The following is a 56,728-nucleotide window of genomic DNA, read 5'->3' as shown; positions in this document are numbered from 1 at the left end:
TCTTGCAGCAGGTCCAGAAGGTCCCGTCGACGGTTAAGATGGTCGAAATCGCCGCGCGGGAATGGAGCTCACCGTGGACGATGCTCAGACGACCAGCCGCTGGTTCGCCCCTTACACATTCGAAGACGAGCTGCGTGACGACATCTGCGACATGGCGAGGCTTCTCCCTCCCTCAAGCGTAGTCATCCGCGACGATCTCGCCGAACTTGATGCAAGTAGCCTAGAGATCGAGTACGTACGAGTCGTCAAGCTGGTTACCCGGTACTTCGCGCGAAGGCAAATCTCGCCGGACGGAACAACCGGCTAGTAAGGATATGCCGCGAGCGGCGGCTTGGTCCGTGAAGCCTTGAGTCGGCACTCCGGATCGCTCGAGGCTCCAGCCACACGACTGTAGCGTGATGGCTTATGACATCGGGGCCAGGTTGGTTCGAGGATCCTGACGACCCGCGCCGAGTCCGATGGTGGGACGGAACGCAATGGACCGAGAGCACCAATCCGGCACGGCCCGCGAGCATCGTGACTCAGCCGCCACTACCGCAACCGATCACGGGCAGGTATCGGTGGGTTCTGGTAACAGTCCTCGCCGTACTCTCAACGGTCGCGATCGTTGCCTTTCTCGCCGGGTATTAGACTCACACTCAGGATTCGGTAGAACCGGGACCAGACAAGCCCTCCCTATCCGTAGCGGGGTCACCTCCGTCGAACGCTGCGACGCGCTCTCGTACGCCGACAGCCAGTCCAAGTCAACAGTCGCGGCCTGATACGTCGTCCCAGACCACACCGCAAACTCCCGAGTCACCACCGGGAGTAGCCTTAGAATCCGGGACGAAGATGTGCCAGCTCGGCGCAAGCGCCGGCGCGGTGTACTACCTCTATCTCGTCAGCAAAGATGCCCTCGACTTCTCCGCGTGCACAACTCGCCCTCGGTAGAGGCGGACGGTTATTTCATCGTGGGGGACCCCGCCTTCGGACCGAACGTGGATGTACGTTGCCGCATAGATCCCGGCGGCTATATGAACAACGCTGTCGGTACGGTCTACTCGTCGTTGGAACCCGCCAATCTTCAGGAGGCTCTTGTATTGTGCGGCAACGTAGGCGGCTACGGGCCCTGACCGAGAGGCGACTAGTTCGTCCGAAAGTCCCGGGGTCGTCGCCGGTATCTGATCGTGGCGCGGGCACAGGTGCCAGAAGCAGCTGTCGATGAAGACGGCGACCTCCCACGGCGGGAACGCGACATCTGGAGAATGAGGCGACCGTGCAGGCGGAGGGGATAGCCCTCTCTGAAGCGAAGCCCGGTTGGTGCGCGATCCTTACGACCACGTTTTCCAGGAGCGCGACGAATGGTGCGTGCTAGTCGTCCGGCATGTCGTACCGCTGGATCGTCTCCGGCTCCGTCACAGTAGGTAGCTCGTCCGGCACCGAGTCGGAGGCTGCGAACCAGCGGTCAATCTCGCCTGCCGGCACACGGGAGAGTGCATCCCTGGCATGCTGGATCTGCTGCAGGGTGTTGTTATCGATGAGCATGGCGGCACCTTCGTCGTAGATTATTGAGACTTCCCAATCTTCGCTACTGGCCCCGGCCGGATCAAGCATTTGACTCCAGCACTACCGTCCGAGTGCAGTGCTTGACAGTCATGACCTGCTATTTTTCGCTGGCGCCAGCTGTTCGGCGAACGTAACGGCTGATGCCATACTTTTCGATCGGGTACGTACGAGTCGCGAAGCTGGTCAACTAGTCCATCGCCTGGATCGAACCTCGCCGGACGAGACAACTGTGTAGGTCTCTCGGCCGCGAACGGCAACGCCGAAACCGTCACCGCAGCGTGATCCCGTTTCGTCGCAGCGTGCGGGCAACCGTGCTGCCGGCGACGCCGTACTGACGACCAAGTGCCTCGGTCGAGCGGCCGGATTGGTACTCCGCGATGAGGCGGTCAAGACGAGCACCCTCGAAGGCGCGGTTGGAGCGAGTTGGCTGATCGCTGCGCTGGAGATGGTGGGTCACGGTCATGCGGTGGATGTTGTACTTCGCGGCGAGATCGCGGGTCGTTGCTCCTGCTCGGTAGTCGTTGACCAGCTGTGCCACTTCCTGCGGAGAGAGGCGACGTTGTTGGCGGATGGGGTCTGCGGATCGTGTGGGCGATTCGACGGTCTCGACATCCGCGATTGACATGGCCGTGACCGCCGCGTGTAGACGTCCGAACTCGTCGGTTTGGCTTGAAAGAGATTCACGGAGGCGCACCATTGCCGCAGAAGCGCCACTTGAGATCAGAAGCGCCGGTGACAACCGGCGCACTTGGCTTCGAGTGGCGCTTTTGCTTTTGTCAAACTCTCCGGCATTGTCGAGCCGACCCGGACGACCACCTCACAGATACGGCTCGGTGAGCATCTCCAGCAACTGCCCGGACGGGTCCTTGAAATACACCCGGCGGCCATCCTCGGTCGAGACCTCGCCGGGTCGTCGCATCTGCGGATCGGCCCAGTGTTCGATGCCCTGACGACACAAAGCGTCGTACCCGCGATCGAAGTCGGCGTCGTCCATGAGAAAGGCCATGTGTATGGGCTCCGCGACCGGTGCCGGTGCGAACTGCAACAGCGTGTCGTCGTCGAGAAGGATGTTCACGAACGGACCCCAGCTGGGGGCCGGCCGCGCGCCGAGTACGTCGAGGTAGAAGTCGGCGGATCCCTGCGGATCGTGCGCGCCGATGATGATGTGGTTGAAACTGACTGGCATGACGAAACTTTCGTCCCGGCGCCTCCATGCCTGACGCGGTCCGCCACCGGCACGCGACGCTGGACAGAGCATGACACAGTATCCCAGCGAATCGCCACGAACTCCGCGCACAGGTCACTGTGGGCGAATAGTCTCCGTCTGTGCTGATCCGCTGGAGAATTCGCAATGACTTCGCTCCCGACCTCCGCCGGGTCGCCCTGATCGCGCCCGCGCAGCTCGTGTCACGACGCACGCTCCCTGTCGTCCGTCGGCTGTACCGGGTCCGCAACGGACGGGCGCCGGTCACCACCGCGACGACGCCGAGCGGGGTCGCGGTGCGCGTGTTCCGTCCGGCACACTCTTCGGGACGGCTACCCGCACTCCTGTGGATTCACGGCGGCGGTTACGTCACCGGCAGTGCCGCGCAGGACGACCGCTGGGCGCGGGCGATGGCCGAACGTGCCGGCATCGAGGTGGTCACGGTGGATTACCGTCTGGCTCCGGAACATCCGTACCCCGCGGCGATCGAGGACTGTCTCGACGCACTGCGGTGGATGACGGACCAGCCGGACACCGACACCACCCGGATCGCGATCGGCGGCAACAGTGCCGGCGGGGGACTGGCGGCGGCACTGGCCTTCCGGGCGCGCGATGACGGGGTGGCGGTGCGGTTGCAGCTGTTGACCTACCCGATGCTCGACGACCGCACACGCGAACCCGATCCGCACCATCGCCTCTGGAACGCCTCGGCCAACGCCTTCGGATGGTCCAGCTATCTGGGCGACGCCGACACCCGCGAGGCGGTCCCGGCGCGGCGTACCGACCTCGCGGGGTTGCCGCCCGCGTGGATCGGTGTCGGCACCCTCGACCTGTTCGCCGCCGAGGACCGCGACTATGCCGAGCGGCTTCGCGCGGCAGGGGTCGAGTGCCAGGTCGACGTGATACCCGGCGCATTTCACGGATTCGACATCGTCGCGCCCCGGACGGCGACCGCGCAGGACTTCTTCGCCCGTCAGTGCGAGGCCGTCAGACGCGCTCTCGCGCACGACTGACCGGACCGGGCCGCCTCAGCCCGTCGGCAAGTCGATGCGCCGCAATGGGTCTCCCTCGTCGACGAACAGCATTCCGCCCGGACGCAGGGCCCGGGCCACGGCCCGCACGGCCGCGTCGTAGAGACCGGGGTGTCGCCCGTCGAGAGCGCCGACCCGCAGCGCGAACGCCAGGTCGAACGGGATGCGATCGCCGAGGACGAAGTCCTCGACCGCGCTGCACTCGACGTCGAACCGGTCGGGAGCGAGCCCATCGGCGATCGCCGACCGACGAGCGGCGCTCACGGCCCGCGTCGACCGGTCGACACCCAGCACGAAACCGGACGGACCGACACGCCGCACCACCTCGCGTGCGGCCGCCCCGGGCCCACAACCGATCTCGAGCACGCGCAGACCGGGCGTCAGCGGCAACGCGTCGACGGCGTCGGCGAGGCGTGGGGAGAGCATGGTCCCCAGTATCGTTCGTCGGGCGCGCGGACGGCCCGACCGAAGTTGCTCAGTGCACGGCGCGGACGGGTAGGTCGCCGCTCAGTTCATCGGAAGCGGTTGCGCGCCACGCAGTGCCAGCATCTGGGTGATGATGGCGATCTCCTTGTCCTGGGTTCGCTTCATGCTCGACGCCAGGTCACGGACATAGGCCTGATCGACGTTGGCCGGGTCGGCGGCGTACTCCATCATGTGCAGGCCGCCCTCGTGGTGGCGCAGCATCAGCTGCAGGAACCTGATGTCGACCTCGGGACCCCGCATCGCACGGAACTGTTCCATCTCCGTCGACGTCGCCATGCCCGGCATCGCGGGCTGTTCTGCTGCGTCGGAGTCCGCGCCACCTGCTGCGGGCGCCCCGGACGCCGGCATCGACATGTCGCCGTGGTCCATGCTGCCGTGGTCGCCGTCCCCGTGGTCCATGCTGCCGTGATCATGACCGCCCTCGGTGTGATCCGCGGGATCGGAATGGTCGTGTCCGGAGTCCGAGTCCCCGTGGCCCATCCACGCCATGGTCGCGCCGGGATTGGTGACGGGCTGCCCCCAGCGCGACAGCCACGACTGCATCTGGCCGATCTCGTTGCTCTGGGCGGTGAGGATGTCGAACGCCATGCTCCGCACCTCGGGGTCGGTGCCGTGCTCGAGTTCGATCGCCGCGAGTTCCACACCCTGCTCGTGATGGCGGGTCATGTCCTGGGCGAAACCGACGGCGGCCGAATTCGCCGCGGGCGAGTCCTCACCGGTGGAGTCGTCGGCGAGGCTGGCCTGGATGAGAAGGCCGAGACCGACGCCGAAGAGCAGCAGGGCGGCCCCACCGAGAGCGAGCAGGATCCGTGGGCGCGACGATGTCTCCACGGTGTGCTCGGGAGCCTCGGGTGTCGGTGTCTCGTCCGGGGTGTGCGGACGATCGCTGCTGTCGGTCATCGTTGGGTCCTCGTCGTCTCGTCGTCTCGTCGGGTCGTCGGGCCCGGGGAGGTGCCTGGACTGCCGTTCGGGTGTGACCCGCGTCAGCCCGCGGGCATCGGGTTGGCGCTGCCGCCGTTCATCGGAACCGCGTCGGGGCCGGGCTCGCCCTGGTCTGCCGGCGGGGGATTCGACGGGTCGAAGCCGGGAATGGCCGTACAGGTCGCCTGGGTCTCCGGATACGCGGCGGTCTGCGGATTCTCCGGGTAGACGCCGGGCATCATGTTGCGACGCAGCGCGGTGATGAACTGGTTGACGCGGGGGTCGCGGGCGGAGTCCAGCTTGAGCTGGTGCCCCCAGCTCTGCAGCGAGAGCGGCTTGTCGAGCCCGGGATAGGGAGACAGGAACAGGTACTGCTCGCCGCGGACGAGTTGCTTGAGGTAGTCGAGGTCTTCCGGCGAGATGGTGTCCGGGTTGTAGGTGACCCACACCGCGCCGTGCTCCAGAGCGTGGACGGCATTCTCCGAACGCAGCGGGTTCGGGTACACGACGCCGGTGCAGGTCGCCCAGATCTCGTCGTGGGGACCACCGAACGGCGGCGACTGGTCGTAGGCGACGCGCTGCGTGGCGGTGACGTGGCGGGCGGCTTCGTAGTACCGCTTCGTCACACCCGGGATGGCGGCCGCCGGGTCCGGGTTCTGCGGTGTGGGCACGAACTCGGACACCGATTCGACGGCGACATCGTCCTTCTGCTCGGCGCGCTGCTCGTTGAATTTGGGGACGAGATAGATCGCGAGACCCGCGATGAGGCCGATGACCACCACGACGGCGCCGATCAGCATCCAGTCGACCTGCCGTCCCGTCGCCGAGGGAACGGATCCTGCTCGTTTGCGGGACTTGGGGACGTTCGCCCCGGGTTTGCGCGCCATTGACTTCTTTCCTCATCCGACTGCGGGTGCCGGCGGGCGGGCGGAAGGCCCGGCGCGCGCTCGGCGCCCACGAGTGTACTGGTGGGCCCGGTGGGTCGAGCGGGGTGCGATTGTCGGTGATCAGGCGATGGCCAATAGGATGATGTCCTGTGACTCCCGCCGACCTGGCCGCGCTGCTGCGCGCCGTGACCCTGACCGTGGTCCGCGACCGCGGACTGGACGAGAACCTGGTGCCCGACTCCATCGTCGTCGAGCGCCCCCGTCACGCTGACCACGGCGATTACTCCACCAATGTCGCCCTGCAGATGGGCAAGCGACTCGGCGTGAACCCGCGGGAACTCGCGGGTTGGCTGGCGGAGGCCTTCGCCGCCGCGGAGGGCATCGCGAAGACCGACGTCGCGGGTCCGGGATTCGTCAACGTCTGGCTCGGCGCCGCCGCGCAGAACACCGTCGTCGCCGCCGTGCTCGCGCGGGGAGCGGACTACGGGCGCGGAAACGAACTCGCCGGGTCGGTCATCAACCTCGAATTCGTCTCGGCGAACCCGACCGGCCCCATCCATCTCGGCGGTACGCGCTGGGCGGCCGTCGGCGACGCGCTCGGACGCGTCCTGGCCGCCCGCGGTGGAGCGGTCACGCGCGAGTACTACTTCAACGATCACGGCGCCCAGATCGACCGGTTCGCCCGGTCGCTGGAGGCCGCGGCACTGGGCGACCCGACCCCGGAGGACGGCTACGCGGGCGATTACATCGCCGACATCGCCGCGCAGGTCGTCCAGGCGGCCCCCGACGTGCTGTCGCAGCCCGAGGCCGACCGTCTGGAGACGTTCCGTTCGGTCGGCGTGGACCTGATGTTCGCCCACATCAAGCAGAGCCTGCACGACTTCGGTACCGACTTCGACGTCTTCACCCACGAGGACAAGATGTTCGCCACCGGCCTGGTCGACGAGTGCATCGGCGAGCTGAAGGCCAACGGCAACCTCTACGAGAAGGACGGCGCGTGGTGGCTGCGGTCCACCGAGTTCGGTGACGACAAGGACCGCGTCGTCCTCAAGAGCGACGGCAACGCGGCCTACATCGCCGGCGACATCGCCTACTACCGGGACAAGCGCAACCGCGGATTCAACCTGTGCATCTACATGCTCGGGGCCGACCACCACGGCTACATCAGCCGGCTCAAGGCGGCCGCCGCGGCGCTGGGAGACGACCCGGCCACCGTCGAGGTGCTGATCGGCCAGATGGTCAATCTCGTCCGCGAGGGCAAGCCCGTGCGCATGAGCAAGCGTGCGGGCACCGTCATCACCCTCGACGATCTCGTCGATGCGGTGGGGGTCGACGGTGCGCGCTATTCCCTCATCCGCTCGTCCGTCGACGTCAACATCGACATCGACCTCGACCTGCTGACCAAGCAGTCCAACGACAACCCGGTGTACTACGTGCAGTACGCCCACGCGCGGATGTCGGCGCTGGCCCGCAACGCGGCCGACCTGGGCGTCGTGTCGTCGCTGGAACATCTGGACCTTCTCGACGATCCCGCCGAGGGCGAACTGATCCGGACCATCGGCGATTTCGACGACGTCGTCGCGACGGCGGCCACCCTGCGCGAGCCACACCGGGTGTGTCGCTACCTCGAGGTACTCGCCGGCACCTATCACCGCTTCTACGCGAAGTGCCGCGTCCTGCCGCAGGGTGACGAGAAGCCGGCCGACATCCACCGCGCCCGACTCGCCCTGTGCGAGGCCACCCGTCAGGTCCTGGCCAACGGCCTCGGCCTGGTCGGCGTCACCGCACCGGAGCAGATGTGAACGCGCACCCCGCCGGCCCCCGGCACGCCGAACTGCTGGGCGCACCGCATCTCGCCGAGCGCCCGAACGACCCGGCCGTGCTGGCGGAGATCCCCGCGCAGGTGTGGCCGCGCAACGCATCCCGCGACGACTCGGGCGAACTGCGGCTCGCCGGCGTGCCGGTGAGTGAGCTCGCCGAGGAGTTCGGCACCCCCGCGTTCTTCGTCGACGAGGCCGACTTCCGGTCGCGGTGCCGGGACATGATGGCCGCGTTCGGTCCGTACGGACGAGTGCATTATGCGTCGAAGGCGTTCCTGTGCACCGAGATCGCACGGTGGGTCGACGACGAGGGGCTGTCCCTCGACGTCTGCAGCGGCGGCGAGCTCGCGATCGCGCTGCGCGCCGGATTCCCGCCGGAGCGGATTGCGCTGCACGGCAACAACAAGAGCGTCGACGAGTTGCGCGCGGCGGTCGACGCCGGCATCGGGCACGTCGTCCTCGACTCGATGATCGAGATCGAGCGACTCGACGCGGTCGCCCGCGAGCGCGGTGTCGTCGCCGACGTGCTGGTGCGCGTGACCGTCGGTGTCGAGGCGCACACCCACGAGTTCATCTCCACCGCACACGAAGACCAGAAGTTCGGCTTCTCCCTCGCCGGTGGGGTGGCGATGGCGGCCATCCGACGCGTGTTCGCCACCGACAACCTGAGGCTCGTCGGCCTGCACAGCCACATCGGCTCGCAGATCTTCGACATGGACGGCTTCGAACTGGCCGCCCACCGTGTGCTCGGACTGCTACGCGACGTCGTGGGCGAGTTCGGCGTCGAGAAGACCTCCCAGATGTCGATCGTCGACCTCGGTGGGGGACTGGGCATCTCGTACCTCCCCGAGGAGCGTCCGCTGCCGGTCCAGCAGGTGGCGGAGACACTGGCCGCGATCGTCGAACGGGAGTCGGCGGCCGTCGGCCTTCCGATGCCGATCATCGCGGTCGAACCCGGCCGCGCGATCGCGGGTCCGGGTACGGTCACCCTGTATCGCGTCGGCACCGTCAAGGACGTGGAACTCGGCGGTGGGGCCGTCCGACGCTACGTCTCGGTCGACGGCGGTATGAGCGACAACATCCGCACCGTCCTCTACGACGCCGAATACGACGTCCGGCTCGTGTCCCGGGTGTCGCAGGCGCGCGCCGTGGTCTGCCGCGTCGTCGGAAAGCACTGCGAGAGCGGCGACATCGTGATCAAGGACTGCTGGCTGCCCGAGGATCTCGGACCCGGTGACCTGATCGCGGTGGCGGCCACCGGCGCGTACTGCTACTCGATGTCGAGTCGCTACAACATGACCATGAGACCGCCCGTGGTGGCGGTGGCCGACGGGAACGCCCGGCTGCTGCTGCGCCGGGAGACCATCGACGACTTCCTCAGCCTGGAGGTGGGCCTGTGACCGGATCAATGGAGAACACCAGCGGCGCAACCGAGGTCGACCCGCGCACCATCGGTGTCGCGGTGCTCGGCATGGGCAACGTCGGCGCCGAGGTGGTGCGCATCATCACCGACAACGCCGACGATCTGCGTGCGCGCGTCGGGGCACCGGTGGAGATCCGTGGTGTCGCGGTGCGCGATCTGGGACGTCCGCGCAAGATCGCGCAGGACCTGTTGACCGACGATCCGGCATCCCTCGTCGCCCGCGACGACGTCGACATCGTCGTCGAGCTGATGGGTGGCATCGACCCGGCGCGTGGCCTGATCCGGTCCGCGCTCGAGAGCGGCAAGTCCGTGGTCACCGCCAACAAGGCGCTGCTCGCCGAGTACACCGGCGAACTCGCGACCGCCGCGGCCGATGCCAAGGTGGACCTCTACTTCGAGGCCGCCGTCGCCGGTGCCATCCCGGTGATCCGGCCGCTGATGCAGTCGCTGGCCGGCGACACCGTCGAGCGGGTCAACGGAATCGTCAACGGCACCACCAACTTCATCCTGTCGGCGATGGACGAGACCGGCGCCGACTACGCCGACACCCTCGCCGAGGCCGGTCGACTCGGGTACGCCGAAGCCGACCCCACGGCCGATGTCGAGGGTTACGACGCCGCGGCCAAGGCGGCCATCCTCGCCTCGATCGCCTTCCACACCCGGGTGACGGCGGCCGACGTCCACCGCGAGGGCATCTCGTCGGTCACCGCCGCCGACCTGGTCGCGGCCAAGAAGTTCGACTGTACGATCAAGCTGCTCTCGATCTGCGAGCGGGTCCGCGATGCCAGTGGCGCGCAGCGGATCTCAGCGCGCGTGTATCCCGCGCTGATCCCGCTGACCCATCCGCTTGCAACAGTGAACGGCGCGTTCAACGCCGTCGTCGTGGAGGCCGAGAACGCCGGCCGGCTGATGTTCTACGGCCAGGGTGCCGGTGGGTCGCCGACGGCGTCGGCCGTTCTCGGCGACATGGTCATGGCCGCCCGCAACCGCGTCCACGGTGGCCGGGGACCGCTCGAGTCGACCTACGCCTCGCTGCCCGTCGCCCCGATCGACGACGTCTTCACCCGCTACTACATCTCGATGAGGGTGGCGGACCGACCGGGTGTGCTCGCCCAGGTCGCCGGTGAATTCACGAAGCGGTCGGTGAGCATCGCCGCGGTGCGTCAGGAGGGTGCGGGTGACGATGCCCGGCTGATCGTGGTGACCCACCGTGCGCCCGACCGTGCGCAATCGGATTGTGTTGCGGCGCTTGAAGACATGGACGCCGTCATCAAGGTGTCGAGTGTGTTGCGATTGGAAGGTACCGATGACTGAAGCGACTTCTACGCCCGTGCACCGCGCGTGGCCGGGCCTGATCGAGGCATACCGGTCGCGGCTGCCCGTCGGTGACGACTGGAAGGTCGTCACGCTGCTCGAGGGCGGCACCCCGCTGATCAGCGCACCCCACCTGTCGTCGCTGACCGGGTGTGAGGTGTACCTGAAGGTCGAGGGCCTCAACCCGACCGGCTCGTTCAAGGATCGTGGCATGACGATGGCCGTCAGCAACGCGGTCAACAACGGCAAGACCGCCGTCCTGTGCGCCTCGACGGGCAACACCTCGGCGTCGGCCGCCGCGTACGCCACCCGGGCCGGCATCACCTGCGCGGTGCTGATCCCGCAGGGCAAGATCGCGATGGGCAAGCTGGCGCAGGCGGTCATGCACGGCGCCAAGATCATCCAGGTCGAGGGCAACTTCGACGACTGTCTCGAGCTCGCCCGCAAGGCGACGGCGGAGTTCACCGAGATCGAGCTCGTGAACTCGGTGAACCCCGCGCGGATCGAGGGTCAGAAGACCGCCGCGTTCGAGATCGTCGACGTCTTGGGTCGCGCACCCGACGTCCACGCGCTGCCGGTCGGGAACGCGGGCAACATCACCGCGTACTGGAAGGGCTACACCGAGTATCACGCGGATGGTGTCTCGTCGTCGGTGCCGCGCATGCTCGGCGTGCAGGCGGCGGGCGCCGCGCCCCTGGTGAACGGTGCGCCGGTGAAGGAGCCGGAGACCATCGCCACCGCGATCCGCATCGGGTCGCCGGCGAGCTGGAACCAGGCCGTCGCGGCGAAGGACGAGTCGAACGGCCAGTTCCGGGCGGCGACCGACGAAAAGCTGCTCGAGGCCTACCGTCTCGTCGCAGGCAAGGAGGGCGTCTTCGTCGAGCCGGCCTCGGCGGCGAGCGTCGCGGGTCTGCTCGCGGCCAGTGCCGACGGTTGGATCGAGCCCGGATCGACCGTGGTGTGCACGGTGACCGGTAACGGGTTGAAGGACCCCGACACCGCGCTGGCGGGCATCCCGGCGGTCGAGGCCATTCCGGTGGACCCGGTGGCGGTCGCGAATGCTCTCGGTGTCGGCTGACGGGGCCGGGCGTCCGGTTGTCGGATCGGACGCCGACGGTGACGTGACCGGTGCGGAGCCGACCGTGCGCACGGTGCCGGTCGGGCTGTCGGCGCGGGTCCGGGTGCCGGCGTCGAGTGCCAACCTCGGTCCCGGATTCGACTGTCTCGGAATGGCTCTGGGGATCTACGACGAAGTGATCGTCGAGACCGTCCCGGCAGGGGTGACCCTCGAGGTCGAGGGTGAGGGTGCCGGGGACGTGCCGCGCGACGATTCGCATCTCGTCGTCCGCGCCCTGCGCCGTGGTCTGGCACACGCCGGTCTCCGGGCGCCCGGCCTGACGCTGCGCTGTGTCAACCGGATTCCGCACTCGCGAGGTCTCGGGTCGTCCGCCGCCGCGGCGGTGTCGGGGCTGGCCGCTGCGTCCGGCCTCATCTCGGCCGCCGGTCTCGGGCCCGGTCTGTCGCACGACGAACTCGTACAGCTGTCCAGCGAATTCGAGGGACACCCCGACAATGCCGCCGCGAGCGTGCTCGGCTCGGCCGTCGTCACGTGGACCGAATCGGCCGACGGGGTCGCGTCGTACCACGCGCACCGGCTCACGGTGCATCCCGACATCTGCGCGACGGTCTTCATCCCCGACACCGAGTCGTCGACCTCCTTCACCCGCGGACTGTTGCCGGAGGCGGTTCCGCGCGCCGACGCCGTGTTCAACCTGAGCCGCTCGGCCCTCGCCGTGGTCGCCCTGACGGCCGACCCGCGCAATCTCATGGCCGCGTCGCAGGATCGACTCCATCAGCCCTACCGCGCCTCGGCGATGGCGCCGACGAGTGACCTCGTGACCGCGCTGCGGGCGAGGGGACACGCCGCGACGGTGTCCGGGGCCGGACCGACCGTCCTCGTACTCGGAACGTCGCCGGTGCCGGCGGACATCCGTCAGCTCGCTCAGGGCCTCGGATTCGACGCCCGGTCGGTGGCAGTCGCCGGCGGAGTCGAGATCTCCGTCGGCTGACGCCTTCTCCACCGGTGGATCCCCGCCGGCCGTCGCGCGCTCGTTTGGCGCTTCCGGCGTGTTGCCCCTATCATGCGAACGGGGTTACCATATTCTGGTCTAGCCGCGCAGGCTTGTCCTGCCGCTTCTCATCCTTCACCGATCGGAGATGGCCGGCTGTGTATCCGGGCCGGGGTCATGGATCTCTGTCGACGGTGCCGAAGCGCAGGTGTTTCCGAGCACGCTCGCAGCGGACCGCACATTCTCACCGTCCACCGCGGACGGACTCCCTAGCGCACCGAAGCAGGGAAACGTAGACCTCACGCAGTTCTCGTCTGTGGGAGGAACGAAAGGACTTCCGTGACCGATACGGACCTGATCACCGCACCTGCCGAGCAGGAATCCGCGGGTTCGGCCGGCCCCGACTCGGGACGACCGGCCACCAAGACACGTGCACGTACCGGCCTGTCCGGCATGGTGCTGAGCGAACTCCGGACGGTCGCCGGTGAACTCGGCATCAAGGGCACTTCCGGGATGCGCAAGGGCGACCTGATCGCGGCCATCAAGGAGCGCCAGGCGGGCGGCGACGCCCCCGCCGCGAAGAGCGCCCCGGCCCGGTCGAAGGCCGGCGCGTCGAAGCCGGCCGCCGCGGCCGAGGAGCAACTGACCATCGGCGAGTCCCCGGCGTCGTCCGGTGGGGACACGACCGAGAAGACCGACGCCCCCCGGGGCGGCACGCGCGCCGCACGCGGCGCCGGCCGCAAGGCCGCTGGTGCCGACGCACCGGCAGAGGCGCCTGCGGCCGACAGCGCGAAAACCGACGGCCCCCGGAACGGCGCCGCCGCGACCGACTCGGCCAAGGCCGACGAGTCCCAGGCCGCAGAAGCCCGCACGGGCGACAACGCCGCCGATACCGACTCGTCGGAAACCGGCGGAGATCGTAGCCGACGCCGCGGGCGGGACGGGTCGACCGACGCCGCGGGCGATGCCGACGGCGGTGAGCAGCGTAATCGCCGCAACCGCAACCAGAATCGCGACAACCAGAATCGCGACAACCAGAACCGTGATGGCGGCCAGAACCGCGACAACCAGAATCGCGACAACCAGAACCGTGATGGCGGCCAGAACCGCGACAACCAGAACCGCGATGGCGGCCAGAACCGCGACAAGCAGAACCGCGACGGCGGTCAGGGTCAGAACCGTGACGGCGGCCAGAATCGTGACGGTGGCCAGGATCGTGATGACGACGGCGAGGGCGGCGGTCGCCGGCGCGGCCGGCGGTTCCGCGAGCGTCGCCGTGGGCAGAACCGCGACACCCCGAACGAGCCGCAGGTCTCCGACGACGACGTGTTGCAGCCCGTCGCCGGCATCCTCGACGTTCTCGACAACTATGCCTTCGTGCGCACCTCGGGCTATCTCGCCGGACCGAACGACGTCTACGTCTCGATGAACCTGGTTCGCAAGAACGGGCTCCGGCGCGGCGACGCGATCACCGGTGCGGTGAAGGTGCCACGTGAGGGCGATCAGCAGAACCAGCGGCAGAAATTCAACCCGCTGGTGCGCCTGGACACCATCAACGGCGGCGACGTCGAGACGGCGAAGCGCCGTCCCGAGTTCAACAAGCTCACGCCCCTGTACCCGAATCAGCGCCTGCGGCTGGAGACCACCCCCGAACGGCTCGACACCCGCGTGATCGACCTCATCATGCCGATCGGCAAGGGGCAGCGCGCCCTGATCGTGTCGCCGCCCAAGGCCGGCAAGACCACGATCCTGCAGGACATCGCCAACGCCATCGCGACCAACAACCCCGAATGCCACCTCATGGTCGTCCTCGTCGACGAGCGTCCCGAGGAGGTCACCGACATGCAGCGTTCGGTGCGGGGCGAGGTCATCGCGTCGACCTTCGACCGGCCGCCGTCAGACCACACCTCGGTGTCCGAGCTGGCGATCGAGCGCGCGAAGCGACTCGTCGAGAGCGGGAAAGACGTTGTGGTGCTGCTGGACTCGATCACCCGTCTGGGTCGTGCGTACAACAACGCGTCGCCCGCGTCGGGTCGCATCCTCTCCGGCGGTGTCGATTCGACCGCGCTCTACCCGCCGAAGCGGTTCCTCGGCGCGGCGCGCAACATCGAGAACGGTGGATCGCTGACGATCATCGCGTCGGCGCTCGTCGAGACCGGCTCCACCGGCGACACGGTGATCTTCGAGGAGTTCAAGGGGACCGGCAACGCCGAGCTCAAGCTCGACCGCAAGATCTCCGAGCGTCGGGTGTTCCCGGCGGTGGACGTGAACCTGTCGAGCACCCGTAAGGACGAGCTGCTGCTGTCGCCGGAGGAGTTCTCCATCGTGCACAAGCTGCGTCGCGTGCTCTCGGGTCTCGATTCGCAGCAGGCCATCGATCTGTTGATCAGCCAGCTCAAGAAGACCAAGACGAACATCGAGTTCCTGATGACGGTGCAGAAGACCGCACCGGGCGGGAACAACGACGACTGAGTTCGTCCGCACCCCACGCCCCCTGAGGTTGCGCGAAGCGAACGCTTCGCCCGCACCTCAGGGAGCGTGGGGTGGCTTCGTCGGATGGGGCGGAGACAGCGTCGCTCAGCCGGCGAGGTCGGTGGTCAGATGCGCCCACGCCTGCGCGACCGCCGGAGCCTGCGCCCCGGTCTGGGTGACGACCAGCGCACACTCGCCCCGGCGGTTGTAGATCTCCAGTGATCCGGTGCGACCCCACACTCCGTGGGGCCACGTGACCCAGCACTCGCCCACCAGGTCGAAATTGACCATGACGCGGGTGGAGCCCGCGGCCAGCACCATCTGCCCGCGATGCTCACGGGCGCCGTCGAGGCGATCCTGGCGCATCTGCATGCATCCCGGGGCCGCCGTCGCGAACGTCACGGTCAACCCCAGCCGGGCCGCGTGTTCGAGTGCCGCGATCACCGCGCGGGTCTCGAGGCGGACGGTGCGCCGGCAGTCGAGGTGGGGCAGGCTCGCCAGGCGTGCACCGCCGCCGTCGGTGAGTATCGCGTCCAGCTGGGCCACCTGGTCGTCACGGCGCGATGCAGTCGTGCTCACCCGTTGCGGCCCAGAGGAATTCTGGGCAGACGAATCCGACCCCGACCCGTCGAGGCCCGCGCCGCCGCCGTCGAGAGCCAGGGCCTCGAACGCCAGCCGGTCGGAGTTCTCGGTCAGATAGGTGGCGTGCGCGGTGTTGCCGCGATGGTCGAACAACCGCAGGGTCGGTGGAACATGGGCCGCCGGATCGCTGAGCAAGGTCGACGACAGGCGAGAGGGGTTGAGCCGCAGAGCTATCCGATGGGAGTCGGCCCGAATCGGGCCGCCGACCGATACCGGGTCGTCGTGGACCCCGACCGCGTTCATGATCACCGGACCGGCGACCGTGACGCCGACGACCTGGGCCAGTCCCGGTAGCCGGGCCGCGACCGCCGGGACGTCGTGGTTCACCGAGGAGTCTCCGAATCCGGCTGTCCGCAGCAAGATCTCGAGATCGCTGCGGGCGGGCGGATCGTCCCCGGCGGAATCGGCCATGTCAGTAGACGTCGCGCAGGTAGCGATTCTCCGAGCGAAGGCCGTCGACGTAGCCGGCGGCCTGGTCGGCGTCGAGACCGCCGTGTTCGGCGACGATCTCGTGCAGCGCCGCGTCGACGTCATCGGCCATCGTCGCGGCGTCGCCGCAGACGTACAGGTGCGCGCCGGCCTCCAGCCAGGCGAACAGCTCTGCGCCGTGCTCGCGCATCCGGTCCTGGACGTACACCTTGTGTTCCTGATCGCGAGAGAACGCGAGATCGAGCCGATCCAACACACCACCGGCGACGAGCCGGTCGAGTTCCCCGGCATAGAGGTGGTCGTGCGCACGATGCTGATCACCGAAGAACAGCCAGTTGCTCCCGGTGGCGCCGGTCGCCGCCCGCTCGTGCAGGAAGGCCCGGAACGGCGCGATTCCCGTGCCCGGACCGATCATGACCGCCGCCACGTCGTCGGCGGGCAGACGGAATCTCTTGTTGGGGGAGACGAAGACGGGGACGGTGTCACCGGGGGCGCACCGGTCGGCGAGGTGTGTCGAGCAGACACCTCCGCGATCCCGGTCGGCGACGGTGTAGCGCACGGTGGCCATCGTGATGTGCACCGTGTCGCCGTGGACCCGGGGGCTCGACGAGATCGAGTACTCCCGATGGGCGAGCGGACTCAGCTCCTCGAGCAGTTCCTCGGGGGTCGGGGCGAAGGTCGGGTCGAGATCCAGGAGATCGAGGACATCGAGGCCGTGCAGCCATGCGTCGAGCGCCTGCGGATCGCCGGCATCGAGCAATCGCGACAACTCGGGGTGCCCGGTGCGATCGGCAACCGCACGGACGAGGTACTTCGACGGTGCGGAGATCTCGTACCTGCTGGTCAGCGCCTCGCGCAGGGTGTAGGTGGCCTTGCGGTCGGCGATGATCTCGTCGCCGGCCGCGCCGAGCCGGTTGAGGAGGAGGTCGACGAGTTCCGGATCGTTGGCGGGCGCGATGCCGATTCCGTCGCCGGGCTCGTAGCTGATGCCGCTGTCCCCGAGGTCGAGTTCGAGATGCCGGACCTCCTTGGCCGAGCCGGGGCCGGAGAGCAGCTCATTGGTCACGACGGTCGCCGGGTACGGATTGCGCCGGTTCCACGGCGAGCGGACTGCCTTGCCGGTGCGGCGCGCGGGGGATGCCGGTGCGGTGTCGACTGCGAGGCTGCTGCCGGTGGAGGCGGCGTCGTACATCGATGATCCTTCGGAGACGGTGTGCGGGTGCGTGCGCCGCGGGACAAACCGGCGGGCGACGCCACGGTACTACACTTAGGCAACCCTTACGAGGATCGCGATGTGTATCACGTGTACGGGATGCCGCTCGGTGCGGCGGACAGTGCCGGGAATGGATTCGACGGGCCCGCCGTTGAGGCATCTGCGACCGCGGTGATCGGGATTTTTCCCGGTGATGCCCTCCGTGGCATACTGATCGGTCGAGTCCGGTTCCGGTTCACACCGTCGACAAGCGACGGTGACCCGGCGACCACAGAAAGGGACGTACCAGACATGAAGCAGGGAATTCACCCCGAGTACGCGACGACCACCGTCGTCTGCGGCTGCGGCAACACCTTCGAGACCCGCAGCACCGCTGCCAACGGTCGGATCAACGTCGAGGTCTGCTCGCAGTGCCACCCGTTCTACACGGGCAAGCAGAAGATCCTCGACACCGGCGGCCGCGTTGCCCGGTTCGAGAAGCGCTACGGCAAGCGCGCCAAGTAGACCACTCTGCGACGCCCGCCCGACGATTGTCGGGACGGGCGTCGCTGTGTTTCCGGTCCGTGTTCTTCCCGGTGCCGTTCTCTCCGGCGCCACTGCCCGCCGGTGTGCCGCCGGACGACAAGTGAGGTCGCCTTCATGAGTACGCAGAGTCCCTCGGCCATCGACGACATCCTCGCCGAGCACTCGGGCCTCGAACGTCAGCTGGCCGACCCCGCCCTGCACGACGACCCGGCCGCGGCCCGCAGGGTGGGCAAGCGATTCGCCGAGCTCGCGCCGGTCATGGCGACCTACACCAGGCTGCAGACGGCGCGCGACGATCTCGAGGCCGCCCGGGAACTGGCCACGGACGACGCATCGTTCGCCGCCGAGATCCCCGCGCTCGAGGAGGCGGTCGACGAGCTCGACGCCACCCTGACCGACCTGCTGGCCCCGCGCGATCCCCACGACGCCGACGACGTGGTCCTGGAGATCAAATCCGGTGCCGGCGGCGAGGAGTCGGCGCTGTTCGCCTCGGACCTGGCCCGCATGTACCTCAAATACTGTGAGCGGCACGGCTGGAAGGCGCAGGTGCTCGGAGTCACCGAGTCCGATCTGGGCGGGTACAAGGAGGCCACGTTCTCCATCAAGTCGAAAGAGGCCGTCCGCGACGGGGTGTGGTCGCGTCTGAAGTTCGAGGGCGGCGTGCACCGCGTGCAGCGTGTGCCGGTCACCGAGTCGCAGGGACGCATCCACACGTCGGCGGCCGGGGTGTTGATCTACCCCGAGCCCGAAGAGGTCGCCGAGGTGACCATCGACGAGTCCGAACTCCGCATCGACGTCTATCGCTCGTCCGGCAAGGGCGGGCAGGGTGTGAACACCACCGACTCGGCGGTCCGGATCACCCACCTGCCCACCGGGATCGTCGTCACCTGCCAGAACGAACGCTCCCAGTTGCAGAACAAGGCCCGGGCGATGCAGGTCCTCGCCGCCCGGCTCCAGTCCGCGGCCGAGGAGGAGGCCGAGGCCGCCGCCGCGCAGGGGCGTGCCGCGCAGATCCGCACCGTCGACCGGTCCGAGCGGATCCGTACCTACAACTTCCCCGAGAACCGCATCACCGACCACCGCATCGGATACAAGGCCAACAACCTCGACGCGGTGCTCGCCGGCGACATGGACAACCTCCTCGACGCCCTCGTCGCCGCGGACCGGCAGGCCCGCATGGAAGCGGAATAGACCCCGTGACCGGAACGCCGACCCCGGTGTCGGACGAACTGCGCGCGGGGACCGCCTGTCTCGCCGCGGCCGGGATCGACTCCGCACGCCATGACGCCGACTGGCTGATGGCGCACGTGCTCGGAGTCGATGCGGGCCGCCTTGTCCTGATGGACGCGATCGACGATGCGCAGGCCCGCGCCTTCCGGTCCGCCGTCGAGCGGCGTGCCCGACGGATCCCGTTGCAGCACATCGTCGGGACCGCCGCGTTCGGCCCGGTGGAGCTCGCCGTCGGGCCGGGTGTGTTCATCCCCCGACCGGAGACCGAGTATCTCCTCGAATGGGCAGTCGACCGGCTCCGCGAGCGGCCCGGGTCGGCACTCGCAGCCGACTTCTGCAGCGGCAGTGGCGCATTGGCGATCGGTGTCGCGGCGATGAGTCCCGGGACCCGGGTGGTCGCGGTCGAGGCCGACGAGGACGCCCTGGTGTGGTTGCGCCGCAACGCCACCGACGCGGCGACGGTGGTCGGATCGCGGGTCGAGGTGGTCGCCGCGGACGTCACCGATCCCGAGCAGATCGCCGATTCCGTCCCGATGGGCAGTGTGTCGGTCCTCGTCACCAACCCGCCCTACGTCCCGCTGGATGCGGCGGTCGGACCCGAGGTCGCGCACGATCCGGCCCGCGCGGTCTTCGGCGGGGCCGACGGGATGTCGGTGATCGAGCCGATGGTGCCGGTCATCGCCCGCACACTGGCTCCCGGTGGGGTCGTCGGGATCGAACACGACGACACGACCGCGGACGCGGTGGTGGCGTGCCTGCACGCGCACGGCGACTTCGAGGACGTGACCCGGCACGCGGATCTGACGGGTCGGCCACGGTTCGTGACGGCGCGCCGACGGTAGGCCGGGGGCACCGGGCACGGCATGGCAGGATGATCGCGTGAGCACTGTTTTCGACTGCAACGATCCACAGAACCGCTCGTCGGGGATTCGGGCGGCGGTCGGGGCGGCGAAGGCCGGACGGCTGATCGTGATGCCCACCGACACGCTCTACGGAGTCGGTTGCGACGCCTTCGATTCCGACGCCGTCGGCGCCCTCCTGGCTGCCAAGCACCGTGGACGCGACATGCCGGTCCCGGTACTGGTGGGTTCCTGGCATTCGATCGACGGACTGGTCCTGTCGGTCCCGCAGCCCGCGCGTGATCTGATCGAGGCGTTCTGGCCCGGCGGTTTGAGTCTGGTTGTCCGGCAGGCGCCCTCGCTGGCGTGGGACCTCGGGGACACCGACGGGACCGTCATGCTGCGGATGCCCCTGCACCCGGTCGCGATCGACGTGCTGCGCGAGGTGGGCCCGATGGCGGTCTCGAGCGCCAACGTCTCGGGACGCCCGCCGGCGACGACCGCCGACGAAGCGCGCGAACAACTCGGCGACGAGGTCTCGGTCTATCTCGACGGTGGCCCGGCGCCGGCCGCGCAGGCGTCGACGATCGTCGATGTCTCCGGGCCGAGTCCGCGCATCCTGCGTGAGGGCGCCGTCTCGACCGACGCGGTCGCCGACGTACTCGACACCGACCCGGCCTCGCTGCTCGCGGAGCCATGAGTCCGGACGCGCCGGAGTTCGGACCACACGGCTTCGAGGCGGGCGACGCCCCGACCGGTGACGCCGCGGTCGATGCCCTGCTGGGCCGCGAGGTGGATCGTCGCCGCGACACGCTCCAGCTGCTCGCCGGCGAGACCGAGCCGACGCCGGGGGTGCGAGCCGCGATGGCGTCGGTCTTCGACGCGAAGTACGCGGAGGGGTACCCCGGGACGCGGTACCACGGCGGATGCGACGTGGTCGACGAACTCGAAGAGCTCGCGATCACCCGCGCCCGGGCGCTGTTCGACGCCGAGTACGTCAACGTCCAGCCACTGTCGGGGAGCGCGGCCAATCTCGCCGTGTACGCCGGCTTCGCCCAGCCCGGGGATCCGGTGCTCGCGCTGCGCCTCGAACACGGCGGCCACCAGACACATGGTTCGCGGGCGAACTTCTCCGGCCGATGGTTCTCGCCCCTGCACTACGAGGTGCGCCCGGACGATGAACTCGTCGACTACGACCAGGTCCGTGATCTCGCCCTGGTGCACCGGCCACGGATCCTGGTCGCCGGGGCGGCTTCGTATTCGCGCACGTTCGATTTCGCGGCACTGCGCGAGATCGCCGATGAGGCCGAGTGCATCCTGTGGGTCGACGCCGCGCACCTCGCCGGGCACATCGCCGCCGGCCTGCTCCCGTCACCGGTGCCGTACGCCGACATCGTCACCCTGTCGACCAACAAGGTGATCCGGGGCCCACGCGGCGGTGTCGTCCTCGCCCGTGCCGAGCACGGCGAGGCGCTGCGCAAGGCGGTCTTCCCGTTCGTGCAGGGCGGCCCGGCGATGCACACCGTGGCCGCGAAGGCGGTGGCGTGCGCGGAGTCGGGGACCGACGAGTTCGCCGGGTACGCGCGCCGCACCGTGGACAACGCCCGGGGTCTCGCCGGCCAGCTCGCGGCCCGGGGTGCCCGGGTGGTGTCCGGGGGGACCGACATCCACCTCGCCGTCATCGACGTGAGCGGCTTCGGTATCTCCGGGATGGAGGCGCAGTACCGGCTCGGCGCGGCCGGCATCGTCGTCGACAAGGCCGTCCTGCCGTTCGAGACCCGACCCGTCTCCGAGGGTTCGGCGATCCGGATCGGTACGCCGGTCGTCACCGAGCGGGGCATGACCCCCGCCATGCATCCGCCGATCGCCGACGCGATGGTCGCCGCGATGACGACGGACGATCGTGAGACGCACCGGCGGATCCGTCGCGAGATCGCCGAACTGGCCTACGGGTAGCGTGGTCGCAATGTTCGAGACCCTGCCCCGCCGGACGCCGGTGGTGACGCGATGACCGGTGCCGCACCGGTGTTGCTCGCCGCCTCGGACGGGGGAGGGACGGGCGTGCCTCTGCGCGAGCTCCTGCTCGTGGGTCTGACCGCCGCGGCGATGACGTATCTGCTGACCTCCGCGGTCCGCGTCTTCGCCATCCGCGCCGGTGCGGTCGCCGTACCGCGAGTCCGCGACGTGCACGTGATCCCGACGCCCCGCCTCGGTGGGCTCGGGATGTTCGGGGGAGTGGTCGCGGGTATCGCCCTGGCCGCCAACCTCCCGGCGCTCAACCGCGGGTTCGCCTACACCACCGACATGACGGCGGTGATCGCCGCCGGCACGGTCATCGTCCTCGTCGGCGTCGTCGACGACCGCTGGGGGCTGGACGCGCTGACGAAGTTCGTCGGACAGCTGACCGCGGCGGGAGTGCTGGTGCTGCTCGGCATCAGCTGGCTGCAGCTCTACATCCCGTTCGCCGACATCGGCACGCTCGTGCTCGACCCGCTGCAGGCCGGTCTGCTGACTGTCGCGATCACGGTCGCGACGATCAACGCGATCAACTTCGTCGACGGACTCGACGGTCTCGCCGCCGGACTGGGCCTCATCGCGGCGGCCGCGATCTGCATGTTCTCCCTGGGTCTGTTGCGCGACCAGGGGGGCGATGTCAGCTACTACCCGCCGGCCCTCATCTCGATGGCGCTGGCCGGTGCGTGCCTCGGCTTCTTGCCGCACAACTTCTCTCCCGCAAGGATTTTCATGGGCGACTCGGGTGCGATGCTGATCGGGCTGCTGCTCGCCGCGGCATCCACGAGCGCGTCCGGCCGCATCGCCGTCAATGCCTACGGCCCGGCGGACATCTTCACCCTGTTGTCCCCGCTGATCCTCGTCGCCGCCGTCGTCTTCATCCCGATGCTCGACATGTTGCTGGCCGTGATCCGGCGGACCCGGGCCGGGGTGGGCTTCTACACCCCGGACAAGATGCACCTCCACCACCGGCTGCTCGAGCTCGGGCACTCGCAGCGTCGCGTCGCGCTGATCATCTACCTGTGGGTGGGGGTCCTGGCGTTCTCGGCGGCGGCGAGCACGCTGTTCCCGCTCTCGGTCGTCGCCCCGGCCTTCGGAGCGGGACTCGTGGTCGCCATGCTGGTCACGATGGCGCCGCGGCTGCACCGGCGCTTCGCCGAACTCCGTACGGCCACCAAGGCCTATCGCTGAGCAGGCGAGCGGGACCTGGCGTTTGCCGAGAATGCTTCCGCTGGGCCTAAGGTAAGGAAACCGTAAATACTGGTGTACTATCGCCCGTAGTAGTCAGTGGGAGCCAGATCCGGACACAAAGCCCCGGTTCCGTCTCTTGCCACGTATACCCCCCGGTGAGACGCCAGGAATGGTGTTGGTAGGGTCACACCAAACGCGAGCTGACGCCCAGCGGCCATGTGTTGCTGCACGCACGCGGGTGCCCCGTGCCATCGGTATGGAGTAGGAGAGCTGAGGAGAGGGACATGACCGCATCTGCCCCTGATTCGGCCCCCGTCTATCCGCAGGCGCCGACCGGACTCCGCCGCCCCGCGCTCATCGCGGGCGGGTTCATCGTGGTCGTCGCCGCCGTCTCGCTCGCCGTCGGGCATCCGCTCTTCGCGGTCTTCTTCCTGCTCGGTGTCGCCGGCATCTTCGTCAACGCGATCCTCGTCCGACGCGCAGTCGACGTCGTGGTCGCCGACGAGAACCCTCGTAAGACCGCACTTGCTCTCAACTCCGCCATGCGACTCGGTGCCATCACGGCGCTCGCGCTGCTGGCGGCTTTTCTGGTCCAACCCGACGGGTTGGGCGCGATGTTCGGACTCGCCATCGGCCAAGTGGTCTTGGTGCTGAACACGGTCATTCCGGTGATGAAAGGACTTCGTAGCCAACCATGACGACCGCCTTCAACCTTGCCGCAGAGGATGGCGAACCGGCCATCCAGGTGGGTCATTACACCAAGTTCGAACTGTTCGGACTGACCTTCAACCTGGAGACCATCATCGCGACGGCGCTGGCCGCGGCGATCCTGCTCGCGCTGGCCTTCTACCTGAAGTCGAAGGTCACCTCGACCGGTGTGCCGTCGGGTGTGCAGCTGTTCTGGGAGGCCATCACCATCCAGATGCGTGGTCAGGTCGAGAGTGCCATCGGCATGAAGATCGCCCCGTACGTCCTCCCGCTCGCGGTCTCGCTCTTCACCTTCATCCTGATCTCCAACTGGCTGTCGATCCTGCCGGTGCAGGTCGGTCACCACGAGATCCTCAAGCCGCCCGCCGCGGACGTGAACTTCGCCTACGCCCTCGCGATCTTCGTCTTCGTCTGGTACCAGATCGCCGGCTTCCGGGCACGCGGCCTGCTGGGTCACCCCAAGCGAATCATCAAGGGCCACGTCGCATTCCTCGCGCCGATCAACGTGATCGAGGAATTCACCAAGCCGATCTCGCTGTCGCTGCGACTCTTCGGCAACGTCTTCGCCGGCAGCATGATGGTCGCCCTGATCGCCCTGTTCCCGCCGTACATCATGTGGGCGCCCAACGCGATCTGGAAGTCCTTCGAACTCTTCGTCGGTCTGATCCAGGCGTTCATCTTCGCGCTGCTGACGATCCTCTACTTCTCGCAGTCGATGGAGACCGAGGATCACTGACCGCCCGGACCGGGCACCCGCGCGGGGCAACTCACGACCGCGCCCACAACCGAACATGACGACCTGCTCCGGCACCTGTCGGCGCAACCAGAGACCTGACACACCAGATGTCAGCAACGAAAGGGAAATATCACAATGGATCCAATGATTGGCCTCGGCGCACTCATCGGTGGCGGCCTGATCATGGCCGGTGGCGCCGTCGGTGCCGGTATCGGTAACGGTCTGGCCGGTAGCCAGCTGATCGCCGGTATCGCCCGTCAGCCCGAGGCACAGGGTCGCCTGTTCACCCCGTTCTTCATCACCGTCGGTCTGGTCGAGGCGGCCTACTTCATCAACCTGGCCTTCATGGCGCTCTTCGTGTTCGCCACCCCGATCAGCGCCGGCTGATCGTCGCTCTCCCTTTTGTCGCCGAGTAGAAACGACACCTCACCACAATGACGCTTGCTGCAGAGAACTTCCTGCTCCCGAATGGAACGTTCTTCGTTGTCCTGCTCATCTTCGTGATTTTGCTGCTGGTCATCCGCAAGTTCGTGGTTCCGCCGATCCAGCAGGTCCTCGAGGAGCGGGACGCGATGATCCACCGCACCGTGGAGGACAACCGGACCGCCGCCGCCGAATTCGAGGATGCGGACGTGCAGTTCCGTTCGCTCCTCAAAGAGGCGCGCGGTGAGGCCACCGCCAAGCGCGACGATGCTCGCGCCCAGGGTCGTGAACAGCTGAACGAGATGAAGCATGCAGCGACCGCCGAGGCCGACGCCGCCCTGCAGTCGACCAGCTCCGAGCTGGCGGCGCAGGGTGAGCAGGCCGCCTCGACGGCTGCAGCTGATGTGGACGCACTCGCCAAGACACTTGCGGCGCGTGTGCTCGGTGTCGACTCGGCAACTCTTTCCGATACCCGATCGACGAGCGGAGCGGTGAACTGATCATGGCTGCCAACACTGAGACCGAGTCCGACCAGGGCCCCATCGGCACCTGGCTCCACGACATCGGTGCTGCGTTCGACCCCGCGATCTTCATCGCTCAGCTCTTCGGCTTCGCGGTCATCATCTTCCTGCTGTGGAAGTACGTCCGCCCGCCGGTGCAGAAGATGATGCGGGATCGACAGGAGACCGTCCGTCAGCAGCTCGCCGAGAGTGCGGCTGCCGCCAAGCGCGTCGACGACGGCAAGCAGGCACGTGAGAAGGCCGTCGCCGAGGCCAAGGCCGAGGCCGAGCAGATGCAGAAGGACGCCGCGGCCGATGCCGAGGCGATCACCTCCGACATCCGCGCCCAGGCTGATCACGAGGTCAAGCGCATCTCCGAGCACGGCCGCAACCAGGTCGCCCTGGTGCGTGCCAACCTGGTCCGTCAGTTGCGGACCGACCTCGGACTCACCGCCGTCGACAAGGCCGGCGAACTGGTGCGCAACCACCTGGCCGACGACTCGGCCCAGGCGGCCAGCGTCGACCGGGTGATCGACGAACTCGAGGAGATGTCGGCGGGTTCGTCGAACGCGGTCGCCTCGAGCGCCTCGCTCGTCGGTCTGCACGCCATGCGTGCGGCCAGCCGTGATGCCGCACTGGCCGTCTCCGAGAAATTCGATTCGGCGGCACTCGATCTCGACGGGTCGGCGCTCGCCGCCGCGTCGGGTGACCTCACCGCGGCGATCAACTTCCTCGGCGAGAACCCGGTGCTGCGCAAGCGTCTGGTCGAGGACGACGAGAACCCCGAGGGCAAGAAGGCCCTGGTGCACCGCCTGTTCGACGGCAAGGTCGCCCCGGTGGTCGTCGAGGTGCTCGCGACCGCCTCGAGTCAGCGGTGGTCGTCGTCGAGCGACTTCGTCGTCGGTCTGCGCCGCCAGAACTCACTGATCGTGCTCACCGCCGCCGAACGCGACGGGGTCATCGAGCAGGTCGAGGACGAGCTCTTCCGTGTGAGCCGAGTCCTCGAGGCCAACCCGCAGCTCTCCTCGCTGCTGTCGGACCACGGCAAGGACGCCGACAAGCGCGTCGACCTGCTCCAGAAGCTGGTCGGCGACAAGGTCGGCACCCACACCTGGACGTTGCTGTCCTCGACCGTGCGCCTGCTGCACGGCCAGGCCGCGGACGTCGCGGTCGATCAGCTCGCCGAGCTGGCCGCCGCCCGTCGCGGCGAGTCGGTCGCCCACGTGGTGTCCGCCTCACCGCTGTCGGACGCCCAGATCGATCGCCTGTCGAGCGTGCTCGGCGGAATCTACGGTCGGACCATCTCGGTGCAGACCGAGATCGCGCCGGAGCTGCTCGGCGGTCTCCGGATCAGCGTCGGCGACGAGGTCATCGACGCCGATGTCGCGACGCGACTGGCCAAGGCCGCGGAAACACTGCCGCGCTGACGAGTTCCTCACCCGACCACCCGAACCCACGAAGCCCCAGAGCTCAGACCTTTGAGTCTCAGAGCCACATCAAGGAAAGACGAGAACCCATGGCGGAGTTGACGATCTCACCAGACGAGATCAAGGGAGCGATCGAGCAGTACGTCTCGTCGTTCGAAGCCGAAGCGTCGCGCGACGAGGTCGGCATCATCACCGATACCTCGGACGGCATCGCTCACGTCAGCGGCCTTCCGAGCGCAATGGCCAACGAGCTCCTCGAGTTCCCGGGCGGCGTCCTCGGCGTCGCACTGAACCTCGACGAGGACGAGATCGGCGCCGTCATCCTGGGTGACTACGAGTCCCTGGAAGAAGGCCAGCAGGTCAGCCGTACCGGCGACGTGCTCTCCGTCCCCGTCGGCGACGCGTTCCTCGGACGCGTGGTCAACCCGCTGGGCGCCCCGATCGACGGTCAGGGCGACATCGAGGCCGACGAGCAGCGCGTCCTCGAGCTGCAGGCCGCGTCGGTGCTCGAGCGCCAGCCGGTCGAGGAGTCCCTCGCCACCGGTATCAAGGCCATCGACGCCATGACCGCCATCGGCCGCGGACAGCGTCAGCTCGTCATCGGCGACCGCAAGACCGGCAAGACCGCGGTCTGCATCGACGCGATCCTCAACCAGAAGGCCAACTGGGAGACCGGCGACCCCTCCAAGCAGGTCCGCTGCATCTACGTCGCCATCGGTCAGAAGGGTTCGACCATCGCGGGCGTCAAGTCGGCGCTCGAAGAGGCCGGCGCGATGGAGTACACCACCATCGTCGCGGCTCCCGCGTCCGACTCGGCCGGCTTCAAGTGGCTCGCCCCGTACACCGGCTCGGCCATCGGCCAGCACTGGATGTACCAGGGCAAGCACGTCCTCATCGTGTTCGACGACCTGACCAAGCAGGCCGAGGCCTACCGCGCGATCTCGCTGCTGCTGCGTCGTCCGCCGGGCCGCGAGGCATACCCCGGTGACGTCTTCTACTTGCACTCCCGTCTGCTGGAGCGTTGCGCGAAGCTGTCCGACGAACTCGGTGGCGGTTCGATGACCGGCCTGCCGATCATCGAGACCAAGGCCAACGACGTCTCGGCCTTCATCCCGACCAACGTCATCTCGATCACCGACGGACAGGTGTTCCTGGAGTCGGACCTCTTCAACAAGGGCGTCCGTCCCGCCATCAACGTCGGCACCTCGGTGTCGCGCGTCGGTGGTGCCGCACAGACCAAGGGCCTCAAGAAGGTCTCGGGTTCGCTGCGTCTGGAGCTGGCCCAGTTCCGCGAGCTGGAGGCCTTCTCGGCCTTCGCCTCCGACCTCGACGACGCGTCGAAGGCGCAGCTCGAGCGCGGTGCCCGGTGGGTCGAGATGCTCAAGCAGGACCAGTACAGCCCCTTCTCGGTCGAGGACCAGATCGTCTCGATCTACCTCTGCGGTGAGGGCCACTACGACTCGGTCCCGGTCGACGACGTGCGCAACTTCGAGACCCAGCTGCTGAGCCACCTGCACCACAACGCGACCGGTGTCTACGACTCGATCGCCGGCGGCAAGGTGCTCACCGACGACCAGGCAGAGGCCCTGATCGCCGAGACCAACAAGTTCAAGAACGGCTACCTCACCCACGACGGCCGTCGTGTCGTCAACGAGGCCGAGGCCGAGGCGATGGATGCCGACAACGTCGAGAACGAAGAGATCAAGATCCGCAAGTGATCTCACTCGTCAACGGACATCGCGAAAAGGAAGGGGTGAGGGCTCATGGCCAGCATTCGTGAGCTGCGCTCACGCATCCGGTCGGTCCAGTCGACCAAGAAGATCACCAAGGCTCAGGAGCTGATCGCGACCTCGCGTATCACCAAGGCCCAGGGACGGGTGGCCGCGGCCAAGCCGTACTCGCAGGAGATGACCGCCGTGCTCTCGGAGCTGGCGAGCAACTCGGGATCGCTGGACAACCCGCTGCTCAACGAGCGGGAGAACCCGAAGCGCGCCGCGATCCTGGTCGTGACCAGTGACCGCGGAATGTGTGGCGGTTACAACGCCAACGTGCTCAAGGCGACCCGCGAGCTCATCGCACTCCTGCGCGACGAGGGCAAAGAGGCGGTCCTGTTCGTGATGGGCCGCAAGGGTGTCGGGTTCTTCAGCTTCCGTGGTCTGGAGATCTCGGACTCGTGGACGGGCTTCTCGGAGTCCCCGCAGTACTCCGATGCCGCGACCGCGACCAGCTTCCTGGTGGATCTCTTCCAGGCCGGTTCGGGCACCGAGGTCGATCGTCCGGAAGGTGACGGCAAGCTCGAGGGCGTCGACGAGCTCCATCTGGTCTACACCCGCTTCCAGTCGATGCTGGCGCAGGTGCCCGAGGTCCGGCGGGTCGCCCCGCTGGTCGTCTCCGAAGACGATGACTCGTCCGACGACACCCCGTCGCGCAACTACACCTTCGAGCCCGGGGCCGAGACACTGCTCGACGCGCTGCTGCCGAAGTACGTGGCGACGCGGGTCTACGCGGCACTGCTGGATTCGTCGGCTTCGGAATCGGCCGCGCGCCGTACCGCGATGAAGGCCGCGACCGACAACGCCGAGGAACTGTCCAAGTCGTTGTCGCGCGAGGCCAACCAGCTCCGCCAGGCCCAGATCACCCAGGAAATCAGCGAGATCGTCGGCGGCTCGAGCGCACTGGCGAACTAGCCGTCTGCGCCAGACGAGCCCGGATCGACGAGAACCCATACTTCGATAAAGAGGAAGTGACCCAAGCACCATGACCGCAGCAGTAGAAACCCCCTCCGCGAAGTCGGCGGGTTCCGCCGACGGGCGGGTCGTCCGCATCATCGGCCCCGTGGTCGACGTCGAGTTCCCGCGGGGCTCGATTCCTGAACTGTTCAACGCCCTCCACGCCGAGGTCGCCCTCTCCTCGGTCGCCAAGACGCTGACCCTCGAGGTCGCCCAGCATCTCGGTGACAACCTGGTGCGCACCATCTCGATGCAGCCGACCGACGGCCTGGTCCGCGGCGCGGCTGTGTCCGACACCGGCAAGTCGATCGTCGTGCCGGTCGGTGACGTCGTCAAGGGTCACGTCTTCAACGCCCTCGGTGACTGCCTCGACAGCCCGGGCCTCGGCCGCGACGGCGAGCAGTGGAGCATCCACCGCAAGCCGCCGGCCTTCGACGAGCTCGAGGGCAAGACCGAGATCCTCGAGACCGGCATCAAGGTCATCGACCTGCTGACCCCGTACGTCAAGGGCGGCAAGATCGGTCTGTTCGGTGGTGCGGGCGTCGGCAAGACCGTCCTCATCCAGGAGATGATCACGCGTATCGCGCGTGAGTTCTCCGGCACCTCGGTGTTCGCCGGCGTCGGCGAGCGCACCCGTGAGGGCACCGACCTCCACCTCGAGATGGAGGAGATGGGCGTTCTCCAGGACACCGCCTTGGTGTTCGGCCAGATGGACGAGCCGCCGGGCACGCGTATGCGCGTGGCTCTCTCGGCGCTGACCATGGCGGAGTACTTCCGCGATGTGAAGCACCAGGACGTGCTGCTCTTCATCGACAACATCTTCCGCTTCACGCAGGCCGGCTCGGAGGTCTCGACCCTCCTCGGTCGTATGCCGTCCGCGGTCGGTTACCAGCCGACCCTGGCCGACGAGATGGGTGAGCTCCAGGAGCGCATCACCTCGACGAAGGGTCGCTCGATCACCTCGCTGCAGGCGATCTACGTCCCCGCCGACGACTACACCGACCCGGCGCCGGCCACCACGTTCGCTCACCTCGATGCGACCACCGAGCTCTCGCGTCCGATCTCGCAGCTGGGTATCTACCCCGCCGTGGACCCGCTGACCTCGACCTCGCGCATCCTCGAGGCGTCGATCGTGGGCGACGAGCACTTCCGCGTCGCCAACGAGGTCAAGCGCATCCTGCAGAAGTACAAGGAGCTGCAGGACATCATCGCCATCCTCGGTATGGACGAGCTCTCCGAAGAGGACAAGGTCACGGTGCAGCGCGCGCGCCGTATCCAGAAGTTCCTCGGCCAGAACTTCCTCGTCGCCGAGAAGTTCACCGGCCAGAAGGGCTCGGTCGTCCCGCTCGCCGACACCATCGAGGCCTTCGACCGTGTCGCCAAGGGCGAGTTCGACCACCTGCCCGAGCAGGCGTTCAACAGCTGCGGTGGACTCGACGACGTGGAGGCCGCCGCCGCCAAGATCAGCGGAAAGTAGCGATTCGCCATGGCTGAGAAGTCCTTCCACGTGGAGGTTGTCTCCGCGGATCAGAGCCTGTACTCGGGAGAGGCCACGTTCGTGATCGCGCAGACCACCGTCGGTGAGCTGGGTGTCCTGGCCAACCACGAGCCGCTCCTGGGCCAGCTGGTCCCGGGTGGCTTCGTGGTCATCGTCGAGGAGAACGGCAACCGTCGTGCGGCTGCGGTCGAGGGCGGGTTCCTCTCCGTCACCGGCGAGGCCGTGACGGTGCTGGCGGAGTCTGCCGACTGGGCCGACGACGTCGACGTCAACGCGGAGAAGACCGCGCTCGACGAGGCGGAGCCGGATTCGCCGGAGTACCACCGTGCTCACGCGCGTCTGACTGCGGCACAACACCTTTCACGCTAGAACGGCCCGCGCGAGCGGTCTGGGTTCAACAAGCGGCCTCGGCCGGCCATCGGGAGAGATCCGATGGCCGGCCGAGGCCGTTTGGCGTGTCATGTGCAGGTTCTGGCATGCTTGTCATCACAGCCCCCTGTCCCGCGTGTGCGCAGCCCGAGCCGTCTTGAGCCCTACCGGGTTCGACGCTTTCGCCCGCACGCGGTGACTGCACGAAGGAGTAGGTGATGTCGCTGGCGGTCGTGTTGCTCAGTGTGCTGCTGGCGGTGGCGGTCCTGTTGTGCGCCTTCTTGACGATTCGTCTCGCCCAGCTCCGGCGTGCCGGCACGCCGGTCCTGCTGCGCACCGTGCCCGCCGCGGTCGACGAGGGATGGCGGCACGGCACCGTGCACTACAGCGATCACTCGCTCCGGTACTACCGCCTCACGTCCCTGAAACCGGGACCGAACGTGACGTTCGCCCGACAGGGCATGGAGATCTCCGGTCGTCGAGCGCCGGAGGGGACCGAGACCGAGATCCTCGACGGGATGCTCATCCTGCAGGTGCAGTCGGCCGGCCAGGCCGACGACGATTACGAACTGGCGATGGGCCCGGGTGCGGTGACCGCGTTCCAGTCCTGGCTGGAATCCCGGCAGTCCGCGCGATCGCAGCGGCGCAAGAGCGCCTAGGACTCGCGCTTCGAGGCCGGCCGCTGTCGGCTACCGCCCGGAACCCACTTGACGTCACCGGGTGTGTCCGCGCCTTGCTGGTCGCCTCCCGCGGTGGGGCGAGTGCGGTTCGCGACCCGCGACAGGATGAACAGCAGGTCGGACAACCGGTTGAGGTACTTGGCCGGCAAGACGCTCGTGTCGTCCGGATGAGCCGACACCGCGGCCCACGCCGACCGTTCCGCTCGCCTGGTCACCGTTCGTGCCTGGTGCAACAGGGCGGCAAGGGGCGTGCCGCCCGGCAGGATGAAGGAGTCCAGCGCGGGCAGCTCGGCGCCGAAGGCGTCGCACCACCGCTCGAGTGCGTCGATGTAGTCCTGCGCGATGCGCAACGGCGGGTACTGGGGATCCTCGACGACGGGTGTGGACAGGTCGGCTCCGGCGTCGAAGAGATCGTTCTGGACGGTGGTGAGGACCGCTCGGATGTCGTCGGGTACCTCTCCGCCGAGTGCCAGGGCGAGACCGATGGTGGCATTCGCCTCGTCGCAGTCGGCGTAGGCGACCACGCGCGGATCGGTCTTGGGAACCCGGGAGAAGTCGCTCAGTCCGGTGGAGCCGTCGTCACCGGTCCGGGTGTAGATCCTCGTCAGGTGTACCGCCATGCGTCGAATGTACTGCGCGATGGCCGGGTGGCCCGACGCGCGGTCTCGGACGTGCGGGGTCGGACCCACTGGGCCGGGGGCCGCGAACCCGGGCGGTTAAGGTGGCAGGCGTGAGCGATCGGTTTCTGGTGTCCGGGGGAGCGCGTCTGTCCGGCGAGGTGGCAGTGGGTGGCGCGAAGAACAGCGTCCTGAAACTCATGGCCGCGGCCCTCCTCGCCGAGGGGACGACCGTGCTGACCAATGCACCCGAGATCGCCGACGTCCCGCTGATGGCCGACGTGCTCCGCGGTCTGGGTGCGGTCGTCGAGATGGATGGCGAGACGGTCACCATCACCGCTCCCGCCGAGCCGAAATTCCACGCCGATTTCGCGGCGGTCCGTCAGTTCCGCGCCTCGGTCTGCGTCCTCGGCCCGTTGATGGCGCGGTGCCATCGCGCGGTCGTCGCGCTGCCCGGCGGCGACGCGATCGGCTCGCGGCCGCTCGACATGCATCAGGCGGGTCTGCGCGCGCTCGGCGCCACGAGCACCATCGAGCACGGTTGTGTGGTGGCCGAGGCCGACACCCTGGTCGGCGCTCCGATCGCGCTGGAGTTCCCGTCGGTGGGTGCGACCGAGAACATCCTCATGGCCGCGGTGCTCGCCGAGGGACAGACCACCATCGACAACGCCGCGCGTGAGCCCGAGATCGTCGACCTCTGCGTGATGCTGCAGCAGATGGGCGCACAGATTGACGGTGCCGGCACCTCGACCCTGACCGTCGTCGGTGTCGACCGACTGCATCCGACGACCCACCGGGTGGTCGGGGACCGCATCGTCGGCGCGACCTGGGGTATCGCGGCCGCGATGACCCGCGGTGACGTCACCGTGCGCGGCGTGAAACCCGAACACCTGCAGTTGGTTCTGAACAAACTGGGCGACACCGGGGCCGTGGTCGACACCTTCGACGACGGCTTCCGGGTCCGGCACGACCGCCGGCCCACCGCCGTCAACGTGTCCACCCTGCCGTTCCCCGGCTTTCCCACCGATCTGCAACCGATGGCGATCGGTCTGGCCGCGATCTCCGACGGCATGTCGGTCATCACCGAGAACGTCTTCGAGGCCCGCTTCCGCTTCGTCGAGGAGATGGTCCGTCTCGGGGCCGACGCCCGGACCGACGGCCACCACGCGGTCATCCGCGGGATCGACCGCCTGTCGAGCGCGCCGGTCTGGTGCTCGGACATCCGCGCCGGCGCCGGCCTCGTGCTGGCCGGGCTCGTCGCCGACGGGGTGACCGAGGTGCACGACGTCGAGCACATCGATCGCGGATACCCCCACTTCGTGGAGATCCTGCGCAGTCTCGGCGGCGAGATCGAGCGCGTGCGCGACTGAACCCTGTCCGATCGGACAGGTGCCGGCCCGTCCGGCCGGGTGCACTGTAGTCGAGTACGGGCAGGACCCCTTGTCCCGGTTGTGATCTGGGCGACATTCTCGTTGTGACAGACCCAACCGTCACAAGGAGTTCACCACCATGGCCATTGAGCTGAACCAGATCTGGGACTTCCCGATCAAGGAGTTCCACCCGTTCCCGAAGGCGAAGCTGGGTGTCGGCGCGCACGACATGCTCGGTGTCGAGGCCAAGGATCTGGGCATGACCCGCGCACTGCTGATGACCACGGGGTTGCGCGGTTCCGGGATCATCGAGGAACTGATCGGCAAGATCGAGTACCAAGGCGTCGACGTCGTCCTCTACGACCAGGTGGAGTCCAACCCCAAGGACTACAACTGCATGGACGCCGCGGCCCTCTACCAGTCGGAGAAGTGCGACGGCATCATCTCGGTGGGCGGCGGGTCCAGTCATGATGCCGCCAAGGGCGCCCGCATGGTCATCGCGCACGACGGCCGCAACATCAACGAGTTCGAGGGCTTCTCCAAGGCCACCAACAAGGAGAACCCCAAGCACATCGCGGTCTCGACCACGGCCGGCACGGGGTCGGAGACCTCCTGGGCGTACGTCATCACCGACACCTCGGACATGAACAAGCCGCACAAGTGGGTGGCGTTCGACGACACGTGTCTCGTCGACCTGGCGATGGACGACCCGCTGCTCTACTACACGTGCCCCGAACACTTCACCGCGTTCTGTGGCTTCGACGTGCTTGCCCACGCGAGCGAGCCGTACGTCTCGCGTCTGGACTTCGCACCGTCACTGGGCAATGCCAAGTACTCGATCGAGCTGATCCGCGACCATCTGCGCACCGCCGTGTACGACCCGCGGAACCTGGCGGCCCGCACCGGGATGATGTACGCGCAGTACATCTCCGCGCAGGCGTTCAACTCCGGCGGTCTCGGTCTCGTGCACTCGCTGTCGCATGCGGTGAGCGCGTTCTACGACAGCCATCACGGGCTGAACAACGCCATCGCCCTGCCCCGCGTCTGGGAGTACAACCTGCCGTCTCGCTACGAGCGTTACGCCGAGATCGCCGCGCTGCTCGGTGTCGACACGTCGAAGATGACGACGGTCCAGGCCGCCGACGCCGCCGTCGAGGAGGCCATCCGCCTGGGCAAGGACCTCGGTATCCCGGACAACTTCGGTCAACTGTCGACGAGCAGCTACGACAAGAACCGCATGAACACCGGCAAGTACGAGGGCCGCGGCGAGACCATGGACACCTCGGACAAGCAGATCCGCGCGATCGCCGAGCACATGATGGACGACTGGTGCACGCCGGGCAACCCGCGTGAGAGCACCGTCGAATCGCTGATCCCGATGGTGGCGCACGCCTTCACCGGCAGCTACTGATCCGTCCTGCCCGCCCGCCTGATCCGAACCCGCCTGATCCGAACCCGCCCGATCCGAGAGCCACAGGCCGACAAGGAGTCCGACATCCGATGACGCACGTCTGCGCACCTCGGGAAACGCCCGAGGACATCACCCGGGACACCCCGGACAGCCGTTCCTTCCCGTCCGTGGAGGAGCTGACCGACGCGCTGGGTGGGCAGGGCTACCTGATCGGTCCGGAACTGGCGGTCGTCGTCCATCTCGCGACACTCCTCGACCGGCCCCTCCTGCTGGAGGGGCCGGCCGGGGTCGGCAAGACGGAGCTGGCGAAAGCGCTGGCGGCGGCGTCGGGGCGCGAGCTCGTCCGGCTGCAGTGTTATGAGGGTCTCGACGAGTCGCGCGCCCTGTACGAATGGGATTACGCGCGACAGCTTCTCCATGTGCAGATGCTGCGCGATCGGATCAGTGTCGAACTCGCTGCCGAGACGACCCTCTCGGCCGCCAGTTCGGCGCTGGCGCGCGCCGAGGTCGGCGTCTACACCGAGGACTTCCTGGTGGCCCGGCCGCTGATGGCGGCCATCACGTCGCCGTCGCCGACGGTCCTGCTCGTCGACGAGATCGACCGCACCGACGAGGCGATGGAGGCGGTCATGCTCGAGGTCCTCGCCGAGCGTCAGGTGACCGTCCCCGAACTCGGGACGTTCACCGCCCGATCGTCGCCGTGGGTCATCCTGACCTCCAACGACACCCGCGAACTCTCGCCGGCGCTCAAGCGTCGCTGCCTGCACTTCCAGGTCGACTACCCGGACCCGCAGACCGAGCGGGACATCGTCGCGGTCCGTGCGCCCGACGTCGAGGAAGCGATCATCGGTGAGGTGGTCGATCTCGCGCGTCGTCTCCGGGACCTCCCGTTGCGCAAGAGTCCGTCCATCGCAGAGGTGATCGACGCGGCGCGAGCCGCCTCCTACCTCGGCGCACGCGACGGGCAACCGGGAAGACCGATCGGCGCGGATGACCACGGTGCTCTGCTCGCCCTGCTCGTGAAGTTCGGCTCCGACGGTGAGATCGCCCGGCGCGCACTGTCCGCCGGCGCCGACTCCGGTGGGTCAACGGCGGTCGGGTCACCCGTCGGGGTCGACGGGACGACGCCCGGCGGGTCGGTGACCGCCCGTGCGTTCGGTGCCGGGCGTGCCCGCAGTGCGGGTAGCCGCCCGGGCCGATGACCCCGATGTCGGTCGTCGCGTCGAGGCGTGCCGACCCGCTCGACCTGCTCGCGGTCACGTTCGGACGGGTCCTGCGGAGCTCGGGGGTCGCGGCCTCGCCCGCCGAGGTCATCGAGATCCGCCGGACCCTGTCGATGGTCGGTGCCGCCGAGCCGGTGGTCCTGCGTGCGGCGCTACAGAGCGTGTGCGTGAAATACGGTTATGAGACAGCGGGTTTCGAGCGTGCCTTCGCACTGTTCTTCCTCGGCGCCGACCCCGATCAGCCGGATGAGGACGACCTTCCCCGGGTCCGTGGCGTCGCGGCTGATCTGCCCGACGACGTGGTCTGGGACGACGAGTTCGAGGGCGCTGCCCGCCAGATAGGGGCCGACGAACACACCGATGAGATCGGCCACTTGATGGCCGATGATCCCGATGCCGCGCACCGTGACGCCGAGAGCGCTCACCGGGAGGAGAACGACTTCAGCGTGTCGGCCGGCGCCGAACAGCTCGGCGTCGACCCGGACGGCGGCACGACCGGTGGGGGAGTGACGTACACGGTCGAGGTCGACATCGCCGACTCGGCGACCGTCGGCGAGCTGACCGGATCGGCGGCCCGGGTCTCGAGCCGGCCGCTCGGGCTGACCGGCGCCCACGCCATCCTCGCTGCGCTCGACGCCTACGATCCGCGCAAGGCATACGGCGCCGACGGCAACGAGGATCTCGGCGAGGCCCGGCGGGCCGAACTCGAACGCGCACTCGGTGCCTTTGTCGATGCGCTGGTTGCCCGGCTGGACGCCGACGGCGGCGTCGAGGCGGTGTCCGGGTCCGACCGGCCGGCCGAGGGGTACGTCGACCAGGCCGTGATCGATCGCGCCTGCCACCGGCTGATCCAGCGCATGCGCGGCGCACCGCGCCGGGTGGTCCGCCCGGTCGACCGCGGCGCCCTCGACATCCGCGCGACCATGCGCGCGGCGGTCGCGACCGACGGCGTGCCCGCCGAACTGTGGCGGCGCCGCAGGCGGCCCGGTCCGGTCCGGATGCTGGTACTCGTCGACGTCTCGCTGTCGGTCCGCCCGGTCACCGGGTTCATCCTGCGTCTGGCACAGACACTGCACCGCTTCGGCGACCGATGTGAGGTCGTCGCGTTCGTCGATCGGCCGGTGCGCGTCACGACCGCCCTGCGGACCGCGGCGGCCGACTCGGCTCTCGCGGCGGTGCTCGCCGCCGACGGTCTAAATCTCGCCGCGACGAGCGACTACGGGCGGATGTTCGGCGAGTTGCTGGGCGATTTCGGGGACCTGATCAGCAGGCGGACGTCGGTGCTCGTCGTCGGGGACGCGCGCAGCAACGGACTCGACCCACGTGTCGACCTCGTCGCCGAGGTCGGCCGCCGGTCGCATCGGATCGCCTGGATCACACCGGAACCCGAACGGTACTGGTCGCAATCCGGCTGCGCGATGGCCGACTACGCCGAACACTGCAGTGGTGTCGTCAGCGTTCGAGACGGTGCCGAGATGCTCGCGCGCTGCGACGAGTTGGGTGCGGCGCTCAGATGAGGTGGGTAGCGTCGGGGTACCGGTGAGCCGGGACGGTCGGTGTGGTGGTTGTGATCGGGGCAGAGGACGAGAGGCAGGTCGGATGCTGGGTGATGCGCGCCGGCGGACATCGGGCCAGGTCGCCAAGTTCCACACGCCGGAGATCGTCCTGGGACCGGGCGCGTTCGGGGAGGTGCCGGTCGCGACGGCGGGACTCGGGATGCGCCGGCCGTTCGTGGTCAGCGACCGCTGTCTGGAACGCACACCCTGGTACGCGCAGCTGATTGCCGGGCTGCGGGCCGGCGGCCTCGATGCGGCCTCCTACCTGGATGTGTCGCCCAACCCGCGGTCCGGCGAGGTCGCGGCCGCGTTTCTCGCGTACAAGGCGCACGACGCCGACGGACTCGTCGCCCTGGGCGGAGGCTCGGTGATCGACGCCGCCAAAGGGGTGGCCGTGCTGGCCGCCAACGGGGGTCACATCCTCGAATACGAGGGAATCGACCGCGCCCGGCGCCCACTCCCGCCGCTCATCGCGGTGCCGACAACGGCCGGCAGCGGCGCGGACGTCTCCCAGTTCTGCATCATCAACGACGCCGAGCGGCGCACGAAGGTGACCATCATCGGGCGGTCGCTCGTGCCGGACGTGACGGTGAGCGACCCGACCCTGCTGATGACCGCCCCGGCCGAGGTCACCGCTCAGGTCGGGATGGACGTGCTGACCCACTGCGTCGAGGCCTATGTCTCGCTCGCACATGGACGTCTCACGGATTCGCTTGCGCTGGAATCGATCCGCGGGGTATGGACGCATCTCGAGCGGCTCGTCGACGACCCGCGGGACGCAGTGGCGGCCGAGGAGATGTCGCTGGCCGCGCTGCGTGCCGGGATGGCGTTCACCAATGCGATCCTCGGCGCGACCCACGCGATGAGTCACCCGGTCGGCGGGCACTGCGACGCCCCGCACGGTGCGATCAACGCCGTCCTGCTGCCGCACGTGATCCGGTACAACGCCCACGTGTGTGCGGACGGATTCGTCGACCTGGCCGACGCCATCGGGGTCGAGACCTCCGGCGACGCCCGGACCGTCGCCGACCGGCTCGCCGACGCCGTCGCCGCGCTCGGCGCCCGGGTGGGCATGCCGGCATCGCTCGAACCGCTGGGCGTGCGCACCACCGACCTCGACCGCCTCACCACCCACGCGCTGGCCGATTCGTGCATGACCACCAACCCGCGGCGACCGCAGGCCGCGGGCATCCGGGACCTCTACGCCGAAGCGCTCTGATGACCGGTCCGTCACCCGAGCGGAGCGCTCTTCCGGAACAGGCCGACCTCGACAGCCTGGTCGGACTCCGCAGTGTCAAGGGGAGTCACTACGCGGCGCTTCGCGGCGTCGAGGCGCGGCTGAGCCGCGTGGTCGGTGCGCTCGAGCGGATCTCGCGCGCTCTCGTCCGCACAGCCGAAGGCCCCGAAGCGCTGGTCATCGCGGTGGTCGAGGCAGCCCGCGACCACCTCGGCGCGGACTGGGTCGTCTTCGCGCTCGCGGACGGGCGGCTGGAACAATCGGCCCCGCGTCACCTCATCAGCGCGGGCAGCGGCCGGCTCTACGCCTTCGAAGGATCCGAACGGGCCGCCGCCCCCGACGACCTGCCCGACGAGGTACTGAACCGGCTCAACGACATCCTGCGCGGGCACGAGACCGTCCTGCACGGCGCGATCCTGCAGGAGGACCACGTTCACGTGCCGGTCGAACTCGATGGCAGCGTCGTCGGGGGACTGTCGGCCTGGACACCGGTCGGTCGACTGGTCGACCCCACCGACCTGGTCGTCCTGCGCATCCTGGCCAGCCAGGCGATCGTCGCATTGCTCAACGCCGAGCTGTTCTCCGAGACCGACCGCCACGCAACGGAACTGGCGAAGCGCAACACCGAACTGGAGCGCACCCAGCGGGAGCTGTCGGCCGCGATGCGGGCGACCGTGCTCAACGAGGAGCGCGCCCGGATCGCCCGGGAACTCCACGACTCGGTGACCCAGTCGGTGCTGTCGGCAGGCGTGCAGATCGAACTGTGCCGCGACCTCGTCGAGGGCCCCGCGCTCGATCGCCTGGAGATGGCCGGCCGGCTGACCAAGGAGGCCGTCGAACAATTGCGGTCGTTCATCTACGCGCTCAACAACGCGACGAACGCACCGTCGCCGAGTGTCCGCGACGTCCTGACCGAACTGTGCTCGCTGCACATGCCCCCGGACCTGCGGACGGCCGTCCACGTTCGGGGCCGGTCGCGTGAGCTCGCCGACGAGGTGCAGCACGCCCTCCTGCGGATCGCCGGCGAGGCGCTGTTCAACGCCGCCGTCCATGCCCGCGCCCACCAGGTCACCGTGACGCTCACCTATTCGGCGGGCACCGTCGGACTGTCGGTCGACGACGACGGCGTCGGCGACCCCGAGCATCTGCGCCGGGTGATGCGCACCGCGTCGCTCGGCGATCTCACGGCCGGTCGGCACCGCGGCCTCGCGAACATGTCGTATCGCGCCGCCGAACTCGGGGGCGAGCTCCGGATCCGCCGGTCGCGCATCGGCGGGATCCGGGTCGCCGTAACGCTCCCGTTCGACACGGTGAGCACCGCCAACGCCGACGGTCGGCTCGAAACAAAGGAGTTCGGTTGAGCGGCAACGCCATCAGACGTCCCATCCGCACACTGCTCGTCGACGACCACGCTCTGCTGCGCCAGGGCATGCGGTCGCTGCTGGAGCGCGAAGACGTGGTCGACGTGGTCGGGGAGGCGGGTTCGGCCGACGCCGCGCTCGCCGAGGTGAACGCGCACCGTCCTGATGTCGTGGTCGTCGACCTCAAGCTGTCCGCCGGCACCGAGTACGAGGGCCTGCGTCTCATCAAGGAGATCGCGCAGCGCCACCCGGAGGTCGCGGCGTTGGTGCTCACGACGTTCCTCGACGATGACCTGGTGGTGCGCGCCGTGCGGGCGGGAGCCCGGGGGTACGTGGTCAAGGACGTCGACACGACCGAACTCGTGCGCGCGATCCAGGCCGTGTCCGGCGGCGGCAGCGCGTTCGACCCACGCAGCGCGGCAGTCGTGTTGCGTGCGGTGTCAGGCGAGAACGAGCCGTCCGAGGCACTCAGTGACCGGGAGCGTGAGGTGCTCCGGCTGCTCGCCGACGGACTGTCCAACAAGCGGATCGGCGAGACGCTCTACATCTCGGAGTCGACCGTGAAGTTCCACATCCGCAACATCATTCGCAAGCTAGGTGTGTCCAAGCGGACCGATGCGGTGTACATCGCCAGCAAGCGCGGGCTGATCTGAGGCGGTGCCCCGTTCGGGGTCAGTGTGCGGGGGTGAGGACGAGCCAGCCGCCGTGATCGACGACGACCTCGGCCTCGGCGTGCGGGACCGCGCGTGCCCAGTCGTACAGGTCGTCTTCGGTGAGTCGGACCAGGTGGCCGAAGTGCGGACTCGGTTCGTCCTCGAACGGCACACCGATGATCACGCGTCGGCGGGCGACCCGCAGCGCTTCGCCGATCGCGGTGTGCGCGCCTGCAGGGTCGAGGTGCTCGAGTAGATGGATGAGGGTGACGGTGTCGGCCGACTGGTCGGCGTAGGGGAGGGCGGTCGCGTTCCCGACCGACGCGGCGACGGGCAGACCGCGCCGGCGCGCAGCGCGGGAGAGCAGCGACACCGCTCCGGGTGAGATGTCGCAGGCGGAGACCCGGAGGCCGTCCACAGCGCACGCGAGGGCGAAGAAGCCGAAGCACGATCCGACCTCGAGGACGGTCCGGCCGGAGATGAGCCTGCGCGCACGCTCGTGCACTGGCGCGAATGCCGATGCGCCCGTACGCAGTTCGCGCAGCGAGTTGTCGTAGAAGGCCGACCAGGCATCGTCGGACGTGGCCGCCGAGGTGCGGATGATGCCCATCGCCGCCGACTCGAACTGCTCCTGGCCGGCCAGCAGCCCGGCTTCGACGAGAGCCACGAGTCCGTCGACCACCACCGCATCGGAGATGCTGCGTTCGTCGAAGGGATGGGCGATGTGCAGGATTCCTGCCTGCCGACGCCAGGAGAGGAGACCACAACGTGTGAAGCCCGAGGGGACAAGCGGAGATCGGCGAACACGCGGTGGGGGTCGGAGTGCCGGCGACGCGTCGACAGACGTGGTGGTGGGGGTCGTTGCCAGATCGATCGCGGTCATGTGTCGACGGTAAGAGCGTCCTGACCTGCGCATAACTGCCCGAGAGGGGGTGATGACCTGACCAAAAGGATGGTTTGCGACGCACGTCACATCGCTGTGATTCGTCGGTTTGTCCGCGCGGCAGCGCATTTCGGCGCCGACCGATGAGCTGTGACCTGCACGGATGGCGAGTACGACGGGCGGCGAACAGGCGATTTGACCCCGGCGATCCCGTTGCGTAACTTTCTTCAAGTCAGCGAGCCACGGCGCCGCCCCGGAGGGCCTGAGAGGGTCTGATGGCGGGGAGTGGAGACCGGGTTTTTCGTTGGCCGCCCCTTGTTTGTTCTGGTTGGGACTGTTTGTGTCTCGGGTAGGATGGTGAGGGTTGCCAGGTTCCTTGAGTCCGAAGTTTTTCGGAGTTGCGGACTGCGGTTTGGGTCTGGTAGGCTGGAAGAGTTGCCCCGGAGACGGGGTGGCTTGGTTGGTTGACATGCAAGTCTGCTGGTGAGGGCCCTGTGAAGGGGTGGGTAGCTGGTGGGTGTGTGTTCTTTGAGAACTCGATAGTGTGATGATGAATTGTCTGATGCCAATGTGATGGCATCGAGCATCTTTTGTGGATGTTGATGTTTGTTTTTTTGTGTGGCGCTCGGCCCCGTCTGGGTGTCACATACTGCTAGGTTTATTTTGGTCAGGTTGTGCTTTCCTGATTTGTGTTGAAACGCCGGCTCTTTTTGGGGGTTGGTTTTGTTTCACTGTTTTTTCATGGAGAGTTTGATCCTGGCTCAGGACGAACGCTGGCGGCGTGCTTAACACATGCAAGTCGAACGGAAAGGCCCAGCTTGCTGGGTACTCGAGTGGCGAACGGGTGAGTAACACGTGGGTGATCTGCCCTGCACTCTGGGATAAGCCTGGGAAACTGGGTCTAATACCGGATATGACCAACTGTCGCATGGTGGTTGGTGGAAAGCTTTTGCGGTGTGGGATGGGCCCGCGGCCTATCAGCTTGTTGGTGGGGTAATGGCCTACCAAGGCGACGACGGGTAGCCGACCTGAGAGGGTGATCGGCCACACTGGGACTGAGACACGGCCCAGACTCCTACGGGAGGCAGCAGTGGGGAATATTGCACAATGGGCGCAAGCCTGATGCAGCGACGCCGCGTGAGGGATGACGGCCTTCGGGTTGTAAACCTCTTTCACCAGGGACGAAGCGTGAGTGACGGTACCTGGAGAAGAAGCACCGGCCAACTACGTGCCAGCAGCCGCGGTAATACGTAGGGTGCGAGCGTTGTCCGGAATTACTGGGCGTAAAGAGCTCGTAGGCGGTTTGTCGCGTCGTCTGTGAAATTCTGCAACTCAATTGCAGGCGTGCAGGCGATACGGGCAGACTTGAGTACTACAGGGGAGACTGGAATTCCTGGTGTAGCGGTGAAATGCGCAGATATCAGGAGGAACACCGGTGGCGAAGGCGGGTCTCTGGGTAGTAACTGACGCTGAGGAGCGAAAGCGTGGGTAGCGAACAGGATTAGATACCCTGGTAGTCCACGCCGTAAACGGTGGGTACTAGGTGTGGGTTCCTTTTCACGGGATCCGTGCCGTAGCTAACGCATTAAGTACCCCGCCTGGGGAGTACGGCCGCAAGGCTAAAACTCAAAGGAATTGACGGGGGCCCGCACAAGCGGCGGAGCATGTGGATTAATTCGATGCAACGCGAAGAACCTTACCTGGGTTTGACATACACCAGACGCGGCTAGAGATAGTCGTTCCCTTGTGGTTGGTGTACAGGTGGTGCATGGCTGTCGTCAGCTCGTGTCGTGAGATGTTGGGTTAAGTCCCGCAACGAGCGCAACCCTTGTCCTGTATTGCCAGCGGGTTATGCCGGGGACTTGCAGGAGACTGCCGGGGTCAACTCGGAGGAAGGTGGGGATGACGTCAAGTCATCATGCCCCTTATGTCCAGGGCTTCACACATGCTACAATGGCTGGTACAGAGGGCTGCGATACCGTGAGGTGGAGCGAATCCCTTAAAGCCAGTCTCAGTTCGGATTGGGGTCTGCAACTCGACCCCATGAAGTCGGAGTCGCTAGTAATCGCAGATCAGCAACGCTGCGGTGAATACGTTCCCGGGCCTTGTACACACCGCCCGTCACGTCATGAAAGTCGGTAACACCCGAAGCCGGTGGCCTAACCCCTTGTGGGAGGGAGCTGTCGAAGGTGGGATCGGCGATTGGGACGAAGTCGTAACAAGGTAGCCGTACCGGAAGGTGCGGCTGGATCACCTCCTTTCTAAGGAGCACACAACAACACCTTCTACGTGACCGTTTGTGTTGCGGTGGGTGTGTGTTCGAGGGTGAAACATCAGACAGACTCACCGCTTCCACACGTGTGGGAGGGTCGGGGGTTACGGCCGTGCCTGTGAGGGCCGGCGGGTTCATTGTCACGCTATCGGGGTTCTGAGGGAACACGCGAGTGTTGTCTCTGACCTTGCTGTTCGATCAGTCATGCCGGTGAGGTGTCCTGTGATGGGATGCGGAGGTGTGTGCGGTGGAACGGTGTGTGTTGTTTGAGAAGTGCATAGTGGATGCGAGCATCTTTATTTCAAATCAACTTTTTTGTTGGTCTGTGATTTAGCAGAAAAATGTAGTGTGTGATGTCTACATTCGGTCCTCGCGGTGCGGCCCTGTTGTGGGGTTGTGGTTGTGGGGGTTGTTTGTAGGTGTTGTTGTAAGTGTGTAAGGGCGTTCGGTGGATGCCTTGGTACCAGGAGCCGATGAAGGACGTGGTAGGCCGCGATAGTCCTCGGGGAGTTGTCAAACGAGCTGTGATCCGAGGGTGTCCGAATGGGGAAACCCAGCACGAGTGATGTCGTGTTACCACCAGCTGAATGTATAGGCTGTGTGGGGGGAACGTGGGGAAGTGAAACATCTCAGTACCCATAGGAAGAGAAAACAATTGTGATTCCGTGAGTAGTGGCGAGCGAAAGCGGAGGAGGCTAAACCATGCGCATGTGATACCGGGTAGGGGTTGTGCGTGTGGGGTTGTGGGGTTCGTCTTCTTCCATCTGCCTGTGGAAGCGTGAGTGAGAAAATCATGTGTTAGGTGAAGTGGCCTGGAATGGTCTGCCGTAGTCGGTGAGAGTCCGGTAGCTGAAAACACATGGTCTTGCGTGACGGTGTCCCCAAGTAGCAGCGGGCTCGTGGAATCTGCTGTGAATCTGCCGGGACCACCCGGTAAGCCTGAATACTTCCTGGTGACCGATAGCGGACAAGTACCGTGAGGGAAAGGTGAAAAGTACCCCGGGAGGGGAGTGAAATAGTACCTGAAACCGGACGCTTACAATCCGTCAAAGCCTGTGAGTCCTTGTGGCTGCGGGTGATGGCGTGCCTTTTGAAGAATGAGCCTGCGAGTTAGTGCTCGGTGGCGAGGTTAACCCGTGTGGGGTAGCCGTAGCGAAAGCGAGTCTGAATAGGGCGTTTGAGTCGCCGGGTCTAGACCCGAAGCGGAGTGATCTACCCATGGCCAGGGTGAAGCGTCGGTAAGACGTCGTGGAGGCCCGAACCCACTTCAGTTGAAAATGGAGGGGATGAGTTGTGGGTAGGGGTGAAAGGCCAATCAAACTCCGTGATAGCTGGTTCTCCCCGAAATGCATTTAGGTGCAGCGTCACATGTTTCTTACTGGAGGTAGAGCTACTGGATGGCCGATGGGCCCCACAGGGTTACTGACGTCAGCCAAACTCCGAATGCCGGTAAGTGAGAGTGTGGCAGTGAGACTGCGGGCGATAAGGTTCGTAGTCGAGAGGGAAACAGCCCAGATCGCCGGCTAAGGCCCCTAAGCGTGTACTAAGTGGAAAAGGATGTGGGGTCGCGAAGACAACCAGGAGGTTGGCTTAGAAGCAGCCACCCTTGAAAGAGTGCGTAATAGCTCACTGGTCAAGTGATCCTGCGCCGACAATGTAGCGGGGCTCAAGTACACCGCCGAAGCCGCGGCACTCACATATAGCCCGTCGATCTTCTACGGAGGGTCGGCCAGGTGTGTGGGTGGGTAGGGGAGCGTCCTGCATCCGTGGAAGCGCCGGAGTGATCCAGGTGTGGAGGGTGTGGGAGTGAGAATGCAGGCATGAGTAGCGAAAGCAGAGTGAGAAACTCTGCCGCCGAATGACCAAGGGTTCCTGGGCCAGGCTAATCCGCCCAGGGTGAGTCGGGACCTAAGGCGAGGCCGACAGGCGTAGTCGATGGACAACGGGTTGATATTCCCGTACCCGTGTATCCGCGCCCATGCTGAATCAGTTGTACTAACCATCCTGATCCCCCGGGAGCACCTTCGGGTGCCGAGTTGGGGTGATGCATGGGACCTTGGCTGGTAGTAGGCAAGCGATGGGGTGACGCAGGAAGGTAGTGGGGCCAGTCAGTGGTTGTACTGGTGTAAGCCTGTAGGGCGAGTGATAGGCAAATCCGTCACTCATGCAGCCTGAGAGGTGATGCGTAGCCGTTGAGGTGAATTCCATGATCCTATGCTGCCGAGAAAAGCCTCTAGTGAGTTGGTACACGGCCCGTACCCCAAACCAACACAGGTGGTCAGGTAGAGAATACTAAGGCGATCGAGAGAACTGTGGTTAAGGAACTCGGCAAAATGCCCCCGTAACTTCGGGAGAAGGGGGACCCATCCTGGTGACGGCATGTACTGCTTGAGCTGGTGTGGGTCGCAGAGACCAGAGAGAAGCGACTGTTTACTAAAAACACAGGTCCGTGCGAAGTCGTAAGACGATGTATACGGACTGACGCCTGCCCGGTGCTGGAAGGTTAAGAGGACCGGTTAGTCATTTCGGTGGCGAAGCTGAGAATTTAAGCCCCAGTAAACGGCGGTGGTAACTATAACCATCCTAAGGTAGCGAAATTCCTTGTCGGGTAAGTTCCGACCTGCACGAATGGCGTAACGACTTCTCTGCTGTCTCAACCACAGACTCGGCGAAATTGCAGTACGAGTAAAGATGCTCGTTACGCGCGGCAGGACGAAAAGACCCCGGGACCTTCACTATAGCTTGGTATTGGTGTTCGGTTCGGTTTGTGTAGGATAGGTGGGAGACTGTGAAGTGGGCACGCCAGTGTTCATGGAGTCGTTGTTGAAATACCACTCTGATCGTATTGGACTTCTAACCTCGGACCCTGATCGGGTTCAGGGACAGTGCCTGGTGGGTAGTTTAACTGGGGCGGTTGCCTCCTAAAAGGTAACGGAGGCGCCCAAAGGTTCCCTCAGCCTGGTTGGCAATCAGGTGTTGAGTGTAAGTGCACAAGGGAGCTTGACTGTGAGACGTACATGTCGAGCAGGGACGAAAGTCGGGACTAGTGATCCGGCACCGGCAAGTGGAAGCGGTGTCGCTCAACGGATAAAAGGTACCCCGGGGATAACAGGCTGATCTTCCCCAAGAGTCCATATCGACGGGATGGTTTGGCACCTCGATGTCGGCTCGTCGCATCCTGGGGCTGGAGTAGGTCCCAAGGGTTGGGCTGTTCGCCCATTAAAGCGGCACGCGAGCTGGGTTTAGAACGTCGTGAGACAGTTCGGTCTCTATCCGCCGCGCGCGTAAGAAACTTGAGGAAACCTGTCCCTAGTACGAGAGGACCGGGACGGACGAACCTCTGGTGTGCCAGTTGTCCCGCCAGGGGCACTGCTGGTTAGCTACGTTCGGAAGGGATAACCGCTGAAAGCATCTAAGCGGGAAGCCTGTTCCAAGATGAGGTTTCTCACCCCCTCAGCGGGGTTAAGGCCCCCTACAGACCATGGGGTTGATAGGCCAGAACTGTACGCACAGCAATGTGTTCAGGTGACTGGTACTAATCGGCCGAGGACTTACCAACAACACCCACAACATCACCACGCAAGTGACTGTGGTGGTGTTCGCATCCACTATGTACTTCTGAAACAACACACAACAAACAAACACTGTTGTGTGGAAAGTGTTTCACAAAGTTACGGCGGCTATAGCGGAGGGGAAACGCCCGGCCCCATTCCGAACCCGGAAGCTAAGCCCTCCAGCGCCAATGGTACTGCACCCTAATCAGTGTGGGAGAGTAGGACACCGCCGAACACAATTTCCCACTGTGGCCCCTCACGATTCGTGAGGGGCCACAGTGCATTTCTGGATCAGTGTCCAGGTTCAGTCGGTGCCCTTGGGTACCACGATCATCGGCACGGACACCGCCCGGAGGATCTTGGCCGCGGTTGTTCCGAGGAACAAGGTGCTGGGCGCCGCGAGCCGGCTCGACCCGACCATCACCACGTCACCGTCCTGCCAGTCCAGCGAACCGACCGCGTCTTCGATCGTCGATCCTTGGGCCACCGCGGAGCTGACCGGAAAGTCCTGTGGCAGCTGCTCTCTGGCCGCCTCGAGACTGCGTCGTGCGTGTTCCCGAGCGGAGTCGAGTGCGCGTTCCTCGGGTTCGGTGCGCCACGGTTGCACGTCGTCGACGGCCACCAGCGAGATCAAGCGGATCGGCCGTTGGGCACGGACGCCGCTGCGAAGCGCGGTCTGGAACAGCAGCTGGGTCCCGGGTCGACTGCCGATCGCAACCGAGATCTCCCGGACCTCGTCGGCGCCGAGGTGAGCGAATCCCGGTGGCGCCACCGCGACCGGGACGGGTGCCGAGTGCAGGATGTCGTTCACGACGGTCCCGAGCGTGTGTCGTCCGCGGATGCCGCCGCCTGCGCCGCCGATCACCAGCATGTCTGCCGAGGTCCGTCGGGCCTGCACGATCAGTCCCTCACCCGGATTGGCATGTTCGGCGATCGTCGTGGTGGTCTCGATGTCGTCGGGCAGTTTGGCTGCCGCCGCGTCGAGCCAGCGTCGGGCAGCGCTGTCCAGGGCGTCGGAGAGGCGTTCCACCGACACCTGTTCGGACGGGTCGGTGCTCTCCGGCTCCGGTGGGATGACGATGCAGAGTTCGAGTTCGGCGTCGAAGGTGCGCGCAAGGCAGGCACCCAGAGCGACCGCGTCGTCGCCTCCCGAGGTCGCGATGTATGCGACGAGCAACTTCATGGGTACTCCCAGCGTCGGTGTCTCGGTCCCCGGTCATCGCCAGCCTAGTCATCGGGTGGAGCCCCGGGGTGTACCCGACGCGGCGGAGATCCGTCGCGGTGTCGGGGTGGCACGGGACACGCTTAGATGGAGGACATGGAGTCCCTCGTCGACGGATATTTCAGCCACATCATGAACGAGTGCCGATCGGATCATGGGGGTGCGGTGGCTGACTACATCCCGGAACTGTCTGCGGTGGACCCGAACGGGTATGCGCTGTCCCTCTGTGTGCACGATGGACACACCTACTCGCACGGCGACACGGCCACGGCGTTCACCATCCAGGCGGTGTCGAAGCCGCTCACGTACGCGATGGCGTTGCAGAAGCACGGTGCGGTCGCAGTGGACGCGAAAATCGGCGTCGAACCGTCGGGGGAGGCGTTCAACGAGATCAGCGTCGACGACCGGCGCCGGCCGAAGAACCCGATGATCAACGCCGGCGCGATCTTCGCGGCGTCGATGCTGTTGCCGCCGATGGACGCCGTCGACGAGGCCGCGGTGGCGGCGGCGTTCGCCGACGTGCTCGAGTTCTACTCCGGGTGTGCCGGTCGACGACTGACGATGGACGAGGACGTCTATGCCTCGGAGTCGGCCACCGGATCGCGCAACCGGGCGATCGCCTACATGCTCGACAGCTTCGGGGCGCTCGAGACCAGTCCCGACGCCGCGCTCGACCTGTACTACCGGCAGTGCTCGATTCGCGTGACCACCGACGATCTCGCCGGAATCGGAGCCACCATCGCCAACGGTGGGGTGAACCCGCGTACCGGCCGTTCGGTGTTCTCCGGTGAGACGGCGCAACGCCTCCTCAGTGTCATGACCACCTGCGGCATGTACGACGGTGCGGGTGACTGGGTCACCACAGTCGGCCTGCCAGCCAAGAGCGGCGTCGGCGGCGGCATCCTCGCGGTCCTGCCGGGCCAGCTCGGCATCGGGGTGTACTCACCCCGCCTCGACGAGCACGGCAACAGCGTCCGCGGAGTCCAGGTGTGCCGTTCGTTGTCGAAGGATCTCGGACTGCACATGTTCAACGTGACCAGGGAGAGCCGGGTGACAATCCGGTCGGTCTACGACCTCTCGGACACATCCGTGGGAGCGGAGTGGAGCGAGCGGGAGCGCAGCTATCTGCGGACCTGCCGCGACACCATACGGGTATACGAACTCCAGGGTGATCTGACTTTCGCCGGAGCCGAGAGCGTGCATCGCCGTCTGGAAGCCGACATGAACCAGTACACCGTGGTGATCGTCGAGATCTCGCGGATCGGGGTGATCGACGCCGTCGCCCGCACCATGGTCCTGAGCATGAAGCGGCGGCTAGACCAGACCGGTCGACGGGCGATGCTCGTCGACCCCGACGGGGTGGTGCGAGCCAGTGTGGACCGCCACCGCAACGACACGGCGTTGCCCGATCTCGATGCGCCGCAAGAACTCCAGGGTTTCGATCCGGCGCTACCGCACGTGCACTCGACCATGGGCGACGCGATCACCGACGCCGAGACGTTCTTGCTCAAGCACTATTACGACCGGTGAGCAGCGACCCGTGGCCGACGGACAGGGGGTCACCGAAACCCTCGTCCGGATGGCCTAGGGTGGGCACGTGCGTCTCGTCATCGCGGAGTGTCAGGTCGATTACGTGGGGCGGCTGACCGCTCATCTGCCCATGGCTCGACGGTTGCTGTTGATCAAGTCGGACGGGTCGGTGAGCGTGCACGCCGACGACCGGGCCTACAAGCCGCTGAACTGGATGAGTCCGCCGTGCTGGCTCACCGAGGCGCAGGTTCCCGACGGCACGCAGGCACAGGCGTACTGGGTCGTCACCAACAAGGCCGGTGAGGAACTCCGCATCACGATCGCGTCGATCGAGCACGACTCGCAGCACGAGCTCGGGGTCGACCCCGGTCTCGTCAAGGACGGCGTGGAGGCGCATCTGCAGGAACTGCTCGCCGAGCACGTCGAGACGCTCGGTCCGGGTCACACCCTCATCCGCCGCGAGTACATGACCGCGATCGGGCCGGTCGACCTGCTGTGTCGGGACGCGTCGGGTGCCACGGTGGCGGTCGAGATCAAGCGACGCGGTGAGATCGACGGCGTCGAGCAGCTGACGCGGTACCTCGACCTGCTCAACCGCGACACCACGCTCGCCCCGGTGGCCGGGGTCTTCGCCGCGCAACAGATCAAGCCGCAGGCCCGGACGCTCGCCGAGGACCGCGGAATCCGGTGTGTGGTGCTGGATTACGACGAACTGCGCGGAGCGGAGAGTACGGAGTTCCGGCTCTTCTGAGGAGTGGCTTCGACCAGCTCGACCAGCGGACAGTCCTCCAGTCAGGCGTTGGATCGCACCTCGGGCGACCGCGCCTCGGGCGACAGTTTGCGGTTGAGGAGCTCGAGGTCGTCGGAGTCGGACAGCACGGAGTACTCGGAATCGTCCGGCTGGGCCAGCAGTTCCGGGAGCTCGGCCAGTTTGTCGCGGAGATGTCCGAGGTTCGCGGCGATGTCCTGACGGGTGCGATCGGCCGCCTGGGCGAGTTCGCGTGACCGGTCGAGCCGCTCCGTCGCGATGTCCAGTGCGGTCTGCCGGATGTGAGCCGCCTCGTCGAGAGCGCGTTCGCGCTGGTCGGCCAGTTCGGCGTCGTGGCGTTCCCGCTCGGCCCTGCGTTCGGCGGCACTGACCGCCTCCATCTCGGCGACGTCGGCCTTCGCCTTCTCCACGAGTCGACGGGCCTCGTCCTTGGCGGCCTGCATCGTCTTGCTGTGTTCGGCCTCCATCGCGGCGGAGCGCTCGGCGATGAGGCGCGCGGACTCCGACTCGTTGGCGGCCGCGGTCTCCTTGACCTGCCGGGCCCGGGCGGCGGCCTCGTCGACCAGCTTCTTCGCGGCGGTGCGGGCCTCGCCCCGGACACGCTCGGCGTCGGTCGCGGCGGAAGACCGCATGTCGGCGGCCTCCTGGCGGGCGATGGACAGCGTCTCGGCGGCCTCGGCCGAGGCCTCGGCGCGCATCTCCGACGCCTCGTCGGATGCCAGCTGCAGCATCCGGGACAGTCGCTCGCTCATGCCCTGCGCGGTGGTCGGCGGGACCGAGAGCTTGTCGACCTCGCGACGGAGCTCGGCGATCTCGTCGCGGGCGTCCTCGAGATGCGCGGCGAGTTCGTGCGCGTTGGCGGTGGCGGCGTCGCGATCCGCGGCGAGGACGCGCAGATCGGCGTCGAGCCGCTGGAGGTGGTCGGCGACCTGCTCACGGTCATAACCGCGCATCACGATCGCGAAGGGCAATTGCCGTGCGGGACCTGGCATGGCGGCCAGTGTATCGGAGAGCGCGCGGGATCTCCCCGGCCTCGGCGACGCCGCACGCGGACGTGCCGAGCGGGTCGGGCCGCCGGCGGGCCCGACCGGCTCGGCACGGTGAGTCGGTCAGTGACGCAACGGTTTTCGACCGTTGCGGGATATCAGTGCGCGGTGGCGGCGGGCTCCACGAGTTCGAGCAGGACGCCACCGGCGTCCTTGGGGTGGACGAAGTTGATCCGCGAGTCGGCGGTGCCTCGCTTGGCTGCCGGGTAGAGGACCCGGACGCCGGCTTCGGTGAGTCGCGCCGTCACCGCGTCGACGTCGGTGACGCGCACGGCGAGCTGCTGCAGACCCGGGCCGTTCCGGTCGATGAACTTGGCGATCGTCGAGGACTCGTCGAGCGGCGCGAGCAACTGGATCACCGCGCCGGTGCCGCCGGCCGGCCCGACCATGGCCTCTTCGACACCCTGTTCGGCATTCGTCTCCTGGTGCAGCGTCTCGAACCCGAGGTGGGTGGCGTACCACTCCTTCGCGGCGTCGAGATCGGGGACGGCGATGCCGACGTGATCGATGGCGATGATCAGGTCGGAGATCAGTGCGGTGGTGCTGGGGTCCGTTGCAGAGGAAGACATGGGACAACGGTAGCGTTGAGGTGTTGAGCGCACAGAGCGGGCGCTCGGTTGGCCCCCTTTTCGACACCCCCGGAGGTTCCTTCATGACTTCGACTGCCGACACGACAACGGTCATCGTCGCCGGTGCACGCACACCCTTCGGCCGCCTGCTGGGCTCGCTGAAGGACTTCAGCGGAGTGGACCTCGGCGCAGTCGCCATCAAGGGCGCGCTGGAGCGGTCCGGCGTACCCGCCTCGGAGGTCCAGTACGTGATCATGGGCCAGGTGCTGACCGCGGGGGCCGGTCAGATGCCTGCTCGCCAGGCGGCGATCAAGGCGGGCATCGGCTGGGACGTCCCGACCCTGACCATCAACAAGATGTGCCTGTCGGGCGTCGACGCGATCGCGCTGGCCGATCAGCTCATCCGGGCCGGGGAGTTCGACGTCGTCGTCGCCGGTGGCCAGGAGTCGATGACGCAGGCACCGCACCTCCTGCCCAACAGCCGCGGCGGCTTCAAGTACGGCAACACCGAACTCGTCGACCACATGGCCTTCGACGGACTGTTCGACGCCTTCACCGATCAGCCGATGGGGGCGCTGACCGAGCAGGGCAACGACGCCGACGGCTTCACCCGTGAGCAGCAGGACGAGTTCGCCGCGCGCAGCCACCGGCTCGCCGCCGCCGCATGGAAGAACGGTGTCTTCGACGACGAGGTCGTCCCGGTGTCCATCCCGCAGCGCAAGGGCGACCCGATCGAGTTCGCCGAGGACGAGGGCATCCGGGCCAACACGACCACCGAGTCGCTGTCCGGCCTGCAGCCGGCCTTCCGCAAGGACGGCACCATCACCGCGGGCAACTCGTCGCAGATCTCGGACGGCGCGGCCGCCGTGGTCGTGATGAGCAAGGCCAAGGCCGAGGAGCTCGGTGTCACGTGGCTGGCCGAGATCGGCGCCCACGGGGTCGTCGCCGGACCGGACTCGAGCCTGCAGGCGCAGCCGGCCAACGCCATCGTCAAGGCCTGTGACCGCGAGGGCATCGCGCCGGCGGACCTCGACCTCATCGAGATCAACGAGGCGTTCGCGGCCGTCGGACTCTCCTCGACCAAGCAACTCGGCATCGACCCCGAGATCGTCAACGTCAACGGCGGCGCGATCGCGGTCGGGCACCCGATCGGCACCTCCGGCGCGCGGATCGCGCTGCATGTGGCGCTCGAGCTGAAGCGACGCGGCGGTGGTGTCGGGGCGGCTGCGCTGTGCGGAGCCGGCGGCCAGGGCGACGCCCTGATCATCCGGGTTCCGAAGGCGTGAGGAACGAGACGTCTACGACACCTTGTAGTAGTTTTCTGTCCGATTCGGCACAATGAGGGCCATGCTGTCATTCTTCGACCTGACCACACCCGCCAAGCGCTTCCGGTTCGTCGCCGTCGCCGAGGCGATCACCTGGGCGATACTGCTGGTCGCCATGGTCGTCAAGCGGGTGAACGACGACGACGAGGCGATTGCCAAGCCGGGAATGATCCACGGGATCGTCTTCGTGCTCTTCGTGGTCGTCGCCCTCGTCACGGCTGTGCAGCTCAAGTGGAACTCCGTGAAGTGGGAGCTGCCGGTGGGCTCGCGCCGGATCGGGATCCCGATCGTGACCCTGCTCGCGCTGGTGTCGAGCCTGCCGCCGTTCGGCACGATCGTGTTCGAGTGGTGGGCGCGCCGTAACGGCCATCTCGCCGAGCTGTCCACCGATCGCGCACCGAGGCAGGCCACAGCCTGACCGCCCCGACCGCACCTTCGATCGCCCCGACGCTACGCCGGTCACGCCGCAGCGTCGGGGCGATCTTTGCGCTCAACGGGTTCCTCGCGGCGATGTGGGTGGCGCACATCCCGGTCATCAGCGAGCGCACCGGGGTCGGCCACGATCAACTCGGCGGCCTGCTCCTGCTGCTCGGCGCCTCGGCGTTCGTGGGCATGCAGGTCTGCGGCCGCCTGATCGACCGTCGGGGTTCCCGCCCGGTGACCATCGGGGCCGCCGTGTTGCTGTCGGCGGTGATCATCGCGCCGGTGCTCGCCGTCGACGCACTGACCCTCGCCGCCGCACTCGTCGCCTTCGGCTTCGCCAACGGTTGTCTCGATGTGTCGATGAACGCGCAGGCAGTTGTGGTGGAACGGGCCTACCGCCGTCCGATCATGTCGTCGTTCCACGGCTTCTTCTCCGCGGGCAGCCTGGTGGGATCCGGAGTGGTCGCCGCGACGCTGTGGGCCGACGTCGGAGTCATCCTCACGGTGGCCTGCGCCGCGGTGGCCGGTGTCGGCGTCGTCGCGTGGAACGCCCGTGGACTGGCCGGCCGCGAGGTCGGCTCCGACGAGACGGGCGCACGAGGCGGTCGGACCTCGGACACCGAGTCCGCGAAGTGGTGGCACACCGTGGACCGGCGGCGCCTCGTGCTCCTGGCGGTGGTCGCCTTCGCGCTGATGCTGGCCGAGGGCACCGCCTACGACTGGAGTGCACTGCACGTGGTGGAGACCTTCGGCTCCGCCGAGGCGGTCGGCGCCATCGCGTTCGGCGCATTCAGCGCGACGATGACCGTGACGCGGTTCGTGATCGACCCGGTGGTCGCGTCGGTGGGCCCGGTGGCCGTCGTTCGCTACGGCGGTCTGCTCGGCACCGCCGGCATCGTGATCGCGGTGCTCTCGCCCGTACCCGCGCTCGCGATCGTCGGGTGGGGCGTGTTCGGGCTCGGCCTGGCGGGCCTGATCCCGCAGATCTTCACCGCGGCGGGCAATCTGTCGGGTGAGTCGAGCGGTCGGACGATCTCCGCGGTCGTCGGATGCGGATACCTCGGCATGCTCGCCGGCCCCGCGGTCGTCGGCTTCATCAGCAGCCGGACCTCGCTGAACACCGGACTGCTCGCCGCGGTGGTGGCACTCGCACTCGCCGTCGCACTCGCGCCCGTCGTTCGTCCCGACGGTGCCCGCGCGGCAACCCCGGACGGGGCCGGTTCACGCGACGCCGACTGATTCCGCGTCGCGGGTCGTGACACACTGGAGGGGTGACGCGACCAACCAATCGTCAGCAGGCCGCCGCCGCGGCCCGACAGCAGGCGGCAGCAGCCATGGCCATGTCCGGCGCGGTGGATCTCGGCGGCCTCAAGGAGCGCGCCG

The 56,728-nt window shown here is 67.0% G+C and carries 51 protein-coding genes and 3 rRNA genes (1 of these 54 only partly in view); 41 read left to right on the top strand and 13 right to left on the bottom strand.

The features are described from left to right. Window positions 1–73 precede the first annotated feature (73 nt). Complete coding sequence (locus AB4Z55_RS18055) at window positions 74–307, top strand: hypothetical protein (protein WP_369520207.1); 234 nt, start codon at window positions 74–76, stop codon at window positions 305–307. Window positions 308–405: 98 nt separating this feature from the next. Beyond that, window positions 406–630 carry a DUF2510 domain-containing protein gene (locus AB4Z55_RS18050; protein ID WP_369520206.1) on the top strand — a complete coding sequence of 75 codons (225 nt, stop codon included), beginning with the start codon at window positions 406–408 and terminating at the stop codon, window positions 628–630. 720 nt (window positions 631–1,350) lie between these two features. Here AB4Z55_RS18050 and AB4Z55_RS18045 read toward each other — a convergent pair. The 3 genes from AB4Z55_RS18045 to AB4Z55_RS18035 all read right to left on the bottom strand — a co-directional run bounded on the left by AB4Z55_RS18045 (window position 1,351) and on the right by AB4Z55_RS18035 (window position 2,731). Continuing rightward, entirely contained in the window at window positions 1,351–1,593 is a 243-nt protein-coding gene (locus AB4Z55_RS18045; RefSeq protein WP_369520205.1) for a hypothetical protein, read from the bottom strand. A 220-nt stretch (window positions 1,594–1,813) separates the two neighbouring features. Continuing rightward, window positions 1,814–2,170, bottom strand: a complete 357-nt coding sequence (locus tag AB4Z55_RS18040; RefSeq protein ID WP_369520204.1) for a hypothetical protein — start codon at window positions 2,168–2,170, stop codon at window positions 1,814–1,816. A 192-nt stretch (window positions 2,171–2,362) separates the two neighbouring features. After that, the gene (locus AB4Z55_RS18035; RefSeq protein WP_248645186.1) at window positions 2,363–2,731 is read right to left on the bottom strand and encodes a VOC family protein; all 369 of its coding nucleotides are present in this window, start codon (window positions 2,729–2,731) and stop codon (window positions 2,363–2,365) included. A 140-nt stretch (window positions 2,732–2,871) separates the two neighbouring features. Here AB4Z55_RS18035 and AB4Z55_RS18030 point away from each other — a divergent pair, with 140 nt between their 5' ends. Then, the gene (locus tag AB4Z55_RS18030) at window positions 2,872–3,762 is read left to right on the top strand and encodes an alpha/beta hydrolase (protein ID WP_369520203.1); all 891 of its coding nucleotides are present in this window, start codon (window positions 2,872–2,874) and stop codon (window positions 3,760–3,762) included. Between the two features lie 15 nt (window positions 3,763–3,777). On the opposite strand, the gene AB4Z55_RS18025 is transcribed toward AB4Z55_RS18030, so the two are convergent. The 3 genes from AB4Z55_RS18025 to AB4Z55_RS18015 all read right to left on the bottom strand — a co-directional run bounded on the left by AB4Z55_RS18025 (window position 3,778) and on the right by AB4Z55_RS18015 (window position 6,074). Beyond that, a complete protein-coding gene (locus tag AB4Z55_RS18025) occupies window positions 3,778–4,206 on the bottom strand; it encodes a cyclopropane-fatty-acyl-phospholipid synthase family protein (protein ID WP_248645188.1) in 429 nt (142 codons plus the stop codon). Window positions 4,207–4,287: 81 nt separating this feature from the next. Then, window positions 4,288–5,166 carry a DUF305 domain-containing protein gene (locus AB4Z55_RS18020; RefSeq protein ID WP_248645189.1) on the bottom strand — a complete coding sequence of 293 codons (879 nt, stop codon included), beginning with the start codon at window positions 5,164–5,166 and terminating at the stop codon, window positions 4,288–4,290. 83 nt (window positions 5,167–5,249) lie between these two features. Then, a complete protein-coding gene (locus AB4Z55_RS18015; RefSeq protein WP_033205431.1) occupies window positions 5,250–6,074 on the bottom strand; it encodes a DUF3105 domain-containing protein in 825 nt (274 codons plus the stop codon). A 149-nt stretch (window positions 6,075–6,223) separates the two neighbouring features. Between AB4Z55_RS18015 and argS the strand changes: the two genes are divergently transcribed. The 6 genes from argS (at window position 6,224) to rho (ending at window position 15,172) form a co-directional block, all read left to right on the top strand. Continuing rightward, on the top strand, window positions 6,224–7,876 hold the full coding sequence (argS, locus tag AB4Z55_RS18010) for an arginine--tRNA ligase (RefSeq protein WP_354560303.1): 1,653 nt from the start codon (window positions 6,224–6,226) through the stop codon (window positions 7,874–7,876). Beyond that, window positions 7,873–9,294 carry a diaminopimelate decarboxylase gene (gene lysA, locus AB4Z55_RS18005; RefSeq protein WP_369520202.1) on the top strand — a complete coding sequence of 474 codons (1,422 nt, stop codon included), beginning with the start codon at window positions 7,873–7,875 and terminating at the stop codon, window positions 9,292–9,294. Before argS ends, lysA begins: the two co-directional genes overlap by 4 nt. Beyond that, complete coding sequence (locus tag AB4Z55_RS18000) at window positions 9,291–10,631, top strand: homoserine dehydrogenase (RefSeq protein ID WP_064571526.1); 1,341 nt, start codon at window positions 9,291–9,293, stop codon at window positions 10,629–10,631. Before lysA ends, AB4Z55_RS18000 begins: the two co-directional genes overlap by 4 nt. Further along, complete coding sequence (gene thrC / locus AB4Z55_RS17995; RefSeq protein WP_004021239.1) at window positions 10,624–11,709, top strand: threonine synthase; 1,086 nt, start codon at window positions 10,624–10,626, stop codon at window positions 11,707–11,709. Before AB4Z55_RS18000 ends, thrC begins: the two co-directional genes overlap by 8 nt. Next, window positions 11,690–12,700, top strand: coding sequence for a homoserine kinase (gene thrB / locus AB4Z55_RS17990; RefSeq protein WP_064571525.1), 1,011 nt, complete (start codon window positions 11,690–11,692; stop codon window positions 12,698–12,700). The genes thrC and thrB overlap by 20 nt, the downstream gene beginning before the upstream one ends. 339 nt (window positions 12,701–13,039) lie before the next feature. Continuing rightward, entirely contained in the window at window positions 13,040–15,172 is a 2,133-nt protein-coding gene (gene rho, locus AB4Z55_RS17985) for a transcription termination factor Rho (RefSeq protein WP_354560307.1), read from the top strand. Between the two features lie 105 nt (window positions 15,173–15,277). On the opposite strand, the gene AB4Z55_RS17980 is transcribed toward rho, so the two are convergent. Further along, entirely contained in the window at window positions 15,278–16,225 is a 948-nt protein-coding gene (locus tag AB4Z55_RS17980) for a heme transporter (RefSeq protein ID WP_369520201.1), read from the bottom strand. Window position 16,226: 1 nt separating this feature from the next. Continuing rightward, window positions 16,227–17,435 (bottom strand): sulfite reductase subunit alpha, encoded by a 1,209-nt coding sequence (locus AB4Z55_RS17975; RefSeq protein WP_369520200.1) that lies wholly within the window; start codon window positions 17,433–17,435, stop codon window positions 16,227–16,229. A gap of 312 nt (window positions 17,436–17,747) precedes the next feature. Between AB4Z55_RS17975 and rpmE the strand changes: the two genes are divergently transcribed. The 16 genes from rpmE (at window position 17,748) to AB4Z55_RS17895 (ending at window position 32,303) form a co-directional block, all read left to right on the top strand. Next, window positions 17,748–17,960 carry a 50S ribosomal protein L31 gene (rpmE, locus tag AB4Z55_RS17970; RefSeq protein WP_010842972.1) on the top strand — a complete coding sequence of 71 codons (213 nt, stop codon included), beginning with the start codon at window positions 17,748–17,750 and terminating at the stop codon, window positions 17,958–17,960. A gap of 135 nt (window positions 17,961–18,095) precedes the next feature. Then, on the top strand, window positions 18,096–19,172 hold the full coding sequence (gene prfA / locus AB4Z55_RS17965) for a peptide chain release factor 1 (RefSeq protein ID WP_369520199.1): 1,077 nt from the start codon (window positions 18,096–18,098) through the stop codon (window positions 19,170–19,172). A 5-nt stretch (window positions 19,173–19,177) separates the two neighbouring features. Further along, window positions 19,178–20,053: a peptide chain release factor N(5)-glutamine methyltransferase gene (prmC, locus tag AB4Z55_RS17960; RefSeq protein ID WP_369520198.1), complete on the top strand. Its 876-nt coding sequence runs from the start codon at window positions 19,178–19,180 to the stop codon at window positions 20,051–20,053. 37 nt (window positions 20,054–20,090) lie between these two features. Further along, window positions 20,091–20,750, top strand: coding sequence for an L-threonylcarbamoyladenylate synthase (locus tag AB4Z55_RS17955; protein WP_004021247.1), 660 nt, complete (start codon window positions 20,091–20,093; stop codon window positions 20,748–20,750). Then, window positions 20,747–22,006: a serine hydroxymethyltransferase gene (glyA, locus tag AB4Z55_RS17950; RefSeq protein WP_004021248.1), complete on the top strand. Its 1,260-nt coding sequence runs from the start codon at window positions 20,747–20,749 to the stop codon at window positions 22,004–22,006. Before AB4Z55_RS17955 ends, glyA begins: the two co-directional genes overlap by 4 nt. A gap of 51 nt (window positions 22,007–22,057) precedes the next feature. After that, complete coding sequence (locus tag AB4Z55_RS17945; RefSeq protein WP_004021249.1) at window positions 22,058–23,254, top strand: glycosyltransferase family 4 protein; 1,197 nt, start codon at window positions 22,058–22,060, stop codon at window positions 23,252–23,254. 284 nt (window positions 23,255–23,538) lie between these two features. Then, entirely contained in the window at window positions 23,539–23,952 is a 414-nt protein-coding gene (locus AB4Z55_RS17940) for a hypothetical protein (protein ID WP_004021250.1), read from the top strand. Next, window positions 23,949–24,698 carry a F0F1 ATP synthase subunit A gene (gene atpB / locus AB4Z55_RS17935; RefSeq protein ID WP_004021251.1) on the top strand — a complete coding sequence of 250 codons (750 nt, stop codon included), beginning with the start codon at window positions 23,949–23,951 and terminating at the stop codon, window positions 24,696–24,698. Before AB4Z55_RS17940 ends, atpB begins: the two co-directional genes overlap by 4 nt. A gap of 135 nt (window positions 24,699–24,833) precedes the next feature. Further along, window positions 24,834–25,085, top strand: coding sequence for a F0F1 ATP synthase subunit C (locus tag AB4Z55_RS17930; protein ID WP_004021252.1), 252 nt, complete (start codon window positions 24,834–24,836; stop codon window positions 25,083–25,085). 47 nt (window positions 25,086–25,132) lie between these two features. Then, window positions 25,133–25,621, top strand: a complete 489-nt coding sequence (locus AB4Z55_RS17925) for a F0F1 ATP synthase subunit B (protein ID WP_004021253.1) — start codon at window positions 25,133–25,135, stop codon at window positions 25,619–25,621. Window positions 25,622–25,623: 2 nt separating this feature from the next. Further along, the gene (locus AB4Z55_RS17920; RefSeq protein ID WP_248645197.1) at window positions 25,624–27,048 is read left to right on the top strand and encodes a F0F1 ATP synthase subunit B/delta; all 1,425 of its coding nucleotides are present in this window, start codon (window positions 25,624–25,626) and stop codon (window positions 27,046–27,048) included. Between the two features lie 89 nt (window positions 27,049–27,137). Next, window positions 27,138–28,766, top strand: coding sequence for a F0F1 ATP synthase subunit alpha (gene atpA, locus AB4Z55_RS17915; protein WP_004021255.1), 1,629 nt, complete (start codon window positions 27,138–27,140; stop codon window positions 28,764–28,766). 45 nt (window positions 28,767–28,811) lie between these two features. Further along, complete coding sequence (locus AB4Z55_RS17910; protein ID WP_004021256.1) at window positions 28,812–29,735, top strand: F0F1 ATP synthase subunit gamma; 924 nt, start codon at window positions 28,812–28,814, stop codon at window positions 29,733–29,735. Between the two features lie 70 nt (window positions 29,736–29,805). Beyond that, window positions 29,806–31,254 (top strand): F0F1 ATP synthase subunit beta, encoded by a 1,449-nt coding sequence (gene atpD / locus AB4Z55_RS17905; protein ID WP_004021257.1) that lies wholly within the window; start codon window positions 29,806–29,808, stop codon window positions 31,252–31,254. Between the two features lie 9 nt (window positions 31,255–31,263). Next, on the top strand, window positions 31,264–31,644 hold the full coding sequence (locus tag AB4Z55_RS17900) for a F0F1 ATP synthase subunit epsilon (protein WP_004021258.1): 381 nt from the start codon (window positions 31,264–31,266) through the stop codon (window positions 31,642–31,644). Between the two features lie 218 nt (window positions 31,645–31,862). After that, a complete protein-coding gene (locus AB4Z55_RS17895; protein ID WP_004021259.1) occupies window positions 31,863–32,303 on the top strand; it encodes a DUF2550 domain-containing protein in 441 nt (146 codons plus the stop codon). Here the strand turns inward: AB4Z55_RS17895 and AB4Z55_RS17890 are convergent. Continuing rightward, entirely contained in the window at window positions 32,300–32,944 is a 645-nt protein-coding gene (locus tag AB4Z55_RS17890; RefSeq protein ID WP_248645198.1) for a cob(I)yrinic acid a,c-diamide adenosyltransferase, read from the bottom strand. The two genes, AB4Z55_RS17895 and AB4Z55_RS17890, sit on opposite strands and share 4 nt — an antisense overlap. 110 nt (window positions 32,945–33,054) lie before the next feature. Here AB4Z55_RS17890 and murA point away from each other — a divergent pair, with 110 nt between their 5' ends. The 7 genes from murA to AB4Z55_RS17855 all read left to right on the top strand — a co-directional run bounded on the left by murA (window position 33,055) and on the right by AB4Z55_RS17855 (window position 41,752). Continuing rightward, window positions 33,055–34,311, top strand: coding sequence for a UDP-N-acetylglucosamine 1-carboxyvinyltransferase (gene murA / locus AB4Z55_RS17885; RefSeq protein ID WP_064571519.1), 1,257 nt, complete (start codon window positions 33,055–33,057; stop codon window positions 34,309–34,311). A 139-nt stretch (window positions 34,312–34,450) separates the two neighbouring features. After that, window positions 34,451–35,722: an NDMA-dependent methanol dehydrogenase gene (gene mdo, locus AB4Z55_RS17880; protein ID WP_004021262.1), complete on the top strand. Its 1,272-nt coding sequence runs from the start codon at window positions 34,451–34,453 to the stop codon at window positions 35,720–35,722. Window positions 35,723–35,811: 89 nt separating this feature from the next. After that, entirely contained in the window at window positions 35,812–36,924 is a 1,113-nt protein-coding gene (locus AB4Z55_RS17875; protein WP_248645199.1) for a MoxR family ATPase, read from the top strand. Then, on the top strand, window positions 36,921–38,462 hold the full coding sequence (locus tag AB4Z55_RS17870) for a VWA domain-containing protein (RefSeq protein ID WP_354560314.1): 1,542 nt from the start codon (window positions 36,921–36,923) through the stop codon (window positions 38,460–38,462). Before AB4Z55_RS17875 ends, AB4Z55_RS17870 begins: the two co-directional genes overlap by 4 nt. Window positions 38,463–38,544: 82 nt before the next feature. Then, the gene (locus AB4Z55_RS17865; RefSeq protein ID WP_004021265.1) at window positions 38,545–39,720 is read left to right on the top strand and encodes an iron-containing alcohol dehydrogenase; all 1,176 of its coding nucleotides are present in this window, start codon (window positions 38,545–38,547) and stop codon (window positions 39,718–39,720) included. Further along, a complete protein-coding gene (locus tag AB4Z55_RS17860) occupies window positions 39,720–41,099 on the top strand; it encodes a histidine kinase (protein ID WP_354560316.1) in 1,380 nt (459 codons plus the stop codon). Before AB4Z55_RS17865 ends, AB4Z55_RS17860 begins: the two co-directional genes overlap by 1 nt. Further along, window positions 41,096–41,752, top strand: a complete 657-nt coding sequence (locus AB4Z55_RS17855) for a response regulator transcription factor (RefSeq protein ID WP_354560318.1) — start codon at window positions 41,096–41,098, stop codon at window positions 41,750–41,752. The genes AB4Z55_RS17860 and AB4Z55_RS17855 overlap by 4 nt, the downstream gene beginning before the upstream one ends. Before the next feature lie 19 nt (window positions 41,753–41,771). Here AB4Z55_RS17855 and mftM read toward each other — a convergent pair whose 3' ends face one another. Next, complete coding sequence (gene mftM / locus AB4Z55_RS17850) at window positions 41,772–42,635, bottom strand: mycofactocin oligosaccharide methyltransferase MftM (RefSeq protein ID WP_354560320.1); 864 nt, start codon at window positions 42,633–42,635, stop codon at window positions 41,772–41,774. Between the two features lie 738 nt (window positions 42,636–43,373). Between mftM and AB4Z55_RS17845 the strand changes: the two genes are divergently transcribed. From AB4Z55_RS17845 to rrf, 3 genes are all read left to right on the top strand, one after another. Then, a 16S ribosomal RNA gene (locus tag AB4Z55_RS17845) occupies window positions 43,374–44,896 on the top strand. 436 nt (window positions 44,897–45,332) lie between these two features. Beyond that, a 23S ribosomal RNA gene (locus AB4Z55_RS17840) occupies window positions 45,333–48,466 on the top strand. A gap of 113 nt (window positions 48,467–48,579) precedes the next feature. After that, window positions 48,580–48,696 (top strand): 5S ribosomal RNA (gene rrf, locus AB4Z55_RS17835). The 16S, 23S and 5S rRNA genes sit together here, the layout of an rRNA operon. Before the next feature lie 69 nt (window positions 48,697–48,765). Here rrf and AB4Z55_RS17830 read toward each other — a convergent pair. Beyond that, the gene (locus tag AB4Z55_RS17830; protein WP_354559826.1) at window positions 48,766–49,644 is read right to left on the bottom strand and encodes a universal stress protein; all 879 of its coding nucleotides are present in this window, start codon (window positions 49,642–49,644) and stop codon (window positions 48,766–48,768) included. Window positions 49,645–49,779: 135 nt separating this feature from the next. Here AB4Z55_RS17830 and glsA point away from each other — a divergent pair, with 135 nt between their 5' ends. Together glsA and nucS are read left to right on the top strand one after the other, a co-directional pair. Further along, on the top strand, window positions 49,780–51,213 hold the full coding sequence (gene glsA, locus AB4Z55_RS17825; RefSeq protein WP_369520197.1) for a glutaminase A: 1,434 nt from the start codon (window positions 49,780–49,782) through the stop codon (window positions 51,211–51,213). A gap of 67 nt (window positions 51,214–51,280) precedes the next feature. Continuing rightward, window positions 51,281–51,964, top strand: a complete 684-nt coding sequence (gene nucS, locus AB4Z55_RS17820; protein ID WP_004019507.1) for an endonuclease NucS — start codon at window positions 51,281–51,283, stop codon at window positions 51,962–51,964. 41 nt (window positions 51,965–52,005) lie between these two features. Here the strand turns inward: nucS and AB4Z55_RS17815 are convergent, their stop codons facing one another. Together AB4Z55_RS17815 and mce are read right to left on the bottom strand one after the other, a co-directional pair. Then, window positions 52,006–52,974 (bottom strand): hypothetical protein, encoded by a 969-nt coding sequence (locus AB4Z55_RS17815; RefSeq protein ID WP_004019510.1) that lies wholly within the window; start codon window positions 52,972–52,974, stop codon window positions 52,006–52,008. Window positions 52,975–53,126: 152 nt separating this feature from the next. After that, window positions 53,127–53,597, bottom strand: coding sequence for a methylmalonyl-CoA epimerase (gene mce / locus AB4Z55_RS17810; protein WP_239402681.1), 471 nt, complete (start codon window positions 53,595–53,597; stop codon window positions 53,127–53,129). An 83-nt stretch (window positions 53,598–53,680) separates the two neighbouring features. Here mce and AB4Z55_RS17805 point away from each other — a divergent pair, with 83 nt between their 5' ends. From AB4Z55_RS17805 to AB4Z55_RS17790, 4 genes are all read left to right on the top strand, one after another. After that, window positions 53,681–54,883 (top strand): acetyl-CoA C-acetyltransferase, encoded by a 1,203-nt coding sequence (locus AB4Z55_RS17805; RefSeq protein ID WP_354559822.1) that lies wholly within the window; start codon window positions 53,681–53,683, stop codon window positions 54,881–54,883. 61 nt (window positions 54,884–54,944) lie between these two features. After that, entirely contained in the window at window positions 54,945–55,340 is a 396-nt protein-coding gene (locus AB4Z55_RS17800) for a DUF3817 domain-containing protein (protein WP_004019513.1), read from the top strand. A gap of 92 nt (window positions 55,341–55,432) precedes the next feature. Beyond that, complete coding sequence (locus tag AB4Z55_RS17795) at window positions 55,433–56,584, top strand: MFS transporter (protein WP_354559820.1); 1,152 nt, start codon at window positions 55,433–55,435, stop codon at window positions 56,582–56,584. A 95-nt stretch (window positions 56,585–56,679) separates the two neighbouring features. Continuing rightward, a protein-coding gene (locus AB4Z55_RS17790; RefSeq protein WP_004019515.1) for a tetratricopeptide repeat protein crosses the window boundary here: on the top strand, window positions 56,680–56,728 show its beginning. 896 nt of this gene lie beyond the right edge of the window; only the first 49 of its 945 coding nucleotides appear in the window; its start codon is at window positions 56,680–56,682; its stop codon lies beyond the right edge, outside the window.

It is taken from the genome of Gordonia sp. ABKF26 (assembly GCF_041103195.1).
Classification (GTDB): domain Bacteria; phylum Actinomycetota; class Actinomycetes; order Mycobacteriales; family Mycobacteriaceae; genus Gordonia; species Gordonia terrae.
The sequence above is the reverse complement of the archived record's forward strand: the minus strand, read 5'-3'. Positions and strand labels throughout refer to the sequence as shown.

Bases quoted from the DNA above. Each gene is read 5' to 3' on its own strand.
- AB4Z55_RS17875 (WP_248645199.1), top strand. From the start codon at position 35,812: ATGACGCACGTCTGCGCACCTCGGGAAACGCCCGAGGACATCACCCGG.
- mdo (WP_004021262.1), top strand. From the start codon at position 34,451: ATGGCCATTGAGCTGAACCAGATCTGGGACTTCCCGATCAAGGAGTTC.
- AB4Z55_RS17805 (WP_354559822.1), top strand. From the start codon at position 53,681: ATGACTTCGACTGCCGACACGACAACGGTCATCGTCGCCGGTGCACGC.
- AB4Z55_RS18015 (WP_033205431.1), bottom strand. From the start codon at position 6,074: ATGGCGCGCAAACCCGGGGCGAACGTCCCCAAGTCCCGCAAACGAGCA.
- AB4Z55_RS17975 (WP_369520200.1), bottom strand. From the start codon at position 17,435: ATGTACGACGCCGCCTCCACCGGCAGCAGCCTCGCAGTCGACACCGCA.
- atpB (WP_004021251.1), top strand. From the start codon at position 23,949: ATGACGACCGCCTTCAACCTTGCCGCAGAGGATGGCGAACCGGCCATC.
- AB4Z55_RS17895 (WP_004021259.1), top strand. From the start codon at position 31,863: ATGTCGCTGGCGGTCGTGTTGCTCAGTGTGCTGCTGGCGGTGGCGGTC.
- AB4Z55_RS18025 (WP_248645188.1), bottom strand. From the start codon at position 4,206: ATGCTCTCCCCACGCCTCGCCGACGCCGTCGACGCGTTGCCGCTGACG.
- atpD (WP_004021257.1), top strand. From the start codon at position 29,806: ATGACCGCAGCAGTAGAAACCCCCTCCGCGAAGTCGGCGGGTTCCGCC.
- AB4Z55_RS17865 (WP_004021265.1), top strand. From the start codon at position 38,545: ATGCTGGGTGATGCGCGCCGGCGGACATCGGGCCAGGTCGCCAAGTTC.
- AB4Z55_RS17860 (WP_354560316.1), top strand. From the start codon at position 39,720: ATGACCGGTCCGTCACCCGAGCGGAGCGCTCTTCCGGAACAGGCCGAC.
- AB4Z55_RS17795 (WP_354559820.1), top strand. From the start codon at position 55,433: ATGTGGGTGGCGCACATCCCGGTCATCAGCGAGCGCACCGGGGTCGGC.
- rpmE (WP_010842972.1), top strand. From the start codon at position 17,748: ATGAAGCAGGGAATTCACCCCGAGTACGCGACGACCACCGTCGTCTGC.
- atpA (WP_004021255.1), top strand. From the start codon at position 27,138: ATGGCGGAGTTGACGATCTCACCAGACGAGATCAAGGGAGCGATCGAG.
- AB4Z55_RS17940 (WP_004021250.1), top strand. From the start codon at position 23,539: ATGACCGCATCTGCCCCTGATTCGGCCCCCGTCTATCCGCAGGCGCCG.
- AB4Z55_RS17900 (WP_004021258.1), top strand. From the start codon at position 31,264: ATGGCTGAGAAGTCCTTCCACGTGGAGGTTGTCTCCGCGGATCAGAGC.
- AB4Z55_RS17830 (WP_354559826.1), bottom strand. From the start codon at position 49,644: ATGAAGTTGCTCGTCGCATACATCGCGACCTCGGGAGGCGACGACGCG.
- AB4Z55_RS17870 (WP_354560314.1), top strand. From the start codon at position 36,921: ATGACCCCGATGTCGGTCGTCGCGTCGAGGCGTGCCGACCCGCTCGAC.
- AB4Z55_RS17800 (WP_004019513.1), top strand. From the start codon at position 54,945: ATGCTGTCATTCTTCGACCTGACCACACCCGCCAAGCGCTTCCGGTTC.
- AB4Z55_RS17920 (WP_248645197.1), top strand. From the start codon at position 25,624: ATGGCTGCCAACACTGAGACCGAGTCCGACCAGGGCCCCATCGGCACC.
- prfA (WP_369520199.1), top strand. From the start codon at position 18,096: ATGAGTACGCAGAGTCCCTCGGCCATCGACGACATCCTCGCCGAGCAC.
- AB4Z55_RS17815 (WP_004019510.1), bottom strand. From the start codon at position 52,974: ATGCCAGGTCCCGCACGGCAATTGCCCTTCGCGATCGTGATGCGCGGT.
- glsA (WP_369520197.1), top strand. From the start codon at position 49,780: ATGGAGTCCCTCGTCGACGGATATTTCAGCCACATCATGAACGAGTGC.
- AB4Z55_RS18040 (WP_369520204.1), bottom strand. From the start codon at position 2,170: ATGTCAATCGCGGATGTCGAGACCGTCGAATCGCCCACACGATCCGCA.
- AB4Z55_RS17945 (WP_004021249.1), top strand. From the start codon at position 22,058: ATGACCGGTGCCGCACCGGTGTTGCTCGCCGCCTCGGACGGGGGAGGG.
- mftM (WP_354560320.1), bottom strand. From the start codon at position 42,635: ATGACCGCGATCGATCTGGCAACGACCCCCACCACCACGTCTGTCGAC.
- mce (WP_239402681.1), bottom strand. From the start codon at position 53,597: ATGTCTTCCTCTGCAACGGACCCCAGCACCACCGCACTGATCTCCGAC.
- thrC (WP_004021239.1), top strand. From the start codon at position 10,624: ATGACTGAAGCGACTTCTACGCCCGTGCACCGCGCGTGGCCGGGCCTG.
- AB4Z55_RS17925 (WP_004021253.1), top strand. From the start codon at position 25,133: ATGACGCTTGCTGCAGAGAACTTCCTGCTCCCGAATGGAACGTTCTTC.
- AB4Z55_RS17890 (WP_248645198.1), bottom strand. From the start codon at position 32,944: ATGGCGGTACACCTGACGAGGATCTACACCCGGACCGGTGACGACGGC.
- AB4Z55_RS18035 (WP_248645186.1), bottom strand. From the start codon at position 2,731: ATGCCAGTCAGTTTCAACCACATCATCATCGGCGCGCACGATCCGCAG.
- AB4Z55_RS18020 (WP_248645189.1), bottom strand. From the start codon at position 5,166: ATGACCGACAGCAGCGATCGTCCGCACACCCCGGACGAGACACCGACA.
- AB4Z55_RS17980 (WP_369520201.1), bottom strand. From the start codon at position 16,225: ATGGCCGATTCCGCCGGGGACGATCCGCCCGCCCGCAGCGATCTCGAG.
- AB4Z55_RS17910 (WP_004021256.1), top strand. From the start codon at position 28,812: ATGGCCAGCATTCGTGAGCTGCGCTCACGCATCCGGTCGGTCCAGTCG.
- thrB (WP_064571525.1), top strand. From the start codon at position 11,690: ATGCTCTCGGTGTCGGCTGACGGGGCCGGGCGTCCGGTTGTCGGATCG.
- glyA (WP_004021248.1), top strand. From the start codon at position 20,747: ATGAGTCCGGACGCGCCGGAGTTCGGACCACACGGCTTCGAGGCGGGC.
- AB4Z55_RS17930 (WP_004021252.1), top strand. From the start codon at position 24,834: ATGGATCCAATGATTGGCCTCGGCGCACTCATCGGTGGCGGCCTGATC.
- AB4Z55_RS18050 (WP_369520206.1), top strand. From the start codon at position 406: ATGACATCGGGGCCAGGTTGGTTCGAGGATCCTGACGACCCGCGCCGA.
- AB4Z55_RS18045 (WP_369520205.1), bottom strand. From the start codon at position 1,593: ATGCTTGATCCGGCCGGGGCCAGTAGCGAAGATTGGGAAGTCTCAATA.